The 57,671-nt window shown below is 45.9% G+C and carries 55 protein-coding genes, 1 tRNA gene and 1 pseudogene (2 of these 57 cut by a window edge); 37 read left to right on the top strand and 20 right to left on the bottom strand.

From position 1 onward, the window contains the following. On the bottom strand, positions 1-1,054 hold the 5' portion of the coding sequence (locus AYW76_RS05850) for an efflux RND transporter periplasmic adaptor subunit (RefSeq protein WP_067217062.1). Its footprint begins 53 nt before the window's first position; the window shows 1,054 of its 1,107 coding nt (coding positions 1-1,054); its start codon is at positions 1,052-1,054; its stop codon lies off the left edge, out of view. Between the two features lie 188 nt (positions 1,055-1,242). Then, positions 1,243-2,307 carry a GGDEF domain-containing protein gene (locus AYW76_RS05855; protein WP_067217064.1) on the bottom strand — a complete coding sequence of 355 codons (1,065 nt, stop codon included), beginning with the start codon at positions 2,305-2,307 and terminating at the stop codon, positions 1,243-1,245. A gap of 191 nt (positions 2,308-2,498) precedes the next feature. Between AYW76_RS05855 and AYW76_RS05860 the strand changes: the two genes are divergently transcribed. Together AYW76_RS05860 and AYW76_RS05865 are read left to right on the top strand one after the other, a co-directional pair. Next, entirely contained in the window at positions 2,499-3,104 is a 606-nt protein-coding gene (locus AYW76_RS05860) for a COG3904 family protein (protein WP_067217066.1), read from the top strand. A 27-nt stretch (positions 3,105-3,131) separates the two neighbouring features. Continuing rightward, a complete protein-coding gene (locus AYW76_RS05865) occupies positions 3,132-3,425 on the top strand; it encodes a DUF1289 domain-containing protein (protein WP_067217068.1) in 294 nt (97 codons plus the stop codon). Here the strand turns inward: AYW76_RS05865 and radA are convergent. The 4 genes from radA to glnK form a co-directional block, all read right to left on the bottom strand. Next, positions 3,422-4,807, bottom strand: coding sequence for a DNA repair protein RadA (radA, locus tag AYW76_RS05870; RefSeq protein ID WP_067031270.1), 1,386 nt, complete (start codon positions 4,805-4,807; stop codon positions 3,422-3,424). The genes AYW76_RS05865 and radA overlap by 4 nt on opposite strands. A 79-nt stretch (positions 4,808-4,886) precedes the next feature. After that, a complete protein-coding gene (locus AYW76_RS05875) occupies positions 4,887-6,431 on the bottom strand; it encodes a carbon-nitrogen hydrolase family protein (RefSeq protein ID WP_067031267.1) in 1,545 nt (514 codons plus the stop codon). Between the two features lie 139 nt (positions 6,432-6,570). Continuing rightward, positions 6,571-7,833: an ammonium transporter gene (locus AYW76_RS05880; protein WP_067217070.1), complete on the bottom strand. Its 1,263-nt coding sequence runs from the start codon at positions 7,831-7,833 to the stop codon at positions 6,571-6,573. 39 nt (positions 7,834-7,872) lie between these two features. After that, the gene (gene glnK, locus AYW76_RS05885; RefSeq protein ID WP_067031261.1) at positions 7,873-8,211 is read right to left on the bottom strand and encodes a P-II family nitrogen regulator; all 339 of its coding nucleotides are present in this window, start codon (positions 8,209-8,211) and stop codon (positions 7,873-7,875) included. A gap of 459 nt (positions 8,212-8,670) precedes the next feature. On the opposite strand from glnK, the gene AYW76_RS05890 reads away from it, so the two are divergent. Next, positions 8,671-8,916 (top strand): accessory factor UbiK family protein, encoded by a 246-nt coding sequence (locus tag AYW76_RS05890; RefSeq protein WP_082866139.1) that lies wholly within the window; start codon positions 8,671-8,673, stop codon positions 8,914-8,916. 12 nt (positions 8,917-8,928) lie between these two features. Here the strand turns inward: AYW76_RS05890 and AYW76_RS05895 are convergent, their stop codons facing one another. Continuing rightward, positions 8,929-9,144, bottom strand: a complete 216-nt coding sequence (locus AYW76_RS05895; RefSeq protein WP_067031255.1) for a TIGR02450 family Trp-rich protein — start codon at positions 9,142-9,144, stop codon at positions 8,929-8,931. A 68-nt stretch (positions 9,145-9,212) separates the two neighbouring features. Here AYW76_RS05895 and AYW76_RS05900 point away from each other — a divergent pair, with 68 nt between their 5' ends. Both AYW76_RS05900 and AYW76_RS05905 read left to right on the top strand, forming a co-directional pair. After that, positions 9,213-10,730: a YifB family Mg chelatase-like AAA ATPase gene (locus AYW76_RS05900; protein ID WP_067217076.1), complete on the top strand. Its 1,518-nt coding sequence runs from the start codon at positions 9,213-9,215 to the stop codon at positions 10,728-10,730. 313 nt (positions 10,731-11,043) lie between these two features. After that, positions 11,044-11,619, top strand: a complete 576-nt coding sequence (locus AYW76_RS05905; protein ID WP_156489034.1) for a hypothetical protein — start codon at positions 11,044-11,046, stop codon at positions 11,617-11,619. A gap of 147 nt (positions 11,620-11,766) precedes the next feature. On the opposite strand, the gene AYW76_RS05910 is transcribed toward AYW76_RS05905, so the two are convergent. From AYW76_RS05910 to AYW76_RS05930, 5 genes are read right to left on the bottom strand one after another with little or no spacing between them, the layout of a single operon-like run. After that, positions 11,767-13,869: a TonB-dependent siderophore receptor gene (locus AYW76_RS05910; protein ID WP_067217081.1), complete on the bottom strand. Its 2,103-nt coding sequence runs from the start codon at positions 13,867-13,869 to the stop codon at positions 11,767-11,769. 42 nt (positions 13,870-13,911) lie between these two features. Then, complete coding sequence (gene fecE, locus AYW76_RS05915; RefSeq protein WP_067217084.1) at positions 13,912-14,682, bottom strand: Fe(3+) dicitrate ABC transporter ATP-binding protein FecE; 771 nt, start codon at positions 14,680-14,682, stop codon at positions 13,912-13,914. Positions 14,683-14,684: 2 nt separating this feature from the next. Continuing rightward, the gene (gene fecD / locus AYW76_RS05920; protein ID WP_067217087.1) at positions 14,685-15,644 is read right to left on the bottom strand and encodes a Fe(3+) dicitrate ABC transporter permease subunit FecD; all 960 of its coding nucleotides are present in this window, start codon (positions 15,642-15,644) and stop codon (positions 14,685-14,687) included. Beyond that, complete coding sequence (locus tag AYW76_RS05925) at positions 15,641-16,642, bottom strand: iron chelate uptake ABC transporter family permease subunit (RefSeq protein ID WP_067217088.1); 1,002 nt, start codon at positions 16,640-16,642, stop codon at positions 15,641-15,643. The genes fecD and AYW76_RS05925 overlap by 4 nt, the downstream gene beginning before the upstream one ends. Before the next feature lie 8 nt (positions 16,643-16,650). Then, positions 16,651-17,547 carry a Fe(3+) dicitrate ABC transporter substrate-binding protein gene (locus AYW76_RS05930; protein WP_067217091.1) on the bottom strand — a complete coding sequence of 299 codons (897 nt, stop codon included), beginning with the start codon at positions 17,545-17,547 and terminating at the stop codon, positions 16,651-16,653. Between the two features lie 303 nt (positions 17,548-17,850). On the opposite strand from AYW76_RS05930, the gene AYW76_RS05935 reads away from it, so the two are divergent. Then, positions 17,851-18,765: a bile acid:sodium symporter family protein gene (locus AYW76_RS05935; RefSeq protein ID WP_067217093.1), complete on the top strand. Its 915-nt coding sequence runs from the start codon at positions 17,851-17,853 to the stop codon at positions 18,763-18,765. Between the two features lie 40 nt (positions 18,766-18,805). On the opposite strand, the gene AYW76_RS05940 is transcribed toward AYW76_RS05935, so the two are convergent. Then, a complete protein-coding gene (locus AYW76_RS05940; RefSeq protein WP_067217096.1) occupies positions 18,806-20,077 on the bottom strand; it encodes a sensor histidine kinase in 1,272 nt (423 codons plus the stop codon). Continuing rightward, on the bottom strand, positions 20,058-20,753 hold the full coding sequence (locus AYW76_RS05945) for a response regulator transcription factor (RefSeq protein ID WP_082866129.1): 696 nt from the start codon (positions 20,751-20,753) through the stop codon (positions 20,058-20,060). The genes AYW76_RS05940 and AYW76_RS05945 overlap by 20 nt, the downstream gene beginning before the upstream one ends. A gap of 135 nt (positions 20,754-20,888) precedes the next feature. Between AYW76_RS05945 and AYW76_RS05950 the strand changes: the two genes are divergently transcribed. The 3 genes from AYW76_RS05950 (at position 20,889) to rep (ending at position 25,525) form a co-directional block, all read left to right on the top strand. After that, complete coding sequence (locus AYW76_RS05950) at positions 20,889-21,950, top strand: glycosyltransferase family 2 protein (protein ID WP_082866130.1); 1,062 nt, start codon at positions 20,889-20,891, stop codon at positions 21,948-21,950. Next, on the top strand, positions 21,947-23,392 hold the full coding sequence (locus AYW76_RS05955; RefSeq protein ID WP_231872557.1) for an ArnT family glycosyltransferase: 1,446 nt from the start codon (positions 21,947-21,949) through the stop codon (positions 23,390-23,392). The genes AYW76_RS05950 and AYW76_RS05955 overlap by 4 nt, the downstream gene beginning before the upstream one ends. Positions 23,393-23,476: 84 nt before the next feature. Next, positions 23,477-25,525, top strand: coding sequence for a DNA helicase Rep (gene rep / locus AYW76_RS05960; protein ID WP_067031221.1), 2,049 nt, complete (start codon positions 23,477-23,479; stop codon positions 25,523-25,525). Positions 25,526-25,591: 66 nt separating this feature from the next. On the opposite strand, the gene AYW76_RS05965 is transcribed toward rep, so the two are convergent. Then, positions 25,592-26,041 (bottom strand): c-type cytochrome, encoded by a 450-nt coding sequence (locus AYW76_RS05965; protein WP_231872558.1) that lies wholly within the window; start codon positions 26,039-26,041, stop codon positions 25,592-25,594. Positions 26,042-26,441: 400 nt separating this feature from the next. Between AYW76_RS05965 and AYW76_RS05970 the strand changes: the two genes are divergently transcribed. The 16 genes from AYW76_RS05970 to AYW76_RS06045 all read left to right on the top strand — a co-directional run bounded on the left by AYW76_RS05970 (position 26,442) and on the right by AYW76_RS06045 (position 44,197). Beyond that, entirely contained in the window at positions 26,442-27,533 is a 1,092-nt protein-coding gene (locus AYW76_RS05970; protein ID WP_067217099.1) for a TRAP transporter substrate-binding protein, read from the top strand. Positions 27,534-27,639: 106 nt separating this feature from the next. Beyond that, positions 27,640-28,179, top strand: coding sequence for a TRAP transporter small permease subunit (locus AYW76_RS05975; protein ID WP_067217101.1), 540 nt, complete (start codon positions 27,640-27,642; stop codon positions 28,177-28,179). 19 nt (positions 28,180-28,198) lie between these two features. Further along, positions 28,199-29,488: a TRAP transporter large permease gene (locus AYW76_RS05980; RefSeq protein ID WP_067217104.1), complete on the top strand. Its 1,290-nt coding sequence runs from the start codon at positions 28,199-28,201 to the stop codon at positions 29,486-29,488. A gap of 84 nt (positions 29,489-29,572) precedes the next feature. Continuing rightward, positions 29,573-30,943: a cache domain-containing protein gene (locus tag AYW76_RS05985; protein ID WP_067217107.1), complete on the top strand. Its 1,371-nt coding sequence runs from the start codon at positions 29,573-29,575 to the stop codon at positions 30,941-30,943. Further along, positions 30,940-31,593 (top strand): response regulator, encoded by a 654-nt coding sequence (locus AYW76_RS05990; RefSeq protein ID WP_067217110.1) that lies wholly within the window; start codon positions 30,940-30,942, stop codon positions 31,591-31,593. Before AYW76_RS05985 ends, AYW76_RS05990 begins: the two co-directional genes overlap by 4 nt. Before the next feature lie 391 nt (positions 31,594-31,984). After that, on the top strand, positions 31,985-33,583 hold the full coding sequence (locus AYW76_RS05995; protein ID WP_067217112.1) for an ABC transporter substrate-binding protein: 1,599 nt from the start codon (positions 31,985-31,987) through the stop codon (positions 33,581-33,583). Positions 33,584-33,707: 124 nt separating this feature from the next. Then, entirely contained in the window at positions 33,708-34,718 is a 1,011-nt protein-coding gene (locus AYW76_RS06000; protein WP_067217115.1) for an ABC transporter permease subunit, read from the top strand. Positions 34,719-34,731: 13 nt separating this feature from the next. Next, entirely contained in the window at positions 34,732-35,622 is an 891-nt protein-coding gene (dppC, locus tag AYW76_RS06005; RefSeq protein ID WP_067217117.1) for a dipeptide ABC transporter permease DppC, read from the top strand. An 8-nt stretch (positions 35,623-35,630) separates the two neighbouring features. After that, positions 35,631-36,599, top strand: a complete 969-nt coding sequence (gene dppD, locus AYW76_RS06010; RefSeq protein WP_067217120.1) for a dipeptide ABC transporter ATP-binding protein — start codon at positions 35,631-35,633, stop codon at positions 36,597-36,599. Then, on the top strand, positions 36,596-37,597 hold the full coding sequence (locus AYW76_RS06015) for a peptide ABC transporter ATP-binding protein (RefSeq protein WP_067217122.1): 1,002 nt from the start codon (positions 36,596-36,598) through the stop codon (positions 37,595-37,597). The genes dppD and AYW76_RS06015 overlap by 4 nt, the downstream gene beginning before the upstream one ends. 221 nt (positions 37,598-37,818) lie before the next feature. Continuing rightward, entirely contained in the window at positions 37,819-39,303 is a 1,485-nt protein-coding gene (locus AYW76_RS06020) for an ABC transporter substrate-binding protein (RefSeq protein ID WP_231872559.1), read from the top strand. 45 nt (positions 39,304-39,348) lie between these two features. Then, positions 39,349-40,326, top strand: coding sequence for an ABC transporter permease (locus tag AYW76_RS06025; protein WP_067217128.1), 978 nt, complete (start codon positions 39,349-39,351; stop codon positions 40,324-40,326). 53 nt (positions 40,327-40,379) lie between these two features. Further along, the gene (locus AYW76_RS06030; protein ID WP_231872560.1) at positions 40,380-41,270 is read left to right on the top strand and encodes an ABC transporter permease; all 891 of its coding nucleotides are present in this window, start codon (positions 40,380-40,382) and stop codon (positions 41,268-41,270) included. Between the two features lie 2 nt (positions 41,271-41,272). Next, positions 41,273-42,277 (top strand): ABC transporter ATP-binding protein, encoded by a 1,005-nt coding sequence (locus AYW76_RS06035; protein ID WP_067217133.1) that lies wholly within the window; start codon positions 41,273-41,275, stop codon positions 42,275-42,277. Continuing rightward, positions 42,270-43,286, top strand: a complete 1,017-nt coding sequence (locus tag AYW76_RS06040) for an ABC transporter ATP-binding protein (protein ID WP_067217136.1) — start codon at positions 42,270-42,272, stop codon at positions 43,284-43,286. Before AYW76_RS06035 ends, AYW76_RS06040 begins: the two co-directional genes overlap by 8 nt. After that, a complete protein-coding gene (locus AYW76_RS06045; RefSeq protein WP_067217139.1) occupies positions 43,277-44,197 on the top strand; it encodes a LysR family transcriptional regulator in 921 nt (306 codons plus the stop codon). Before AYW76_RS06040 ends, AYW76_RS06045 begins: the two co-directional genes overlap by 10 nt. Before the next feature lie 13 nt (positions 44,198-44,210). Here the strand turns inward: AYW76_RS06045 and AYW76_RS06050 are convergent, their stop codons facing one another. Further along, a complete protein-coding gene (locus AYW76_RS06050) occupies positions 44,211-45,428 on the bottom strand; it encodes a TIGR03862 family flavoprotein (protein WP_156489035.1) in 1,218 nt (405 codons plus the stop codon). 313 nt (positions 45,429-45,741) lie between these two features. Between AYW76_RS06050 and AYW76_RS19640 the strand changes: the two are divergent. Further along, positions 45,742-46,476, top strand: a pseudogene (locus AYW76_RS19640) (PAS domain-containing protein); the annotation flags it as partial. Between the two features lie 33 nt (positions 46,477-46,509). Beyond that, positions 46,510-47,007 (top strand): methyl-accepting chemotaxis protein, encoded by a 498-nt coding sequence (locus AYW76_RS19645; RefSeq protein WP_231872565.1) that lies wholly within the window; start codon positions 46,510-46,512, stop codon positions 47,005-47,007. A 14-nt stretch (positions 47,008-47,021) separates the two neighbouring features. On the opposite strand, the gene AYW76_RS06060 is transcribed toward AYW76_RS19645, so the two are convergent. From AYW76_RS06060 to flgA, 4 genes are all read right to left on the bottom strand, one after another. Beyond that, positions 47,022-47,097: transfer RNA gene (locus AYW76_RS06060), tRNA-Arg, on the bottom strand. 104 nt (positions 47,098-47,201) lie between these two features. Then, on the bottom strand, positions 47,202-47,678 hold the full coding sequence (locus AYW76_RS06065; protein WP_067217145.1) for a flagella synthesis protein FlgN: 477 nt from the start codon (positions 47,676-47,678) through the stop codon (positions 47,202-47,204). A 17-nt stretch (positions 47,679-47,695) separates the two neighbouring features. Further along, positions 47,696-48,010, bottom strand: a complete 315-nt coding sequence (gene flgM, locus AYW76_RS06070; protein WP_067031170.1) for a flagellar biosynthesis anti-sigma factor FlgM — start codon at positions 48,008-48,010, stop codon at positions 47,696-47,698. Between the two features lie 110 nt (positions 48,011-48,120). Beyond that, a complete protein-coding gene (gene flgA / locus AYW76_RS06075) occupies positions 48,121-48,810 on the bottom strand; it encodes a flagellar basal body P-ring formation chaperone FlgA (protein ID WP_067217147.1) in 690 nt (229 codons plus the stop codon). 126 nt (positions 48,811-48,936) lie between these two features. Here flgA and AYW76_RS06080 point away from each other — a divergent pair, with 126 nt between their 5' ends. From AYW76_RS06080 to AYW76_RS06125, 10 genes are all read left to right on the top strand, one after another. Continuing rightward, positions 48,937-49,869: a chemotaxis protein CheV gene (locus AYW76_RS06080; protein WP_067031164.1), complete on the top strand. Its 933-nt coding sequence runs from the start codon at positions 48,937-48,939 to the stop codon at positions 49,867-49,869. Positions 49,870-49,915: 46 nt separating this feature from the next. Then, complete coding sequence (locus AYW76_RS06085; RefSeq protein WP_067217150.1) at positions 49,916-50,749, top strand: CheR family methyltransferase; 834 nt, start codon at positions 49,916-49,918, stop codon at positions 50,747-50,749. 189 nt (positions 50,750-50,938) lie between these two features. Beyond that, positions 50,939-51,334, top strand: a complete 396-nt coding sequence (gene flgB / locus AYW76_RS06090; protein ID WP_067031158.1) for a flagellar basal body rod protein FlgB — start codon at positions 50,939-50,941, stop codon at positions 51,332-51,334. Between the two features lie 2 nt (positions 51,335-51,336). Then, positions 51,337-51,789: a flagellar basal body rod protein FlgC gene (flgC, locus tag AYW76_RS06095; protein WP_067031155.1), complete on the top strand. Its 453-nt coding sequence runs from the start codon at positions 51,337-51,339 to the stop codon at positions 51,787-51,789. A gap of 11 nt (positions 51,790-51,800) precedes the next feature. After that, positions 51,801-52,502 carry a flagellar hook assembly protein FlgD gene (locus tag AYW76_RS06100; RefSeq protein ID WP_067217154.1) on the top strand — a complete coding sequence of 234 codons (702 nt, stop codon included), beginning with the start codon at positions 51,801-51,803 and terminating at the stop codon, positions 52,500-52,502. A 14-nt stretch (positions 52,503-52,516) separates the two neighbouring features. Next, positions 52,517-54,226, top strand: coding sequence for a flagellar hook protein FlgE (locus AYW76_RS06105; protein ID WP_067217157.1), 1,710 nt, complete (start codon positions 52,517-52,519; stop codon positions 54,224-54,226). 137 nt (positions 54,227-54,363) lie between these two features. After that, positions 54,364-55,104 carry a flagellar basal-body rod protein FlgF gene (flgF, locus tag AYW76_RS06110; protein WP_067217160.1) on the top strand — a complete coding sequence of 247 codons (741 nt, stop codon included), beginning with the start codon at positions 54,364-54,366 and terminating at the stop codon, positions 55,102-55,104. A gap of 35 nt (positions 55,105-55,139) precedes the next feature. Next, entirely contained in the window at positions 55,140-55,925 is a 786-nt protein-coding gene (gene flgG / locus AYW76_RS06115) for a flagellar basal-body rod protein FlgG (RefSeq protein ID WP_067031143.1), read from the top strand. A 12-nt stretch (positions 55,926-55,937) separates the two neighbouring features. Then, positions 55,938-56,597, top strand: a complete 660-nt coding sequence (gene flgH, locus AYW76_RS06120; protein ID WP_067031140.1) for a flagellar basal body L-ring protein FlgH — start codon at positions 55,938-55,940, stop codon at positions 56,595-56,597. A gap of 19 nt (positions 56,598-56,616) precedes the next feature. Then, positions 56,617-57,671, top strand: partial view of a flagellar basal body P-ring protein FlgI gene (locus tag AYW76_RS06125; protein WP_067217163.1) — the 5' portion only. The gene runs 34 nt beyond the window's last position; only the first 1,055 of its 1,089 coding nucleotides appear in the window; the start codon lies at positions 56,617-56,619; its stop codon lies beyond the right edge, outside the window.

Consider the following 57,671-nt stretch of genomic DNA (forward strand, 5'->3'; position numbering starts at 1 on the left):
CGTGCACACCGGCCGCAACGACTTGCTCTCCAGGTTTTAAACCATCGGTAATTTCAATACTGTTATTGGTCATGTTGCCCAACTGAACAGCGCGCGGAGTGACAGTGCCTTGCTTGGTGTCATAAATCCAAACAATACTTTCACTGTCACCATTGTCTTTGAGTCGGCGCATTACCGCTTCAATGGGTACAGTTATGTGTGTTGGCTTTCCACTGATTTGACTGATGTCTAAATCAACCGTGGCGGTCATACCTGGCAATAAGTTAATGCCTGTGTGTTCGGTATCGAGCAATGAGATCGTTGCATCGTAGGATTTAGTCGTTACATCAGGCGTGGTGCGGTGTTCTTTGTAAACACCTTCAAAAACTTCGCTAGGCACCGCATCGATAGTGACCTTAGGATGATACTGTAAGGCGACTTTTTGGATATTGGCCACCAGTCGTTCAGGAATCTGGAATTCGACATCCATTTGCTCGATATTCTGAATGTGTAGAATGGTCTGAGTAGCGCCGACATATTCATAGTTATCAATGCTTAACGAGGCGATGACTCCGTCATAAGGCGCTTTTAGAACGCTGTAGCTTAGCTGGTTTTTGGCGCTTTCAAGCGCATTTTCGGTTTGATCTAGCGTGGCTTTTGCTTCGTCAAATTGGGCCTGAGTTGTCGCGTTACTCGAAAGCATGGTTTTGATACGGTCAAATTGCGCTTTGGCGAGCTTGTAATTGGCTTCTGATAGCTCAACTTGAAGCTCATAATCGGTTGGGTCTAATGACGCTAACAGCTGACCACGCTTGACACGCTGGCCTTCTTTAACATCTAACTTGGTGACTTGCCCCCCGACACGAAACGCTAGATTGGCTTCATCACTGGCTTTCAACTCCGCTGGGAAGTGACGAATACTGATCATATTAGTTGCATCGACGGTGAAGAGTTTCACTGGACGAATGATGGTTTCTTTCGTATCAGTTGCTTCTTCTGAAGAACAGCCTGAGAGTACGGCTGTTGCGGCAATGGCGATGATAAGTGGCTTTAAACCCTTAAATGGATGAACCATGAATCCTCCATGAGAATGGATATTAGAAAAAAGAATAACTCAATTCTATATCTAACCAGCGCAGTTATAAATTTACAGTTTGCTATGGTAGATATGCTTTAATGTGATATCTTGGTGTTTCTGATAGTGAATGTGATTATACTTGTAGGAGGAAGGTGGAAGTATTGAAAGCACTTCTTGACTGTGTTCTAAACGATTGGTTGTTTTTCATGAACGACTCTAAAACGTCCAGCGTCCTTGGCTTGGTACAGCCTCTTATCGGCTTCAGATAAGGCTTGCTCGAGTGTTTCATGCTTGTCTAGACTTACGAGACCAAAGCTACAGGTAATAGGCGAGTCTAACCCCTCCATTTTAACCTTTAATGGCATTTTCTCGCACAGCGTTTGCATTTTGTATCGTACATGAGAATAGGGCTGGTCGATAAAAATAAACAAGAACTCCTCACCGCCCCAACGACAGCAAGTCCCCATGTCATCGAGTTGTTTACTGCAGTAGTCGGCTATTTTCTGTAAGGCTTCGTCTCCTTTTAGGTGACCCAAAGAGTCATTAATGCGCTTGAAGTGATCAATATCTCCCAGTGCAATACTAATGTATTGATGTTTTTTGACGGCGGCATGCAGTATTTCATAGCCTCTGCGTCGGTTCACCAAGCCAGTTAACTCATCGTTATAAGCTCGCTGTTCCATATGCTGAAAGTTATGCATAAAGATCATGCGAACCATTATGGCTGTTAAAATAAATGGCAAACTGGCACTGACTAAATTAAATAAATAGACCCCGTTGTAGATTGACCGATAGGCTTCTTTCTCTAAAGGGGCAAATAGATTGAGTAATAGTAGTGGGGCAATAATTAAGCTCAAACACCAAAATGAGCTTTTTTGATGGGCAGCAGGTAAGACACACATAAGCAATATTGCAGGCCACAGATATAACTGGAAACCAGCTGCTAACCCCATGGTCAAGGTGGTGACTGTTGCGTGAGTCGAGATCTCGATGGCAATTAAAAAGACGCTTATTCGATGTCGGCCTTTTATTGTACAAACAATAGACACGCACCATACTATAACGCTAATGATATTCAGTATTGCTAACCAATTAATATCGATCAGAATAAACAGTAAAATGAAGCATAAATGAGCGATTAAACCGTTAACATTAATAAGCTGTAACGTCGAAGACTCATTATCTACAAGCCGTTGACTGTTGTTGTACAAGTCTTTTAATGCCTTTGTAATAATAAATAAATCAGCCATAGATCCATTCTTTAAAGGAAGGTTAAGCTTTACTTAACTGAGTATAGACCTTAGCAGTTTGCTGACAGAATCACTGTGGCAGAATTGAATAGAATGGCATGACTTATGTGCGATTGTGTAAAGATAGATACAGCTACAGATACACAACAGACAGTAACCTTAAAATTATAGCGTTTAAAATAGAGGCGATCATGACAAGAGTGGATAGACGGTCTTTCTATGGGGCTTGGTTAGTGCTGCTAACGTTAGCAGGGTGCAGCTCCGCACCGACGTCGAACAGCAGAATCAACGCATCGTCTACAGAAGCGATGTCTATCTTTGTTGAAGAAGATGTTGCTTATTTGTCAGGAGTATTGACTGGTACATTACCCAGCCAGCTAAAGTCTGCGTTAAGTGAACACCCTAATGTAACGGATTTAGTCTTGGTTGATGTGCCTGGCTCAACGGATCAAGCTGCGACGATGGAAGCCGCTAGGTTCATTCGTCATCTAGGGTTAAATACACATATCGCCCAGACTGGCTATGTGTTGTCCGGCGGGGTCGATCTATTTCTGGGCGGTGTACAACGAACCATCGGTGCGGGCGCCGGTGTCGGTGTACATTCGTGGCGTGATACTCAGAATTGGGGCGATGAAATTGATTTATCCGACCCTGTGCATGCGAGTTATGTTAACTTTTACCTTGAAATGGGTGTGCCGGAACGTTTTTATTGGTTTACGCTGGACGCCGCGCCAGCCGAGCGGATTTACTACTTATCACCGGAAGAAATCTACGATTATCGTTTATTAACCGATTAAATTGAGTAACTTAGCAGAGGAGTGAGGATGGAGCAGATAGAGCTATTTTATATCGAAAGCCCGTGTCGCGGAATCTGCCAAAGTAGCTCTAAAGGGTACTGTAAAGGGTGCCTGCGCAGTCGTGAAGAACGCTTTCATTGGCATGAATTCAATGATGTGCAAAAGCGGCAGGTTATTCAATTATGTCGTAGTCGTTGGCAGCGGATTATTAAGGCTAAGCAAGAGCGCTTAAACAGTATGAATGATAAAGACTTGCCTTATGGCATGGAGGGCGAAGACATACAAGACCTCTTCGCCACCCCTGTTAGCCCACAGAACTAACCAAAAATCGCTTCTAAAGCTTCCGACAAACGTTCCACACCGATAACTGTCATACCCTCGATTGGTTTTTTGGGACAGTTTGATTTTGGCACAATGGCCCGTTTAAAACCGTGCTTAGCCGCCTCGCTAATACGCTCTTGCCCGGATGGAACAGGGCGAATCTCTCCCGACAATCCGACCTCGCCAAGCACGACCAAATCATGTGGTAGTACCTGATCTCGAAAGCTGGACACGACAGCGGCGATTGCCGCTAGGTCGGCAGAGGTCTCCAGTACTTTGACACCGCCAACAACGTTTAAATACACATCTTGATCGGCCGTCATTAAACCACCGTGTTTATGCAGTACCGCCAACAGCATCGATAAGCGATTGTGGTCGAAACCTACTGTCACACGTCGAGGATTACCTAATGCAGAGTCATCGACTAAGGCTTGCAATTCGACCAGAAGGGGGCGTGTGCCTTCCCATACCACCATCACTAAGCTGCCAGCAGCCGGATGGTTGGAGCGGTTTAAGAAAATCGAACTTGGGTTTTTTACTTCCCGTAAGCCGTTTTCTAACATGGCGAAAACCCCCAGCTCATTGACGGCACCAAAACGGTTCTTCATGCCGCGTAATGTACGAAAGCGGGAGTCTTCGGTACCCTCTAATAACACTGAGCAGTCCACCATATGCTCCAGTACTTTTGGTCCCGCTAAAGTGCCGTCCTTGGTAACGTGGCCCACCAGCAAGACACAGGTTTGCGTTTGTTTGGCGAAACGGGTTAAAACCGCCGCACTTTCACGAACTTGAGAAACACTACCAGGGGCCGATTCGATACCGTCTAGATGCATGACTTGAATGGAGTCAATCACCATGACTCTTGGTTTCACTTGATCAGCGACGGACAGAATGCCTTCGACGTTGGTTTCAGACAGCATTTTTAGGTTTTTAGTGGGCAGTCCTAAACGCTGGGCGCGCATGGCTACCTGTTGTAAGGATTCTTCACCGGTGACGTACATGGCGCTTTGTTGTTGCGCTAACCAACACATAGTTTGCAGTAGCAGGGTACTTTTACCTGCACCAGGGTGACCACCAATTAACACGACCCCACCGGGGACTAAACCGCCGCCCAGTACACGATCAAATTCACTAGCACCAGAGCTAAAGCGCGGCACATCGCCAAGGTCAACTTCGGATAGGTCTTGGATACCTGTTGTGGCACCGGCGTAGCCTTTGCGTCCAGAATCTTGACCCGCGGCGATGCGGGCAGGAGTTTTGCTGGCACTGACTTTGAATTCTTGCAGGCTGTTCCAGGCACCGCAGGCTTGGCATTGTCCTTGCCATTTAGAATAGTCCGCACCACATTCATTGCAGACAAACGCGGTTTTCGCTTTGGCCATGTTTGTTTTCCTATCCATAAAAACGGCCGTGAATTGCTTCAACGGCCGTTTGAAAGTTCACTTAATAGCTAGCATATTATCATACTGTGCTAGGTGTATTGGTTTTCCATTCGATGTTGTATAGGTCTAGACGACGGTCTTTTAAGTTATTCACTGAGCCTTCGCTGCGAACCAGTTTTAGCTTGTCTAAGTCCAAATCTGAGAACATCAGCATTTCAGTGTTTGGCGTCGTCTCTGCCATCACGGCATCGTGCGGGAATGAGAAATCTGATGGCGAGAACACCGCAGCTTGAGAGTACTGTACGTCTAAGTTTTCTACTTGAGGCAAGTTGCCACAGCTACCACAGATGACAACATAACACTCGTTTTCAATGGCGCGCGCTTGAGCACAGCTGCGTACGCGTAAGTAGCCATTTTTGGTATCTGTCCAGAATGGTACAAACAGAATGTCCATATCTTGCGAAGCAAGGTGACGTGCCAACTCTGGGAACTCGACATCATAGCAAATCAAGATGCCGATACGGCCTGCATCCGTGTCAAAGGTACGGACTTCGTAACCCCCTTCAATGACCCAGTCACGGCGCTCATGCGGCGTAATATGAATCTTGCGTTGCTCTTCAATGGTACCGTCACGACGGCATAAGTAACTGATGTTGTACATAATATCGTCTTCCACCAATGGCATAGAGCCAGTGATGACGTTGATATTATAACTGATGGCTAACTGAGACATTTCGCTGACAAAGCGCTCTGTGAAAGACGCTAAGAAACGAATGGCTTCCATTTGGTTGGTTTGGTCTGGCGCCAAGCCCATTAATGGCGCGTTGAAGAACTCAGGGAATAGGGCAAAGTCGCTTTTGTAGCTCGACAAGGCATCAATGAAATACTCAACTTGCTTAAGTAGCTCTTCAACACTTTCGACTTCACGCATTTGCCACTGGACTGCACCGATGCGTACCTGAGTTTTGCGATACTCCAGCACGGTGTTTTTTTCTGGCTCGTAGAAGATGTTTTTCCACTCTAGTAAGGTGGCGTAGCCGCGAGACTTTTCGTCTTCAGGAAGATATTTGGTCAATAGGCGTGTGACTTGGAAGTCGTTGGAAAGTTGGAACGTCAAAATAGGGTCGTAGATTTTGCGTTTGTCCACGGCTTCTAAATATTCCGCTGGCGTCATTTCATCCGAATGTTGGTAATAATTCGGAATACGTCCACCGGCAAGAATGGCAATTAAGTTTTCTTGGCGGCACAGCTCTTTACGCGCTTCGTATAAGCGGCGACCTAATCGGTATCCACGGTAGTCTGGGTCGATCAAAACGTCTAAGCCATACAATGCATCGCCTTCATTATCATGATGAATACGCTCGCGCTGATCGACTAAGTCATCATAAGTATGTGGGTTACTAAAGCGCTGATAATTTACTTTTACGGATAGAGCCATGCCCACAATTTTATCGTGGTCAACGAGACAAATCTGACCATCCGGTAAGTCCTTGATAAGCTTACTAATAGTATGCATTGGCCATGAGCCACCAATATCATGGTAGACACGATCCATGAGTGCTTTGACTTGAGGGTAATCGTCCAAGGTTAAGTTGCGGATCTTCAAATGTAGATCTTCTAGCATACAGTCTCCAAAATAGGTTCTATCGATACTACGACTATAACGACTTTGATAACAAAATTGCAGGAATAGTTAAATGCCAGAGATGAAAAACCCCCGCCTAAGCGAGGGTTTTCCAAGGAGAAGTCATAATCGTGAGGGATTATTTTTTAAACTCTGGATACGCTTCCATACCGCATTCTGAGATATCAACGCCTTCGTACTCTTCTTCTTCGGTAACACGAATACCCATGATGGCTTTGATGACTAACCAAACCACTAGGCTTGTAGAGAATACCCATACGAAGATCGTCAGTGCACCTGCAATTTGACCGCCGAATGAAGCGCCGTCATTGGTAAGTGGCACAGCCAGTAGACCCCAAAGTCCCACCACACCGTGAACAGAGATAGCACCGACTGGATCATCAATTTTTAGCTTATCTAGCATTAGGATTGATACCACAACAATCAGACCACCCACAACGCCGATCAGTGTTGCACCTAAAGCGGAAGGTGTAGAAGGTTCCGCTGTAATCGCAACCAGACCTGCAAGCGCACCGTTTAGAAGCATTGTAAGATCGGCTTTGCCGAACAGAATACGCGCTAGGATAAGGGCACCAACGGCGCCACCGGCAGCGGCCGCATTGGTGTTTAGGAACACCATGGCAACAGAGTTAGCGTTAGCGATGTCGCCAAGTTTCAGTACCGAACCGCCATTAAAACCGAACCAGCCCAACCAAAGGATAAAAGTACCCAATGTTGCTAGTGGGAGGTTAGCGCCTGGAATCGCACGCACTTCACCGTTTGGACCGTATTTGCCTTTACGAGCACCCAATACCAGAACACCTGCTAGTGCAGCGGATGCGCCGGCCATGTGTACAATGCCTGAACCGGCAAAATCAGAGAAGCCCATGTCACCTAGGTTGAACATGCCGAAGACATCAGCGCCGCCCCAAGTCCAAGAACCTTCCAGTGGGTAGATAACACCTGTCATGACCACTGCGAACGTTAGGAAAGCCCATAGCTTCATGCGCTCAGCGACAGCACCGGAAACAATAGACATTGCCGTTGCAACGAAGACGACTTGGAAGAAGAAATCCGATGCACCAGAGTAGATAGCACCACCTTCAAAGCCACCTTCACGGCCAGCGAAGTCAGTCAATGTAGACGCTACGTCTACGTCTTGAATACCCGATAAGAACCATGTGCCGCCGTACATGATCGCGTAACCGCAAACCAAGTACATGATACAAGAGATCGCGAACAGCGCGACGTTCTTAGTAAGGATTTCCGTGGTGTTTTTCGAACGGACTAGGCCTGCTTCTAGCATCGCGAAACCCGCTGCCATCCACATAACCAGTGCGCCACACACCAAGAAGTAAAAGGTGTCCATGGCATATTGTAAGTGAAAAATTTGATCTTGCATGTTTCGCCCCCCTAAAGGCTTGTAAGATTCTGGCAGTGATTACACTGCGTCTTCCCCAGTCTCGCCGGTACGAATACGAACCGCTTGCTCAAGGTTAACGATGAAGATTTTACCGTCACCGATTTTGCCTGTGTTGGCAGCATTGGAGATGGCTTCTACTACTTGGTCGGCCATGTCTTTAGCAATGGCTAGCTCAATTTTTACTTTTGGAAGAAAGTCCACAACGTATTCCGCACCGCGGTAAAGTTCTGTGTGACCTTTTTGACGTCCGAAACCTTTAACTTCTGTCACGGTGATACCTTGTACACCGATTTCAGAAAGTGCTTCGCGAACATCATCCAGTTTGAATGGCTTGATGATGGCAGTGATAAGCTTCATACCCACAGTCTCCTTAGTTAAGTCTGATGTCGTATCGCAGGTAACTGGGTATATTCAATATGTGTGCCAGCTTTAAAATTACGCGAAGAAAACCTCGTAAAGCCTTGTCTGGTAAGGGGTAGAGGGGAAACGTGCAAGAACGTACTCATTTGCACCGCTTAGTGAGCAAGACAGTAAATACATAGCTGTGCGTTATGGTGGTGCGTAATTCCTTATGGGACGGTTTTTTTTAGCGCTCTTATAGAACTATTTGATTGTTTTGCTTGGAAAGTCAGCCAATTTAACTGCCCTAATGCTGGGCACGGTTAATAAAATGGCGAACAGAAACTGTTCGATCGCCGTATCAAGTGCACCCTAACAACGCAAATGATAGATCTGGTAATTGACGGAATTGTGTAAAGACAGAAGGGGGGGCGGCATTTTATAATAATGGAAATACTCTAAATGAGAGAGCGCGTCATGATTGATCAATTTATTAAACAGTTGGGTTCTGGCCTAGAACAAGCGGCAGGTACACTGGGTAAGCTTCCTGCTGAAGAAATTCAACTTCAACTTCAGCAAGTAGCAAAAGACACTTTGACTAAAATGGATTTAGTCACCCGTGAAGAGTTCGAAGTACAAGCAGCAATGTTACAAAAGTATCGTGAGAAACTGGCGCAACTGGAAGCGCGCCTCGCCGAGTTAGAGCAAACTGAGGACAAGTAGTCTGTCAGAAATTTAGTGCCAGCCTTGTTGCCAGAGATCATCAAGCAATGCTTGCCAAGGTAGTTGGTAAGTATTCTTGGTGTACACTGCTTCAAGGACGATATCGATTACCACCTCGTCTTCATCCCGATCGAGGCGGGTAACGATAAAATGCTTTTCTTTATTTTTTGGAACAGTGGATGTCCATTTTGAGAGCAACAATTTATTAGGGTTCAACTTTTTGGTCATAAGTACCTCCTCATATAGATACGTGTGAGATTAGAAGTTGGATGTACTGGGCATATCAAGGAGTGATTATGAGCCTAGCAACAATCTATAGCCGTGCCCGTGTGGGTGTATCGGCTCCGCTTGTGACCGTAGAAACGCACATTTCTAATGGTCTGCCATCGTTAAATATCGTCGGATTGCCGGAAGCAGCCGTGCGAGAAGCCAAAGATCGAGTGCGTAGTGCGATCATTAACAGCAAATTCGAATTCCCTTTGCGCCGTATTACCATCAATTTGGCACCTGCCGATTTGCCAAAAGAGGGTGGTCGTTATGATTTGGCGATAGCTATCAGCATCTTATTGGCATCGGGACAACTCGGAGAAATAGAGCTACGTGATACCGAGTTTGTCGGAGAACTGGCTCTATCTGGTGATTTACGTGGTATCCCCGGTGTCTTGCCCTCGGCGATGGCAGCCAAAGAGGCGCAACGAAAAATGATTGTGCCTGCAGATAACCGTAATGAAGCAGGATTAGTAGATCATGAGATCTTTTTTGCTCATCATCTGACGCAAGTGACCGCGGCGCTGATGAAACTGTCCACTCTACAACGCTGTGAAGTCGAAGAGGTGTTTGTAGAAGACGTCATCGGCCATCGCGACATGGCGGATGTAAAGGGGCAGTATCAAGCTCGAAGAGCGTTAGAGGTAGCGGCGGCGGGCGGGCACAATTTGTTATTCGTTGGACCACCTGGTACGGGTAAAACCATGCTGGCTTCTCGTTTGCCTGGGATTATGCCGCGTATGACGGAACCTGAAGCGCTTGAAGTCGCTGCGGTACAGTCTGTCTCAGGCCGTAAAATGGGCACGGATTGGCATTGGTCAGAGCGTCCTTTTCGCAGTCCGCACCATTCGAGTTCAGCCGCGGCGTTGGTTGGCGGAGGGTCCATTCCGAAACCGGGAGAAGCCTCGTTAAGTCATCGGGGTGTATTGTTCTTAGACGAGCTACCGGAATTCGACCGTAAGGTGTTAGAGGTGCTGCGTGAGCCATTAGAAAACGGTGAAATTCACTTATCACGTGCTCGTGGCCAAGTCAGTTACCCCGCGCGCTTTCAACTGGTGGCCGCTATGAATGCGAGCAATGAAGCCTATAGTGGTGGACAAGACTATTACCAATCCAGTGCCAGTCAGAAATACCTGCGTAAACTCTCCGCCCCTTTTTTAGATCGCATTGATTTACACGTCGAAGTGCCGCCGTTACCAACAGATGTCTTGGTGAACCAAAGTGAAATGGGTGAGGCTAGCTCAGCGGTACGCCAACGGGTTGAAGCCGCCGTTGCACGTCAACGAGCGCGGCAAGGCGTGCAAAATGCTCAATTAAGCGGTCGTGAACTGGAGCGTATTTGTGCCTTGAGTGAATCGGATAAGCTGTTTATGCAACAAGCGTTAGAGCGCTTAAAGCTATCAGCAAGGGCTTATCATCGAGTATTGCGAGTCGCCTTGACGTTAGCGGATTTGGAGAGTGTTGATGTTGCACGAAAGCATCTTATGGAGTCTTTAAGTTACCGCAAAATGGAAAAAATGCTGGCGACGGTCGTCGGTGGGGCATGATTTCATTAGGAGTAGCGTGCGGTATAAGTCGTACATTACTCCTAGAGATAACGGTTGATATAGTGTCTTACGAAACACTAAAAATAGCGAAGCTACAATTTTCTATTCGATGTGCTGCTTGATTTTTTATTCGTGTATTCGAAAGAACTTGGCTGACTTATTCACATGCTTCCGAGCATTAAATATTGAGATTTTTTATATAGAGTAGATGGAGGGGGGATTGAAATTGGTGTTAATTAATAGTGGTTATTGCGATTATTAATATAAATTTAAGTTTGGTTTATTTTTATCAATCTTCTAATAGGATAATTTTGTGTTATACCGTATTTTAAAATTTAGTTGCATTTTTCTTCTTCTATCATCAAGTCTTTTGGTGCGTGCACAATCGACTATGCTTTGTGAAATATCAACAGTTAGCGATAAAACAGTCAGTGTTAATGAAACCAAGTATGGTAATGACATCAAATATGATTTTCAGATTATAGATGATGAAAATATAATATCGATCACTATAGGCGTTATTAGGTTAGAACATCACTCTATTTTGTTCCAAAACTCTGCTCAAGAAACCTCTAAGAAAGAGGTAGTTGAAAGTTCTCACAACGAATATGAAAAAATGTGGGTGGAAGAGCTTTTTCATAAAGTTACCTTGTTGCATTCTAAAAATAGAATATGGGAGGGAAACCCTTCAAAAATATCGCTTTGGAGAGCAGAGTTAAAAGAGAATCGCAGTATGATTAGTTTTTGGTCAGTCGCAAGCGATGAAGAGTTGTTTGTAATTTTCTTTAACGGTTTTAGAGTTGACAATGACAAAAGTTTAGTGTCTGAAGATTTAATGATTGCTGTTGTTGATGAAATAATAAGTAGATGTAATGTCGCACCAATTTAAAAAATCAGATGTAGATGAAACACTGAGCTGATATTGTGTATATCTATTTAAATATAGAGAGTTAGTCCTTATTAAAGCTAAAAAGCGGATGAGTTGAATAAACCGCAGCACGGGACTTACATCCCGCGCTGCGAATGAAGATAAAGATTAAAAATCGTACTGTGCACTTAGGTAAACACGACGACGCTCACCTAAGTTCGAACCGATATTACGGTTAAAACCGGAGGTTGCGTAGACTTCATCAGTTAGATTTTTAAGGGTGGCTTGTAATGTCCAGGCGTCAATTTGAGTTTGCCATGTAGCATCGTAAACGGTGTAAGGCTTCACTTTTTGATGATCACGGTTGTACTGTTCGCTAACGTACTCAGCGCCTACCGACACAGATGAGGATAGGCTAGGAAGATCGTAACGGGTCCAAAGGCCTAGCTGATGCAGCGGGGAGTTTGAGAACCGACGCGAGTCGCCTGCGGAAAATTGAATGCCGTCTTCGTTATCTTGCTTGATGACGGTATCGTTGTAAGCGTAGCTCAAGTTCGCCACCCAACGATCGGTAATGTCCGCCAATACATCGATTTCTGCACCTTGGCTGCGTACTTTGCCTAATGCGATTTTCATGTCGCTGTCATTTGGGTCTTCCTGAAGGACGTTTTCATGCTCGATATGGTAAACCGCCAGATTTACGTTTAAACGGTTGTTGAGCCAGTAGGTGCGCACACCGGCTTCCATTTGTTGGCTTTGTTCAGGATCAAACGGGCCGCCTACAGAGGCTTGCTGGTCACTAGCGCTTTGCGGCTGATAGCCAGTCGAGAACGATGTATAAGGCTTAATATTGTCTGACCATTGGTAAGTAGCACCTAAGCGCGTATCCATACCTTGGTCTGAGTAATTGGCATCGTTGGACGCATTACGATGATCGGTAAAGTCTTCTTCAAAATGATTTAAGCGTACCCCAGCCACCAAGTCCAAGCGATCAGTAGCCGCCCATTGGTCTTGAAGGAGTAGCCCTAACTGTTGTGAAACCGTCTGGCTATCAGTGCGCAATGCCAGATCATATTGACTCACATCAGCGTTATAAACAGGGGTTGCAAGGCTCAGAGTGTCCGGATCATTAGTGCGGTAGTACAGGTAATCATAGGTATTACGAGTGTAATCGGTTCCGACTAAGATCGTATGATCGTTCAAATCAAACACTAGGTTACTCGATAGTGTGACACCTTCATTGGTACGCAGCTGGTCACGATATTGGCGACGGATAGCATCGTCTACACCGTCGTTATCAGTATCGGTTAAACCACGTGACTCATGGTACTTCTGAGTCTCTTCACCTTTAAAGTAGCGCAGCCCCAAGTCCCAAGAAACATCCTGCGTTAAATATTGTTCAAGCTTAGCTTGGAACGTCTCGGCATCTAATGCTTGGTGATCACCAGGTTCATTGGCATTCCATGAGTCGTCCGCTAAGAAGTTGCCGTCATCGTCTGTAGGGATGCCACGCAGGCGAGCACCATGGAGTGTTTGATCAATATTCGTGTATTGCACAGTGAGCGATGAATCGTCGGAAATATCCCAAGCATAACCAAGATCGATGTTTTGATTGTCTTGGTCGACATTGTTGCGATAAGAGCCACTTTTATCTTGATATAAAGAGAGACGGTAACGCTGGCTGGCATCAGCGTTGATTGGGCCTGAACTAGACAGTTGCTCTGAGTGATAGTCTTTGTTGCCCGCGCCAAGCTTTACAAAGTTTTCTTGTTCGTAAGTGGGTTTCTTGGAGACATAATTGATCACGCCACCGGGTTCACCGGCACCGTACAAGGCACCAGCAGGGCCTTTAATGGCTTGCACTTCTTCGACATTGACTAGTTGAGGAACAGTGAAGAACCCTTTGTAAGGGTTACCGCGCATGCCATCGTAGAGTTGCTCATCTTGGTGAAAACCACGGAACGTCACTGTGGAGACGTTATCTTGTGATACCCCTGAAATAGAGCGATACAGGTCAGTTACTTGATGAGCCGCTTGATCCTCAATCAATGTATTTGTCAGTACTTGTACCGACTGTGGTGTTCTATCAATGTCCGTATCCGTACGTGTGCCAATGCTGACAGCGTCTTCTTTATAATGTGACAGGGCGCGACCTGTCACAATCAGCGTATCCAATGGCTGATTTTGGCTTGTATTGTTACTGTTATTGGGCGCGGCGATGAGCGGTAAAGAGAGTAACAATAGGCTAGAGGAAATGATCGGATAGTTCATAAGACCTTTTTGTTTAATAAAATGGGATTAAAGGGCGAAATATTAGTCTTCCACGACACACATGGGGGTGCCGGAAACGGGATCTTGGTGGATTTGCGCACTGAGGCTAAACACGTCTTTGAGCATGGCGGAAGTGAGTACTTCCTCAGGGGAGCCTTGGTATTTCAGCTCACCGGCTTTCATCACCACGAGATGATCGCAATAACGTGCTGCTTGGTTGATATCGTGCAGCACCGTAATGATGGTTTTGCCTTGTTTGTTGAGCGCTTGCAGCTGATGCATCAATTCCACTTGGTGGTTAATGTCCATATACGTCGTGGGTTCATCTAACAGTAGGTAGGGCGTGTCTTGCGCCAATACCATTGCAAGCCATACACGTTGACGCTGGCCGCCGGATAATTCGCTGACCAGTTGGTCGCGCAGCTCGTAGGTTCCAGTTTGCTGCATCATTTGCTCAACAATCTGATGATCCTGAGTGCTGAGTTTGCCCCAAAAACCAGTATAGGGACTGCGGCCATACGCCACGAGATCTTTTACTTTAATGCCTTCGGGGATCGGTTGTGTTTGTGGCAACAACGCGAGCGCTTTGGCGAGTTGTTTAGATGGATAATGGTGCAGGTTTTGTCCTTGCCAATTCACTTCTCCAGACATCGCCGGTAAGATGCGTGCAAAGCACTTCAATAAGGTCGACTTGCCGCAGCCATTGGGACCTAATAAAGCAATAAAACGGCCATCGGGTAGGGTTAGGTCCATCTTTTTCACAATGGTGTGACCATGATAGCCAACACTCAGTTGGTGAGCGCTTAGGGACATCGTTATTTCATCCTCAACAATAGCCATAGGAAATACGGAGCGCCAATAATGGCGGTTAAGATGCCGGCCGGTAATTCAATCGGTGGGGCTAGCGTACGCGCAGCTAGGTCTGCGGCTAAAAGTAAGCAGGCGCCTGTTAGCATAGTGGCAGGTAACAATGATTGGTGACGACCGCCCACGAGTTTGCGGGTTAAATGGGGAGCTACTAAACCTAAAAAGCCAATTGGTCCGCATACTGAGACACAAGCGGCGGTTAATGCGACGGCGATCGCCAACGACAACAAACGCACAGATTGTGGCGACACGCCTAGACTGTTGGCGCTGTCATCACCCAGATCGAGCACATTTAAATACTTACTTAGGCCTAGGGCGAACGGCACGAGTACAAACCAAGGGAGTAAGGCTTGTAGTTGAGGCCAGCTGCGACCCCATAAACTGCCCGTTAACCAAAGCAAGGCATTGTTAATTTCCAGCGGCTTTGTCAGCATCAAAAAGTCGATACAGCTGGCCCAAAAAGCGGCGAGTGCCACACCGGTGATCGCAAGTTTGATGGCACTGCTGTGGGCACCGCATAAGTACCACAAGATCAATGCCGCGCAGAGACCGCCACTTAAGGCCACTTCTGGTAACCATTCAGTCGATGCACCGTTGAAATAGGTCATGTAAAAGACCGCCGCTAGACCTGCGCCGTGGCTGACGCCAAGCACATCGGGGGAAGCCAGTGGATTGCGAATCACGCCTTGTACTAATGCGCCGGACAGCGCCAGTCCTGCTCCGACCAAAATTGCTAAAAAGAGACGCGGTAAACGGTATTCGTACACAGTGAAATGCTGTTCAGAGCCGACAAACAAGCCTTGCCAAATATCGTGAAGAGAGAGCGAAACGGCACCAAACAGAAGGTTGGCGAGGCTTAAAGCAAACAACATAATCAGAGCGAATGGGAAAAAACGTTGCGCAGTCATAGGGTGCGTTTTCGAACCAGATAAATAAAGAAAGGCGCCCCAATCAATGCCAAAATGGCACCCGCAGGAGTTTCCATAGGATAAGTAACAGCACGGCTTAAGGTGTCTGCCAGCGTCACTAAGAGCGCACCGATGATCATGGCAACAGGTAGGCACAAACGAAAATCTTGGCCAAACATTAATCGCGCAATATGAGGCACGATCAATCCGACAAAGCCGATACTGCCGACGGCACTGATGGCAGCGCCGACTAACATCAGCACCAGTAGGCTGCCGAACAATTTGCTGCGCAACAAATTGATGCCTAGATTACGTGCATTATCTTCGCCGAGTTGCAATACATTCAACGATGGTGCAAGGCCTAGAGCGCCGATAAGGCTGATGGATGCGACGGGCCAAAACGTTTGCCACTTTTGCCAGCGAGCGTCGGCAAGACTGCCTGCTAACCAAGTCATCACTCCTGCGGCTTGATCTTCTTCCATGATAACAACGGCTTTTGTTAACGCGGCGCACAAGGCTGAAATGGCCACGCCAGCTAACACCAAACGACCGTGTTCATTCGCACCGACACGCCAGGCACTGCCTAGAAGCATTACCAGCAGCCAAGCAACGCCGCCACCCAACATGGCGGCAATAGAGGTACTGAGTGCTCCATATAAAAAAGGCAGTGTCGACACCAGCGCCATGCCCAGCGCGGCACCTGCGTTAACGCCTAATACCGATGGCGCTGCCAGCGGATTACGTGTGAGCCCCTGCATAATCGTCCCAGCAGAGGCCAAGCAAGCGCCCACTAGCAACGCGGTAAGCAGACGCGGTAAACGTAAATCCAGCACAATACGATGGGCTATGCTCTGGTCATTAAAGCTTGTGAACGCATGCAAAACATCTGCGCCACTGACGGGAACAACCGACCAAGCAAATAGATTCCACCAGCTGATTAGCAGCAATCCTAGACACAGAAACAGGCCAAGGCTGACTGACCGAAAGAGGTGAGACATGTTTAGGGCTATTGCTCAGAGAAGATTTGAAGTAGATCGTTTGCTATGTGTTCGGCGGCTAAAATGCCACGGCAGCGAGACCAGATATTAGGATCGACGCGATAGACATGATCATTTTGAACGGCCGTTAGAACGGTCCAAAGTGGCTCGTTGCTCCAGTTATCGACAATACTGGGGTTGGCATAGTGTCCGACAATTAAATATTCAGGATTTAAAGCGACCAGCTGCTCTAAGCTGGTTTGACGATACGCAGAGTCGTCGCGATCAGAGACGGGGGTTTGCATCCCTAATGCCTGAATGACACCACCGGTATAGGAATCGTCCGTATGAAGGAACAGTGCATCCGCTCGTGCAACGCCAAATTGTAATATGGCATGATCGGGTAACTGCTGCGCTATGTGGGCCATAAATTGCTGATGTTGGACCAAACGATCCGTCATTTCCTGCTCTTTACCCACGACTTTGGCAATGATGCTGGCGGCTTTTAAATTGTCAGAATAGGTTTCGCGACGAGAGGGTAAAATCAGTGTCGGCGCGATTTTTTGTAAATCGTCATAAACAGATTCATGGCGGGAAATATCGGCGATGATGAGATCAGGTTTTAAAGAAGCGATGACTTCAAGACTGGGCTGAGAACGAGTACCAACCGACTGCCAGTCACCAATGACCTGTTGAACGGCAGGTAAAACGCGACTTTTATCTTTATCGTCGGCAATCCCGATGGGAGCCACGCCGACCGATGCCAGCGCATCAGCAAAAGAAAACTCTAAAACGACAATACGTTGAGGGGTATGGTCTAGAGTGAACGTGCCTTTACTGTCTTGGACAGTCACAGCATAAGCAGACGACATGAACATCAACGTACACAGAGTGGTGGTTAGGCGTTTAATAACAGATAAAAGCATGGTAAATGAGTCTTTAATAAAGTATTAGATAATGATAATGCTTATCAAAATTATTTGAAAGGCAATATTATTTCAATTTTTATCGGTCAGAGTAGAAAAATGTCAAAAGCCTGTTCTTACCGGTGCAAGCTGTCATACAAAAGGGCAATGTGTGGTTATTAAGGCATAGACATTGAAAGATTGGCTCTATACATTCTGGGCATTGTGGCTCTCTACTGAAATGATGCTTCTATCGCATCACGGAGTCATGTTGAGTGGCCTAAAAACGCTACGAACCTAATAAAAATACATAGGAGTGTATTCATGATTATTCAGCTTTTCCCATTGTGGGCGCTGTTGTTATCGGTGATGGCTTATTTGCAGCCAACATTGTTTGTCGATTTTAAAGGTTATATTTTGCCGTTGCTGATGGTCATCATGTTAGCCATGGGATTAACGCTGAGCCCAAAAGACTTCAAAGCCGTAGGTAAAAACGCTAAAGCAGTGGGCGTGGGCGTGCTGCTACAGTTTTTGGTGATGCCGATTACGGCTTTGCTGATCGCAACACTGTTTGGTTTTGATAGTGAGCTGACGGTAGGCATGCTACTGGTAGGCAGTGTAGCGGGTGGCACATCATCCAATGTGATGTGTTATTTAGCGAAAGGGGATACGGCTTTATCGATTTCCATGACGGCTATTTCAACCCTTCTAGGGGTTGTGTTCACACCCTTACTGGTGGCTTGGATGATCGGTACCTCTGTGGATGTCCCGGTCAGTTCAATGCTGCTTAGTTTGGTGAAAATTGTGCTGGTACCGGTTGCCATTGGAGTATTACTTAATACGTTAGCCCATGGCTTAGTACGTCGAATTGAACCTGCACTCAAGTATGTTTCTATGTTTGCCATCGTCTTTATTATTGCCATTGTGGTGGCGTTGAGTGCTGGCAAAATTGCCTCTGTGGGCGCATTGGTTGCTGTCGCGGTGATATTGCATAATGCAACGGGTCTAATTTTGGGATATTGGGTCACTGCATGGTTAGGGTTCGATAAAAAAGTTTGTCGAACCATCGCTTTTGAAGTCGGTTTACAAAATTCAGGCTTAGCATCAGCGCTGGCGGTTAAATTCTTTACACCTGCGGCGGCCTTGCCTGGCTCCATATTCAGTGTGTGGCATAATATATCAGGATCGCTATTGGCCAGTTATTGGAGCAAAAAACCGATCAAAGAGGCGACTGAGTAAATCGCTTTGAATGTCCTGTAAAGTAGGCGGAGAATTTCGCTTATTTTGCAGGCTCATTAAATATGACGGTTGCTTCACAGCCAACCTTGTTCTGATTTTTAATCGAGAATTGCCAATCATAGCGGCGACATAGATCTTGTACGATCAACAGCCCTAAACCGTGTCCGGTACTTTCTTTTAAAGGGTTAAAGCCTTCTCCTTCGTCGCATACCTTGATGCAGTGTTCGGTCATATAAATATAAATGCTGCCGGTATTGGATGCAGCGATACTGTTGCGGATAAGGTTGCCGACGACAATATCTAATACCGCATGAGAGGCTTTAATCACTGGGGACCCAGTCACGTCAGTTTCTAAACGCAGCTGTTTGGCCTCGGCCTGTGCTTTGTTTTTATCAATAATGGTTTGTAGGTCGGTTTCTGAAACAGAATTCAAGGGCGTGTTTTGAGCGCTTTTCTCATAGCGTACTAAGCTGAGCAACGCATCAACCATAGTGAGCATGTCTTCGGTAGCACTTTGAATACGAGTCAATTGACGTTTTGAAAAAGGGCTATTGGCTTCTCGCGCAAGTAAGCTGCTCGAACCTTTCATAATAGTTAACGGCGTGCGCAATTCATGGCTCGCGTAGCGTGCAAAGGCCTGCTCTCGCTTTACTAGGGAATCGATATCTGAACGATATTGATTCAATGTCTCTGCCAGTGTTTGGAACTCTTGCGCCGATTCTTTGGTTACCTTGAAAACCCGTTTTGTATCTCCCTGATGTTGTTCAAGTTGAGAACAGAGCTGATTGATCGGTGTGATTAGGCTTTTAGACAGTCGCGTTAACAAAGCAGTAAAGCAACCAATGAGTACCGCCACTAAGCCGAGAACGATCGCCATGACATTGATATATTCCTGATGAGTAATCTCAATCTCGTCAATGCGAGACACTAATACCAAGCGTTTATCCTCGCCATTTTGGATGTAATTTGACATGTACAGCATTCTTGAGTCTTCACCGTATCCGACTTCTCCGAGAAAAGAGGTGTGTTCTGAAAGGTAAGCTTGGATAGCCTTAGGCGCTGTCTGCAAACCGTTGTAAGCAATGGTGAGCGGGTCTAATTGAATGGATGTTGCATTGGGATGAGAAATAAAAAACTGAATGGCTTCTCGTTTATCAACCATGATGCGTCGCTCTCCCACACGATCTTCAGACCAAGCCAATACCGCGCTGATTAATATCAAACAAAAAATCCCGATGATGATGGCCACCATGGTAAAAAAAAGTGCCAGACGGGAAGTCATACTTTTTGCGTTACGAAACAGGGCTGTCATCAGAGTTGACCTCTAGGTAGAAGCCAATTTTTGGCTGTGTTTTCAAGATATTGCTTTCAAAAGGCTTATCTAGCTGGCTACGAAGTTGATAAATGTGACTGCGTAAAACATCATTATTGGGCTTTTCGTCTTGCCATAATTGATAGGCAATGTCTTCTTTCGTCACCAAATTTGGCGCTTGAGACACGAGCATTTTTAAAATGGTAAAGGTTGATGGGGTGAGTGCAAGCAGCTTCTCTTGCCGGTAAGCCTTACCGCTTTTCAAATGGATACTGATATCGCCATAGCGAAGAACACTGGTCGAGACATGTCCTGAATGGCGTCTGATTAATGCTTGCACGCGCGCGTACAAAATATCTAAATCGAATGGTTTGGTTAGATAATCATCCGCGCCGACATCGAGCCCGCGCAGTTCATCTTCGCGGCTATCGAGCGCTGTTAGCATCAAAATAGGGGTACTAATACCTGCATCACGCAGTCTTTGGCAAACTGTCACGCCATCAAGCCTTGGTAGCATTAGGTCGAGTAAAATGATGTCAAAGGTATTTTCTAAAGCAAGCTTCAGGCCCAGCTCGCCATTGTCGGCGTAATCGAGTTCCATATTATTGCATTCAAAGAAATCAAACAGCATACCTGCTATGTCTCGATTGTCTTCGATCAGTAGTGCTCGTTGCACAGTAGTAACCTCATTTATGCGCATGCCATTGCATCATTATCGCTGAAAAAGCGTGAAAAAAACGTCAATGACAAGTTCTTCACAGCGCCCCACATACACTGCAGGCATTATCCAATAGTAAAGCAGGCTAAGCCCATGTCAGTGATTAAAAAGACGGTGAATTACGTTAGTGAAGGCGAGCGTTCATCACACCCAATACGTCATTTTGCTCCAATTTTATCGGTCATTGTACCGTTTTATAATGAGCAGCAGGTATTGCCCGAGTTTCATCGCCGTTTAACGCAGGTATTGGATGCTTTGCCTGAGCACTGCGAAATTTTATATGTGGACGATGGCAGCAGTGATACTAGCTTGATGGTGGCACAGAGTTTCCCATCAACCACTAGCTCTATACGTTGCATTGCTTTAAGCCGTAACTTTGGTAAAGAGTTTGCTATGTGCGCAGGGTTAGAGCACGCCAAAGGCCAAGCCGTTATTTTAATCGACGCTGATCTACAAGACCCGCCAGAGTTGATACCCGATATGCTACAGGCGTGGCGTGATGGCGCTGATGTGGTGAATATGAAGCGCAGTTCGCGACAGGGTGAAAGCTGGCTTAAGCGTTTTTCTGCGGCGACGTTTTATAAACTTCTGAATCGTTTAGCAGCGCTCGACATTCCGGAAAACGTGGGAGATTTTCGACTGTTAAGCGCTCGGGTTGTGGGCCATATCAATGCCTTGCCTGAACGTAATCGTTACATGAAAGGGTTATTCAGTTGGCCAGGGTTTACGCAAACAACGCTGATGTTTGAGCGTGATGCGCGCTTTTGCGGTGAAACAAAATGGAACTATTTTAAACTGCTGGGATTAGCAATGGACGGACTGACTTCTTTTTCAGTCAGACCCCTTCGTCTTGCCACGTTTGTCGGCGCCGGCTGCGCACTGCTGTCGTTCGGCTTTGGTCTGTGGATTATCGTTAAAACACTGATGTTTGGCGAACCGGTCAGCGGTTATCCCTCAATGATGGTGGTGATGCTTGGTCTAGCTGGCGTGCAGCTTTTATCGATCGGCTTACTGGGCGAGTACGTAGGTCGCATCTTTGTGGAGGTAAAGCAAAGACCTTTGTATCTGATTCAGTCCATACATGAAAAACAGCCTGTTTCGGCGACTAAGGTTGTAGAAGACGCGTCTGTCTCCTTAATGGAGAAAGTATCATGATGAGCCTACGTCGAAACCATTTATGGTTGTTACTGATCTTTGCATTATTGCTGCGTTTGATTTCTCTTGCGACGTATCCATTAATGGACACAACAGAAGCGCGCTATGGCGAAATGGCGCGGCTCATGGTTGAAACGGGCAACTGGTTAACCCCGCAATTTGATTACGGTGTGCCATTCTGGGGAAAACCGCCGTTATTCACTTGGATGAGCGCCTACGGTATTAAACTGTTTGGTTTGAATGAGTTTGCCGTACGTGCCCCGCATTGGTTAGCGGGTGTGGCAACGATTTTGCTGATCGCTTGGGTCGCTCGTCGCTTAGGCATTAATGCACTTATTGCGGCCGTCGTGTTGGCTACCTGTGGCATTTTTTCCATTGCAGCAGGCGCTGTGATGACGGACATGGCGCTGACTTTATCGCTCACGATTGCCATGATTGGTTTTTATTTAGCGTGGTTGCAAGACAGTCCGAACAGTCGCTGGTGGGGCTATGTTAGTTTTATCGGGCTCGCGTGTGGTTTGCTGGCGAAGGGGCCTTTGGTGTTGGTCTTAATGGGTATGACGGTGATGCCTTGGTTGATGTGGCAACATGGTGTGATCGGTGCTTGGAAAGAACTTTGGCAGCGCTTTCCTATTGTAACAGGCTGTATATTGATGCTGGCGATCGCTTTGCCATGGTACTTGATGGCGGAAGCCGCGACACCAGGATTCTTAGATTATTTCCTAATTGGTGAGCATTTTAAACGCTTTGTCGTCAGTGGTTGGCAAGGGGACCTATACGGTTCTGCGCACGACCGTCCACGTGGGATGATTTGGTTATATTGGCTGCAAGCCGCATTCCCTTGGTCAATTGTGCTTCCTGTGTTGGCGTGGCGCCGTCGTGCGCAAATAAGCACCTTTGAGTATCAGCATAAAGGGTTGTTAAGCTTTTTATTGTTATGGTTGCTCTCGCCACTGTTGCTGTTCACCATGGCGGGGAATATTTTACCTGCTTATGTTTTACCCGGCGTGCCCGCTTTGGCACTCCTGATCGCATTGTTCATTAAGAAGCGTGATACAAAGTGGTTTTCTGGCGTGGCCATGATTTTACCTGTGTTACTGATGATTATGATGTTGGTTTTAAATATGGGTAAAGCCGATACGCGTAGCGATCGGATTGTGTTTGATCAGATCAACGATGAAGACCCTGTTTACTATTTGAAAGAAAGACCTTTCTCGGGACAATTTTACAGTCATGGGCAGGCTAAGATTCTTACCGATAATGAGGTGTTAGCAGATCTATCACACTTTTATTTGATCGGTAAAAAAGAGGAACTGAACGACTTCGTTCACCAACAAAAGTTGAGCTGCAATCAAGATTTTGATTCACCTTCGGGACGAATATTATTCGAATGCTCTCGCTTGAGTCATCGTAGCCTAGCAGGTCACTTTGATACGAATTAACCGGATCGATTAACAGATAGTATGATGCGAAAGAACTGACTGGTGTAGAATAGCCACCTATTTACGAATTACTGGTGTCCACTCATGAGTCAGTCTCTTCCTTCAATCAGCCAACGCATGCGAACCTTAAATGAGCGCCAGCTCGAGGCGGTTAAGCAAATTGATGGGCCACTGTTGGTGTTAGCCGGGGCTGGCTCAGGTAAAACCAGCGTAATCACCACCAAAATCGCCTATTTGATTCAGACCTGTGGCTTCAAAGCCAACAGCATTGTGGCCGTGACCTTTACCAATAAAGCAGCACGCGAAATGAAAGAGCGTGTTGTGAGTATGTTGAGTAAAGAGGAAAGTCGTGGCCTCAGCATTTCAACGTTCCATAACTTAGGTCTGAATATTCTGCGCAAGGAGTATCGAAAGGCAGGACTTAAAGAAGGTTTTACACTGTTTGATGCACAAGATGCCTTGGCACTGGTCAAAGAAATTCTGGATAAAGAGTTCAACGGTCAAATGGATGCGGCAAACTATTGTCAGCATACGATTTCCAATTGGAAGAATGATCTGATCCCACCGCAAGAAGCCCTTACCCAAGCCGACACTGAAGAGCTTCAATTGGCGGCCCAAGTGTATGGTCAGTACCAACGCTACATTCGCGCTTACAATGCGGTGGACTTTGATGATCTGATTTTGTTGCCGGTCAGTCTGCTGATTTCAGACGAGCCTTTGCGTGATAAATGGCAGAAGAAAGTGCGCTATTTGCTGGTCGACGAGTGCCAAGATACCAACGCCAGCCAATATGAAATGATTCGTCAGTTGGCGGGTTTTCGGCGCTGTTTTACCCTTGTAGGGGATGATGACCAGTCGATCTATGCATGGCGTGGTGCTCGTCCAGAAAATCTAGAGCAATTATCAGTCGATTATCCGAACTTGAAACTGGTTAAGCTGGAGCAGAACTACCGTTCTACCCGAACCATCTTGAAAGCGGCCAACACCCTGATCGCTAATAATCCCCACGTGTATGACAAAGCGCTTTGGTCGGACTTGGGCATTGGTGATCCCATTCGGGTGATGGTAACGCGTAATGAAGACTCGGAATCTGAGCGTGTGGCCGCGGAAATACAGTCGCGTCATTTACGCCACAATATTCCCTACAAAGATTTTGCCATTCTCTATCGCGGTAACCATCAAGCTCGCCTTCTGGAAATCAAACTGCAGGCGTATCGTATTCCTTACAAAATGAACGGTGGCACGTCGTTTTTCTCCCGTGCGGAGATTAAAGATTTAATGGGTTATTTGCGTTTGTTGGTGAACCCTGCCGATGACAATGCGTTTTTACGTGTGATCAATTTGCCACGCCGAGAAATCGGACCTGCCACGCTCGAGAAAGTGGGGAATCTCGCCAATCAATTGCATGTGAGTTTGTTTGAGGCGGCGGGCGATAAAGCACTAGATGAAACAGTGACTGGGAATCCACTGCGCAGCTTAAGGGAGTTTGAGTCTTGGATTCAACGCTTACGTCAGAGTTTGCATAAAGGCTCGCCAGTCCCTGTCATAGAGCAAATGATTCATGACATGGATTACTTTGGTTGGTTACAAGAACAAGCGGGGTCGCCGAAAGCCGCAGAGCGCCGTATTGAAAACGTACGTTTCTTAATTGAATCGATTCAGCGCATGATGGAATCTGCATGGGAAGAAGACGAAGATGCCGGGCTGGATCATGCCATTTCCAAGCTACTGCTGATTGATATGCTGGAACGTCAAGAGGAAGAAGAAGACGAAGACAAAGTTCAGCTGCTGACGCTGCATGCTTCTAAAGGCTTGGAGTACCCACACGTATTTTTGATTGGTTGCGAAGAGGAACTGCTGCCACACCGCAACAGCATAGAGAGCGATGATATTGAAGAAGAGCGTCGTTTAGCGTATGTGGGAATCACGCGTGCCAAAAGTACCTTGTGTATCACTATGGCATCTAAACGTCGTCAATATGGTGAAGAAATAGATTGTTTACCTAGCCGTTTTTTGGATGAGCTACCAGAGGAAGACTTAGTCTGGGAAGGTCGAGGCGATGAGAGTGCCGCCCAGAAGAAAGAGCAGGGTAAGGCCTCGTTGTCAGCACTAAAAGCCATGCTTAATTCATAGAAACGAATAATACGATGACATAAAAAATGGAGGCCGCGGCCTCCATTTTTCGTACTAACCGCAGGCTTATTGGCTGTTGTCGACCATGTACTCAATTGCCCCTTTGATCTCATCATCCGAACATGTCGTACATGTACCTCGAGGTGGCATTGCATTGATACCATTGATGGCATTACTCATCATTGAATCAAAGCCTTTTGCGACACGAGGTGCCCAATCACCAGCGTTGCCAAACTTCGGTGCACCCGCCACGCCCACGGAGTGACACGCGGTACAGAATTGATTGTAAATCGCTTCTCCAGAACGTGGACCATCATTCGCGGCAACCGCGGCGGCAGATGACACTTCACACTCTTCGCCAGAGATACACACATTTCCAATAGGGGCAACGCGAGCCGCAATGTCTTCAGGGCTTTGTCCGATCGCGCTCACTGTTGAACTCATCAACGCGGCAACACCAGCGATACTCATTAGAGTGAACAGTTTGCGACTAAAAGTTTTGATCAGCGAACTCACTATGATTTTCCTCGATCCAAAATAGGCCAGTTGAGATGTTTCAGTGGCGCAGTATAACCAGCCCTGTTTTTTGTCGAAACCAAATTAGCACGAAAGTTGGACAAACACCGCTCTAGGTCAAAAAAACAGCTTTAATTTCATGGGGCAGAGCCATAGTAGCTCGCTGAACAATCACACGTATAAAAACTTATAGACAGTTCTTTTAAACTCAATGGCGCTTAAAGTTATCGAACTGTGTGTTTTTCGGGGGCTAGTAGAATGCTTCAAGTGGCGGTTTTTAAGTAGTACTACTTAGACGGTAGGTATTTATACGAATAGAGCTATTGGCTGTTTTTCAGACACTATAAAAAAAGTGCTCAAGCACAGTGCCATAAAAATAACCACAGGCAGGATAATAATAATGAAATTGCAAAACCTATCAAAAGTTGTGGCGGTTGCCGCAATCACTATGACAAGTCTTTCTGCATCGTACACGATGGCAGCTGACGGCAAAGTGTACCGCTTAAAAATGGCGGAAACGTGGAATGCCAACTTCCCAATTTTTGGTGATGCACCACGCGAAATGGCACGTCTGGCTGAAGAAATGTCAGATGGCCGTCTTAAAATCACCATTGATTCTGCGAACAAGCATAAAGCGCCATTTGGCGTATTTGATATGGTGCGTTCGGGGCAATACGATTTAGGGCATTCGGCATCATACTATTGGAAAGGAAAAGTGCCTAATACCTTGTACTTTACGACCATGCCATTTGGTATGACCACACCAGAACAGTATGGTTGGTTCTATTACGGCGGTGGACAGGCATTATCAGATAAAGTTTACAGTAAATTTGGTTTACGCTCCTTCCCAGGTGGTAACACGGGCAATCAGATGGGAGGATGGTTTCAGAAAGAAATCAACTCCGTTGAAGATTTGAAAGGCCTTAAAATGCGCATTCCCGGCTTTGCCGGTGAAGTGATGGCGAAGCTAGGGGCGAAACCAACCAACATTCCTTCCGGTGAATTGTTTACCGCCTTGGAGCGACGCACTATTGATGCTTTAGAGTGGGTCGGCCCTTCTCTTGATCTACGCATGGGTTTCCACAAAATTGCACCTTACTACTACACAGGGTGGCATGAACCGGCTACCGAGCTGCAATTTCTAGTCAATGAGCGAACTTGGAAGAAGTTGCCTGATGATCTACGTACGATCTTACGCACATCGATGAAACTGTCGTCTTACGACATGTATATTCAGTCGTACCATGAGAGTGCAGAAAACTGGGCGAAGATGAAGCAAGAATTTCCAAATATCGAAGTTAAATCATTTCCTAGCAGTGTTATGAAAGCCATGTACGATGCCAATGAGTCCTTGTTGGCTGAAAAAGCAGCGGAAGATCCATTAGCGAAAGAGATTCTTGACTCCCAAGCACAGTACATGCAAAAAGTCCGCGTTTGGACCAATATTTCTGACCGCGCTTACTTAGACAGTCTGGACAATCTTGCCGATTAATCTGTCTGAATTGTTCACGAATCATATCTAACCGCGCTGTCCTAACTTGATTAGGGCAGCGCGCATTCTTCCTTCGCTATTTTCTGTCTATTCCGAGGCTCTTTCTATGTTTTTGGTTCAACTTGAAAAGACATTAGGGCGTTACTCTCTATTGCTGGGCAAAATTTCAGCACTTCTCCTGATTTTGCTACTGATTAACGTTTTTTACGATGTCCTTATGCGCTATGCGTTTAACGATGTCTCCATTGGGATGCAAGAGCTTGAGTGGCATTTGTACTCCGCTATTTTTCTTTTAGGTATTCCATTTGGTCTGCAAACTGGTGGCCATGTGCGGGTAGATTTATTCTATGAGCGTTTGTCCATTCGCAATAAAGCGTGGATCGATCTGATTGGAACGCTCATTTTTCTTATGCCATTTACGCTACTGGTTGGTTGGTATGGCATTGATTTCGCTAAAGAAGCTTATGAGTTGGGTGAAACCAGTGGCGACCCTGGTGGCCTGCCGGCTCGTTGGATTATTAAGTCTGTCATTCCCGTTGCGTTCTTTTCGATGGCTGTAAGTGGCGTTGGCATGATTCTAAGGTGCGTAAACGCGATTCGTGGTACGTCAGAAAAAGGTTTTGACGAGCAGTCACCTCAGCATTAGAACTTAAGCAGGCTATATTATGATCGGTATTATTATGTTTTTTGTGGCGTTGGGGATGCTGTTGTTTGGCTTTCCTGTCGCCTTTACATTTGGTGGGGTTGCCCTGATTTTCGGCGTATTTTCTGAAGGTTGGGATATGTTTGCCTTTATGCCGTTCCGTATACAAAGCTATATGGAAAATACGGTGATGATGGCTGTGCCCTTGTTTATTTTTATGGGTATCGTTCTTCAAAAGACGCATTTGGCAGAGCAGCTCCTGGAGGCCATGGGTAAGCTGTTTGGCAGTGTGCGAGGTGGCTTGGCCATTTCGACGATTCTAGTAGGGGCTTTGTTGGCTGCCTCAACCGGTGTGGTGGGGGCCAGCGTGGTGGCCATGGGGCTGATCTCGCTGCCTGTTATGATGAAATACAAATACAGTAAATCACTGGCTTGCGGCACCATTTGTGCTTCTGGGACGCTGGGACAAATCATTCCGCCATCCATTATTTTAATTATTTTGGGGGATGTCTTAGGAATACCCGTGGGTGATCTGTTTCATGCAGCACTGGGTCCCGGTTTTATTTTGATTGCGTGTTACATTATTTTCATCGTTATTGTGACTTGGCTTAAACCTGAGATGGCACCCGCTATACCCTATGATGAGTCTCTAGGAACACGCTCACAGCAGATTCGTGATGCACTGAAAGCCATTGTACCTCCATTGGCTTTGGTGTTGATTGTTTTGGGGTCGATCTTTTCAGGGATTGCGACACCAACTGAATCGTCAGCCCTGGGCGGTGTTGGCGCTGTCTTTTTGGCACTTATTTATCGTCAGTTCAGCTGGAAGATGGTCTATGACAGTGCGTTAGAAACAGTAAAAGTCACGGCTATGGTATTTGCCATTTTGATGGGGGCGACCGCGTTCTCAATGGCCTTTAGCTATACAGGGGGTGATTACATTGTAGAGGAGGTTTTGTTAAGTCTGCCTGGTGAAAAATGGGGCTTTATAATTCTGTCGATGCTAGCAATCATGATACTTGGCTTCTTTATCGATTTTGTCGAAATTGCCTTTATCATTGTGCCAATCTTAGCGCCTGTTGCGGAAGCGTTGGGAATTAACATGGTGTGGTTTGCTATTCTGATTGCCATGAACTTACAGACATCTTTCCTAACACCGCCGTTCGGGTTCAGTTTGTTCTATCTCAAGGGGGTTGCACCTTCTTCAGTGCGCACCATGGACATTTATCGAGGTGTTATTCCTTTTATTCTGATCCAAGTTTTAGTATTAGTGAGCATACTAATTATGCCAGAGTTTTACGGTATGGATTAACCTCTTACAAGAAAAGGGAGAACGTTGTTCTCCCTTTTCTTGTATAGTTTCAAATCACAAAAATAATAAAAAATAGGTTTCTTCATGAATCTTAAAAGCAAGATTATGATGTTAACTGTATTGCCCTTACTCGGGGTAACCGCGGTCATTACTTACTTAGGGCTAACCTATGCTCGTTCACTTACGCACCAAGAATTAGCTGTTTACGAGCAGCGCATGGTGGAAACTCGAAAACAAGCGCTCAAAGACCATGTGGAAATCGCTATGTCGGCTTTGCGTCCGATCTTAGATGATACAAGCTTAAGCGATGTTGAAGCACAATATCGAGTGCGTGAAATATTGACCCAATTGAATTACAGCGAAGATGGTTATTTTTTTGCTTACACGCAGGAGGGGGTTAATTTAGTTCATCCAACCCAGCCAGACTTCGTTGATCAAAACTTACTTGATTTTCAAGACCGAGAAGGCAACTACTTGATACAAGGGCTACTAGAAGCTGCTAACTCTGGTGGAGGTTTTCACCGTTACATCTGGGAAAAGCCACCATTGATGCAGCAAGAAGACAAAATGAGCTATGTGGTTCTAATTGAACGCTGGAACTGGATGATGGGAACTGGGCTGTATTTTGATGATATATACCAGGATCTAAAAACCACGCAAAGCAAGATTAATCAGAATATAACCGATAGCTTATTCACAGTGTTATTTATTTTAGGGTTCACTGTGTTGTTGGTTGTGTTATTAGGGTTGTTTATTAATTTACACGAACACCGCTTAGCAGATGCACGTCTTAAGTCTTTGATTAAGCGTTTTATTCGCATGCAAATAAGTGAACGCCGTCAGTTTTCTCGAGAGCTGCATGACGGCATTAATCAGTTGCTTGTGTCCAGTAAGTTTCGAGTGGAGCTAGTGACCAATAAACTGAAAAAAGGCGTGCAAGTGGAAACCATCGAGCAAGACTTGGTCGAAGCAGAGCGTGTTATCGATCAAACCATACAAGAAGTTCGTTTGATTTCGCATAACTTACGTCCAACTCTGCTGGATGATTTAGGTTTGCAGGCTGCCTTAAAAGGTTTGTTGGAGCAATTCTCAGAGCGAACTAATATCTTCACTGAATACGAAGCAACCTCCAATTTAGACAAGCTGCCTGAAGAAGTAGAAATCACGTTGTATCGCGTTACTCAAGAGTGTTTAAGCAACATTGAGAAGCATGCGCAGGCAACTCATGTGTCCTTGAAAATCTCGATCAAAAAAGGGCATTTACAATTTGAGTGCTACGATGATGGCTATGGCTTTAATCTAGGAGAAAGTCAAAAGGGGATTGGCTTAATCAATATGCGTGAGCGCTTGGAATTGGTAGAAGGTGTATTTGAACTTCATTCTATAATGGGAGAAGGTACAAAAGTAACGGCAAGTATTCCTGTAAACCTAGCAGCGGTAGATAAAAAACCATGACGATAGATTCAATTAATAAACCTGTCATCAAAGTGCTTTTAGTGGATGACCATTTGCTAGTGCTGGATGGTTTGATGGCACGCTTGGAGCTAGAGACAAATATTCAAGTAGTTGGTATGGCTAATAACGGTGAGGAAGCATTGGCTAAGGCACATGATCTATTGCCCGATGTTGTATTAATGGACGTATCAATGCCTGTTCTAGGAGGTCTTGAAGCAGCCAAACGTTTTCATGCTGAGCAGCCAAATGTAAAAGTTTTAATGCTCAGTATGCATAACGATCGTGAGTATATTTTGCCTTTAGTGCATTCCGGAGCAAGTGGTTATGTTCTAAAAGATGTTTCTGTCACTGAGCTGATTACGGCGATTGATACTGTATATCAGGGGGGGACTTATTTTAGCGCGGGCGCCTCTAAATCACTGTTTACCAGGCCATATTCTGATGCATTTGAATCTAGTGAAGAATTGACCAAACGTGAGACCGATGTACTAGTGGAGTTAGCGTCAGGTTATGCGAATAAAGAAGTTGCGAGGCGACTCAATATCAGTGTTCGAACAGTAGAAACACACCGTTACAATTTGAAAACAAAACTAAGAATCCATACGACAGCAGGTCTTACAAAATACGCTATTGAGAAAGGCCTGATTTAACATTTATACCCTAGATTAAAAAAACACCTCCTTTTTATTTTGTTAACATTCTGATTTTTATATTCTTTTTTTAATTTCTCTAAGCTCTATACATATAGTGTATAGAGCATGTCGTTATTTCGATTGGTCAACTAAGCACCGTTGAGTACTCTTCAGTTACGCTGTTTTTGCGCACTTCTTACAGAGTTTGCTTAAACGTGTAGGGGGCCTCAAGGAAGAGGAATCGCCGCCTCGTTCGAAAGAGTCTTTGAACGGGGCCGCTTTTAAACCGCATAGTCAGTCTCCCCAACCTACATTTTCACAAAAGACACGCTTCTCGTTGAGTGCCCAGATCACACTGGCGATGCACTCAAAATAAGTGAAAAATAATTACGCTAAATGGAGAGTTACGATGAAAAAACGGTTAGCCGCTTTACCTCTTGCTTTGATGGCTGCGGGTGCGATATCAACGTCTGCCCAAGCTGCTTCAACACTGGTTTACTGTTCCGAAGGTAGCCCAGAAGGCTTCAACCCATCATTTTACACAGCCGGCACGACCTTCGATGCCAGTTCGAAAAATATGTTTAACCGTCTTGTTGAATTCAAGTTGGGAACCACAGAAACCGAGCCGGGCTTAGCAGAAAGCTATGATGTGTCCGAGGATGGGCTTGAATACACTTTCCATTTGCGTAAAGGCGTGAAATTCCATAGCGCTAAAGACTTTAAACCAAGCCGCGACTTTAACGCGGACGATGTGATTTTTACCTTTGCTCGTCAGTGGGACAAAAACCATCCTTACCATAGCGTGTCAGGCGGGTCATACGAATACTTTAATGGTATGGGAATGCCTGACTTAATCAAAGACATTGTTAAAGTCGACGATTACACGGTGAAGTTTGTGCTCAACAAACCGGAAGCGCCGTTTGTGGCCAACCTAGCCATGGACTTTGCTTCCATCTTCTCGGCAGAGCAGGCCGATTACTTGATGGACAAAGGGACACCTGAGCAGTTGGATATTAACCCAGTGGGTACGGGGCCATTCCAGAAGGTTCAATACCAAAAAGACTCTTTGATTCGTTACACCGCGTTTGATGATTACTGGAAAGGCCGTGCCGAGATTGATCGTCTTGTGTTCTCGATTACCCCGGATGCCTCGGTGCGTTATGCCAAACTGAAAGCCGGTGAATGTCATGTGATGCCGTACCCGAATCCTGCTGACCTTGAACAAATGGAAGCAGACAGTGACATCAACCTGATGCATCAAGAAGGTCTAAACGTAGGTTACCTAGCGTTTAATACGCAAAAAGCACCGTTTACGGACACCAAAGTTCGTCAAGCCTTGAGCCTTGCTACCAATAAAAACGCCATTATTGATGCGGTGTTCCAAGGCGCAGGCAAAGTGGCTAAAAACCCAATCCCACCAACAATGTGGTCTTACAATGATAATGTTAAAGACTACTCATACGATCCGGTAAAAGCCAAAGCGCTGTTAAAAGAAGCGGGCTATGAAGACGGCTTTAAAACCAATATTTGGGCCATGCCCGTGCAGCGTCCTTACAACCCGAATGCCCGTCGCATGGCCGAGATCATTCAAGAGGACTGGAAGAAAGTTGGTGTTGATGCCGAGATCGTATCTTACGAATGGGGTGAGTATCTAAACCGTTCTAAGAAAGGTGAGCACGATACTGTATTGCTAGGCTGGACCGGTGATAACGGTGACCCAGACAACTTCCTATACGTATTGCTTGGCTGTGATGCGGTCGGCGGGTCAAACCGAGCGCAATGGTGTGACGAAGAGTTTAACAACTTATTGTTAGCGGCTAAGAAAACCGCTGATAAAGCCGAACGAACTAAGTTGTATGAAGACGCCCAGCAAGTCTTCAAGCGCGAAGCGCCTTGGGTAACGGTGGCTCATTCTGTGGTGTACGAGCCTATTCGTAACGAAGTCAAAGGCTACAAAATTGACCCATTGGGTGGTCATTACTTCTATAACGTAAGTCTTGAGAAGTAATTATCTATAGGCGCGATGCGCTCAAAGCAGGGCTTGTTTTGCGTGGAAGCGAATGCAAGTCCTGTTGATCGGGCAGGCCCAAAAGGCCTGCACCGTTCATATCTAATTAGAGAGCTAGTCACTTATGTTCCAGTTTATTTTTCGACGATTAAGTTTAGTCATCCCAACGTTTATCGGGATTACCTTGCTGACGTTTACACTGATCCGTTTGATTCCCGGTGATCCAATTGAGGTCATGGCTGGTGAGCGCGGTGTCAGTGCCGAGCGTCATGCTGAACTCAGCGCACAACTTGGCTTTGATCAGCCACTTTACGTGCAGTATTTTAATTATGTAAGCGGCGTCTTACAGGGTGACCTCGGTAATTCACTCGTCACGAAAGAGCCCGTTCTTAGTGAGTTTTTGACACTCTTCCCCGCCACCATTGAGTTGGCGTTTTGTGCCGCTATGTTTGCCATTTTTATCGGCCTACCGGCAGGCATCATCGCCGCGGTAAAGCGCGGTACTTTGTTTGATCACTCGGTCATGACCTTTTCCTTAACCGGTTATTCAATGCCCATTTTCTGGTGGGCGTTGTTGTTGATGCTGATTTTCTCGGTGAACTTAGGGTGGACGCCAGTATCTGGACGCATTGATGTGGTGTATTGGATCGATGATGTGACTGGCTTTATGTTAATCGATTCTATTTTATCGGGCGAAGAAGGAGCCTTGTCTTCCGCTATTTCACATCTGATTTTGCCAAGTATTGTATTGGGTACCATTCCCATGGCGGTGATTGCTCGAATGACACGCTCTTCAATGCTGGAAGTATTGAGTGAGGACTACATCCGCACCGCGCGCGCCAAAGGCATTGCACCTTGGCGAGTGATCATCATTCATGCGTTACGTAATGCGCTCATCCCAGTGATTACCGTAATCGGTTTACAGGTCGGTATTTTGTTATCAGGCGCGATCTTAACGGAAACCGTGTTTGCTTGGCCGGGCATTGGTAAGTGGCTAATCGAGTCGATCGGACGCCGTGATTACCCAGTGGTACAAGGCGGTATTTTGATCGTCGCGAGCATCATTATCGTGGTCAACCTCTTGGTCGATGTTGCCTACGGTATCGTCAATCCACGTATACGACACAGCCGATAAGGAGGGTGCAATTATGACGACTGAAACGTTACAGGCGCCTGCGCCAAGAACACCACTGCAAGAGTTTTGGCATTATTTTAAAGGCAATAAAGGCGCTGTTACAGGCCTCGTATTTATTCTAATCGTATGTTTTATGGCGCTGTTTGCGGACATTGTGGCGCCGCATTCTCCGTCAGACCAAGCCCGTGATGCATTGTTGTTACCACCGGCTTGGATGGACGGTGGCAATTGGGCGTACTTCCTCGGTACGGACGATGTTGGGCGCGATATTCTGTCTCGGATTATTCATGGCGCACGCTTGTCGCTGTCGGTTGGTTTAGTCGCCGTGACGGCATCGTTGATGATGGGGATTTTGATGGGATTGGTTGCGGGCTACTGTAAGGGCGTAGTCGATACCATCATCATGCGCATCGTAGACATCATGCTGGCGATGCCGAGCCTGTTATTGGCGATTGCGATTGTGGCGATTTTAGGCCCCAGTATCGTCAATGCGGCGTTAGCCATTTCGATTGTCTCACTACCGCATTATGTACGCCTCACACGTGCGGCAACCATGGCAGAAATGTCGCGCGATTATGTGACCTCATCAAGAGTCATTGGCGCGAGCCCATTGCGTCTAATGTTTGTTTGTATTTTACCTAACTGTGTTGCGCCGTTGATCGTGCAAGCGACACTGGGCTTCTCGACGGCTATTTTGGATATGGCTGCTTTAGGCTTCCTTGGTTTAGGTGCGCAACCCCCGACGCCTGAGTGGGGCAGTATGCTGGCGGATGCTTTGCAATTCGTACAGCGTGCTTGGTGGGTCGTGACCTTTCCTGGTCTGATGATCTTGTTGACGGTGCTGGCGTTTAATCTCATGGGCGATGGCCTGCGTGATGCCCTTGATCCGAAATTGAAGCAGTAGGAGCCCAAATGTCATTACTTAAGTTAGAAAATTTATCAGTCACGTTTGGTCAGTTTCGTGCAGTAGATCAGATCAGTTATAACGTGAACGAAGGTGAGGTCCTGGGCATTGTTGGTGAATCCGGCTCTGGTAAAAGTGTTAGTTCATTGTCTTTGATGGGGTTGATTGATTATCCCGGTAAAGTGTCGGCCGATGAGCTGAGCTTTATGAACCAAGATTTACTGTCTATGCCAGAAGCCCAGCGTCGTAAGATTACCGGCTCGGATATCGCGATGATTTTCCAAGACCCAATGACCAGTTTAAATCCTTGCTACACCGTGGGTTACCAGATTATTGAAGCGTTAAAAACTCATCAAGGCGGTACTAAAAAAGAGCTTAAAACGCGTGCTATTGAGCTGCTCAATTTGGTGGGGATTCCTGCGCCTGAGTCCCGACTCAGTGCGTATCCGCATCAGCTGTCGGGCGGTATGAGTCAGCGAGTGATGATCGCGATTGCGATTGGTTGTAACCCTAAATTGCTGATTGCCGATGAGCCGACCACAGCATTAGACGTGACCATTCAAGCACAAATTATTGACTTGCTGATTGATTTACAAAAGCAAAAACAGATGGGATTAGTGCTGATTACACATGACTTAGCACTGGTCGCTGAGGTGGCTCATCGGGTCATTGTGATGTATGCCGGTCAGATTGTAGAAAGTGGTCCCGCCAATGAGGTGTTTTCGACACCTAAGCACCCTTATACGCAGGCCTTGCTGGCGTCTTTACCTGAGTCGGCTGCTGGCAAAGCGCGTCTGGAAGCTCTACCCGGTGTGGTGCCTGGGCAATATGACCGACCAAAAGGCTGTTTGTTGAGTCCTCGTTGTCCTTACGCGACAGACCATTGTCGAAATGTGGTGCCGGACAACCAAGGCCCGCTGGAGCGTCAAGTGAAATGCCATACACCGTTAGACACACTGGGGAGACCTGCCGCATGAGCCATGAATTAGTGTTGAATGCCCATAATTTGAAGCAGCATTATCACGTCAAACAAGGCTTATTTAAGCCCGAGGCGACGGTCAAAGCAGTAGATGGCGTAAGCTTTACCTTGGACAGAGGTAAAACCCTAGCTGTTGTGGGGGAGTCAGGCTGCGGGAAGTCTACTCTAGGACGAATGTTGACAATGATTGAAACACCGACTGAAGGTCAGTTGAATTTTCTTGGGGAAGATCTTCTGTCACTCTCCAAAGAACAGCAAAAAGAGCTGCGTCAGAAAATTCAAATCATCTTTCAAAACCCGTATGGCTCGTTGAATCCACGCAAGAAAATTGGGGCGATCTTAGAAGAGCCATTGGTGATCAATACCCAATTAAATAAAGCCGAGCGCAAAGCCAAAGCCTTGGCCATGATGGCAAAAGTGGGCTTGAAAACCGAGCATTATGATCGCTACCCTCATATGTTTTCCGGCGGGCAGCGTCAGCGTATTGCGATTGCCCGTGGTTTAATGCTGGACCCAGAAATCATTGTTGCAGACGAACCGGTTTCGGCTTTGGATGTATCGGTGCAAGCGCAGGTGCTGAATTTGATGATGGATCTACAGCAAGAGTTTGGTTTGAGTTATGTGTTTATTTCCCATGATCTGTCAGTCGTCGAGCACATCGCCGATGAAGTGATGGTGATGTATCTTGGTAAAGTCGTCGAACACGGTAAAAGTGAAGACGTCTTTACGCAGCCTAAACACCCTTATACTCAAGCGCTGTTGTCCAGTACGCCACAGCTTTCTAGTGATAAACGCCGTCAACGTATCAAGCTGCAAGGAGAGTTACCCTCACCCTTGAACCCACCGAGTGGTTGTGCCTTTCATGGTCGTTGCCAATACGCAAATGAGCGTTGTCGTAAAGAAACTCCTGTGCTACGCAGTCATGCCGACGTGCATTTGATTGCCTGTCATGCTGTTGAGGAAGAGCGCCTAGAAAGTTTCTCCGGTGCAGCGTAAAGCGGTAGGAATCAAGCGATATTGATCAAGTCTTCGCTTGATTCCTTACTAGGCGCAGAGCGGTCTCTTACCTATACTGTTTCAATGACCAAGTGGTCAAGGTTTTACGATTAATAAGAGGTGAGCGCTATTCTGATACGCACGATTAGCAAGCCGCCCATACGATAGGAACACGAATGTTACGACGCCTACTCATAATATTATGTCTGGGGCTAAGCTCAATGATGTGCTTGGCTGTGGATCTACGTGTTGCATTGGATGCTGACCCCATCTCTTTAGACCCTCATGAACAGCTCTCAGAAGGGGGGATTCAATACTCCCATGCGGTATTTGATCCACTTGTCAGATGGCGTCAAGATGGTACCTTTGAACCTAGACTGGCTACGTCTTGGGAAGTACAAGATGAGCGGACGTTACGTCTTCATTTACGTCAAGACGTGCGTTTCCATTCCGGTAATCCCCTTACAGCAGAGGATGTTTTATTCACAATTGAGCGCTTAAAAAGTTCGATAGACTTCAAAGCTTTATTTAATGTTGTGCAAGATGTGGACAAAATCGACGATTATACCGTTGATATTCACACAAACCATGCTTATCCCCTGTTATTGAATATTTTGGCCTACGTGTTTGTCGTCGATAAAACGTTTTACGAAGGGCGCTCGGAGATCGTGAAGTTTGGGCAAACATTTGCTTCAACCAATGTGTCTGGCAGTGGTCCCTTTACTGTCCGCGATCGTGTTGTGGGGCAACGGTTAACATTGGTTCGAAACCCTGATTATTGGGACACACAGTCAGTGGGAAATGTTGAACAGCTTGAGCTGCTACCGATTCGTTCGGACTCGACTAGGCTGGCTGCGTTATTGACGGGTGGCGTCGATGTTATTTCGCCGGTGGCACCGATTGATATCGTACGTGTTCAGCGTACACCAAACGTTAAGTTACTGGCACTCACTGGCACGCGTATTGTGATGCTGCAGATGAATCAAGCGAGACGGGTAGAATTTCAAGATATTCGCGTGCGTCGAGCGATGAATCTGGCGGTTAATCAAGCGTTGATCGTGGAGAAAATCCTTCGAGGCTATGGCGAGCCAGCAGGTCAGTTGAGTTCGGCTGCATTCTTGGGGCATGTCAGTGATTTAGTGCCTCAAAGTGATTTAGAGCGGGCACGTGAATTAATGAAAGAAGCCGGCTATCAAGACGGCTTTCGTGTCACCATGATGGCGCCTAACAATCGTTATATGAGCGATGAACGAGTGGCATTGGCGGCCTCAGCAATGTTAGCCAAGATCAACATTCAAGTGGATTTGAAAACCTTCCCTAAAGCGCAATATTTTCAGTTTTTTGATCAACAAGCCGCTGACATCATGATGCTGGGCTGGCAGTCGGATACCTTTGATTCCAACAATATTTATGAATTCGTTCTCGCCTGTCGTGATACAGACACCGGAATGGGGGCTTATAACGCGGGAAGAGTGTGTGATCGTAAGCTTGATGACGCCATCGTGTTGGCGAATCAAGAAATGGATGTCGCACAGCGCGTTGCATTACTTCGTGGTATTGAAATGCGAGCCGTTGATCAGGCTTGGGTGATTCCACTGTATTGGCAGCCGATTATTTGGGCGTCAAAACAGCATGTAGATCTTGAGAGCGTGGTAAACTTTTTAAACTTCCCTTATTGGGGCGATTTGCATGTGAGCGTGCCCTAGGGGCGGTAGTGTGACAGCGGGTTATAAAAAGAGAGCAATTACGGAATGTTGAGTTTTATCGGGCGGCGACTATTGCAGGCCATGTTTGTCTTGCTGATCATTAGTTTTGTTAGCTTTATGATCCAAGACAAAATGGGCGACCCTGTGCGTCAGATGGTTGGTCAGTCCGTCACATTGGAGCAGCGCGAAGCCTTGCAACAAGAGCTGGGACTGAACGATCCGATGTTGATCCAGTATGGGCGTTTTCTAGGGCGGGCGATTCAAGGGGATTTGGGGACTTCCTATTATTATAAAGAACCCACAATTGATGTTATTGCTAGCCGCTTACCCGCGACATTAGAACTGTCTTTTGCTGCCTTGGTGCTGGTCATTTTGTTAGCGATTCCTTTAGGCGTATTTGCTGCCATTCATCCCAAAAACCTGTTATCGCGAGCGGTTTTACTGTTTAGCACGTTAGGTCTTTCTGTGCCGATTTTCATCGTTGCGGTTTTTTTGATGTACTTTTTTGCCATAGAGTGGGGGATACTGCCAAGTTTTGGACGTGGTGAAACCACGTCGGTGTTTGGTCTGTGGCAATCAGGTCTGTTCAATCGTGATGGTTTGCGGCATCTGCTATTACCCAGTTTGTCTTTAGCGTTTGTACTGACGCCTATTTTTATTCGTTTGATTCGCGCTGAAATGACGGATGTTCTGCAAAGTGATTACATCCGCTATGCGTGGGCTAAGGGTATTTCCGCGCCGCGGATCTATTTTATTCATGCGCTGAAAAATACCATGTTGCCCGTGATCACAGTCGGTGGCATTCAATTAGGGACCTTAGTGGCGTACACCATTTTGACAGAAAGTATTTTCCAATGGCCGGGGATGGGACTTTTGTTTATGGATGCAGTAACACGAGTCGATGTGCCGCTTATTTCAACGTACCTGATTTTTGTAGGTGTAATCTTTGTGGTAACCAATACCTTGGTTGATGTTGTATACAGTCTTGTGAATCCTCGTGTTCGTATTCCGGGTTACAGCTAATGAATGTCTTACATCGGCCTCCTGTTCAAGGCAACAGTGAACGAGTTACTCGGATGCGTCACGTCTTAGTTGCCATGCGTGGAGACAAGTTGGCTCTGTTTGCCTTACTGATTTTTGCATTCTATTGCTTAGTGGCGTTATTGGCACCGTTGCTTGCCCCCTATGATGTGAACAGCACTGAGTTTATGAATTTGGAGAATGCGGAGTTAGCACCTGCTTGGCAAACGGGGGATACGCGCTTTTTATTGGGGACTGACACGCAAGGTAGAGACTTGTTGTCGGTCATTTTACATGGCACGCGTTTATCGCTCACCATTGGTGTATGTGCGGTGTTGATTCAAGTCTTCCTGGGTGTGGGAATAGGTTTGTTATCAGGCTATATGGGCGGGCGCTTAGACGCTTTTCTCATGCGTGTAGCGGATATTCAGTTGTCCTTCTCTACTATGATGGTGGCGATTGTTGTATTGGCCGTTTTTCAAACGTTGTTTGGTCATGCCGCGTACCAGCAATTGGCGATGCTAATGCTAATTATCGTGTTAGGGGTGGCGGAATGGCCGATCTTTGCTCGGACTGTGCGTGCCTGTGTGTTTGCGGAAAAAGAAAAAGAGTACATCGATGCTGCGCGTATTTTAGGCGTAAGTAAAGCACGCATTATGCTGCGTCATCTTCTACCGAATACCGTGTCTCCGATTTTAGTTATTTTAACCATTCAGATTGCCAATGCCATTGTGGCAGAAGCCGCGTTGTCTTTTCTTGGTTTGGGTATGCCACCTAACCAGCCGTCTTTGGGCGCGCTGATTTCATCTGGTTTCAATTACTTATTCTCGGGTGCTTGGTGGATTTCAGTGTTTCCGAGTGTGACGCTTATACTAATGATTTTTGTGATGAATTTATTAGGCGACTGGTTGCGAGATCATCTTAACCCACAAGTCACGAGGGGCTAGAGATGAGCTTGTTATCTGTCAATGGATTGTCTGTGAAATTCAAACAGCGTCGTGAAGACTTAGTTGCGTTGCATGATGTCAGCTTGAGTTTAGAGCGCGGTGAACGATTGGCCATTGTCGGAGAGTCAGGGGCGGGAAAATCCCTTTTAGGCTACGCAATCGTCAACTTACTCATGAAGCCTGGTTTCATTGCTGAGGGCAGTATTAAGTTAGATGATCGAGAACTGACAAGACTGAGCTCTAAGCAATGGCAAGAGATTCGTGGCAAGAAAATTGCGATGATTTTTCAGGACCCTATGGTGACCCTGAACCCTGTGTTAAGCGTGGGTGATCAAATGGTGGAAGCGATTCGTAGCCACACGCGGATAAACTACAGCGATGCGAAAAAACTGGCCATTGAAAAACTCGCTCATGTTCGTATAGCGGCTCCTGCGCAGCGTTTTGATCAGTATCCCCATGAATTATCAGGAGGAATGCGGCAACGTGTGATCATTGCGATTGCGTTGTTACTTGCCCCTGAAATCATTATTGCGGACGAACCGACTACGGCTTTAGACGTGACCATTCAAGCGGAAATCCTGCAGTTGTTAAAACAGATTTGTGCGGACAATGGTGTTGCGTTGATCTTAATTACCCATGATTTTGGTGTGGTGTCACGCATTGCTGAGCGCACGTTAGTGATGTATGCAGGCCGTATTGTGGAGCAAGGGCCTACGTTGGAAATTATTAATGATCCGCAGCATCCTTATACGCAGGGGTTGCTCAATGCCTTACCGCAAATGGCTTTGCCTGGTCAGCGTTTAAACCAGATACAAGGCAATATGCCGCCGCTGAATGATCAGCCTAGTGGCTGTGCTTTTCATCCTCGCTGCCCGTACGCTGAGGATAAATGTCGACAACAGCCGCCTAACTTTATTTTTAGCGGTGTGTCTACGGTTGCATGCTATGCGATTGAAGACATGCTGCAAGCGTTTGAACCCCTCAGTGAGGAGGACGCTGATGACTAAGCCTTTGATGTCGATACGAGGCGTAGAAAAGGCGTTTCGGAGTCGCAATGGGTGGCGCTGGGCGAGTTGGTTAAGTGGTCGAACGCAAACGGTTAAATCGGATCAAGTTTTTGCCATCAATGGGGTTGATTTGACCATTGAACGGGGAGAAACCTTGTGTGTTGTCGGTGAAACAGGTTGCGGAAAGTCGACCTTAGCGCGTTTGCTAATGGGCTTAGAGCGTCCTGATCATGGACAGATTGCGTATTTAGGTGAACGTATTGATGATCTCAGTGATCGGCAGCGCATGCCGTATCGGCAAAAAATTCAAATGGTGTTTCAAAACCCGTATGCCTCGTTAAATCCTAGGATGACGGTGTATCAAATTCTTCGCGAAGCGATTGTGTTGCACCACACCGGTTGGAATCGCCAGCAAGTAGATGCTTTCATTGAAGAGCTTTTGATATCGGTAGGGCTAAGCAGTGACGCAGAAGATCGCTATCCTCATGAATTTTCTGGAGGACAGCGGCAGCGTATTTCGATCGCGCGTGCATTGTCTGTAGAGCCGGATCTGATCGTTGCAGATGAGCCTTTAGCTGCGCTGGATGTGTCCGTTCAAGCGCAAGTGTTAAATCTTATGATGGATAAACAGCAAGCGCTGGGCTTGACGTATGTGTTTATTACTCATGATTTAGCCGTAGTCGAGCATTTCGCGACGCGTGTCGCGGTCATGTATTTAGGGCGCGTGTGTGAAGTTGCCTCGCGCCAACAGCTGTTTAATTCTCCCAAGCATCCTTACACTCAAGCGCTGTTGTCTTCGATTCCGCGCTTAGATAATTTAGCTTTAGAGCCGATTCACCTTTCTGGTGAAGTGCCGACACCGTTGGAAAAGCCGACTGGTTGTAGTTTCTGTGGCCGCTGCCCTTTGGTAAACCAACGCTGCTATGAACAAATTCCTCTAATGCAAGTACAAACGGATGGCAGCCAAGTGGCGTGTCATGCGGTAGAGGAGGGGCGTGCATGGAAATAAGATGGCTTGAAGACTTTATCGCCTTGGCAAGAACGCGCCACTTTTCCCGTGCCGCAGATGAACAGAATGTTACCCAGCCTACCTTTAGCCGTCGCATTAAGTTGCTTGAAGAGGAAATGAAGGTCACATTGGTGGATCGTAACACCTTGCCTTTATCGTTAACGCCAGCAGGCGAAATATTCTTACAAAGTGCTGAACTGATTACTCGACAGCTTAGGGATACGAAAACCCGCTGTCTTGAAATCAAAGAGCAAGAAAAATCACAAATACGGTTTGTTACTACACAGTCGTTATTTCTGGGTTATTACCGAGAATTTGTAGAGCCGTTAGGTGAATCCTTAGGGATCAGTATTGATGTGAATATGAAGTCGAGTGCATGGGCTGGTGCTGACTTTATTAACTCGATGACGGCGAATGAGAGCGATGTGATGCTGTGTTTTTGGCATCCCGCGATTGGTTTTTTAAAGGAATTGGATGAAGAACGCTTTGAATGCATCACCATTGACCGAGAGATTTTAGTCCCATGTGTGGCGACAGATAAGCAAAAGCGACCCATTTTTGAATTGCCAGGAGCGCGAAAACAGCCAATTCCTTACATTGCTTATGATGATATGACGTTTTTAGCGCCCGCCGTTCAGCATCATCTTCAGCGACAGCATGACGTGCCGCAGTTGCAGATATTGGCGAGTAACATTCATGCTGCCAGTATTAAGGCGATGGTGAAAGAGGGCTTTGGCATTGGTTGGCTACCAAAACGTTTGGTAGCGGACTCTCTTAACTACGGTTCGTTGGCGTTGGCAGGGGCGGTGAATTGGAATGTGCCATTAGAGATTCGGTTGTATCGCGCGCGTGCAAACCACAACCCTAATTTGACGCAATTTTGGCAATCGTTAATCAACCAATCGCTGTAGTACAAGTTAGAGCTTACTCAGCGAATAATCGACAAACCCCTTCGCCGGCACGGCGTCCTGTTGCAAAGCATGCTGTCAGTAAATAGCCGCCTGTTGGCGCTTCCCAATCGAGCATTTCTCCGGCGCAAAATACGCCGGGTAAGCGTTTGATCATGAAATATTGATTGACGCTAGTTTGGCTGACGCCACCGGCAGTCGAAATGACTTCATCGATGGGTTTAGTTTTATAAAATGAGACCGGAATAGCTTGTAAGCAACGTGCTAATTTTACTGGGGTATCGAAGTCTTCTTTTTTGTAGGTTTCATATAGCAGAGCCGATTTAATGCTGTCGAGCTTAATCGTCCGCTTCAAATATTTTGCTAGCGACTCTTTGGGCTTGGTATTGCTGAGTTTTTGTTCAAGTTGTTCATGGGTCAAATCTGGCAATAAGTTGATATTCAGATGACCTTCGCCGCGTAGATTGATGGCGTCACGTAGATACTTTGAAAACGCATAGATTAAGCTACCTTCCATACCATCGCGTGTGACGATGCACTCACCCTTTTGAGTCATAGTTTGGCCGTTTGGCAATGCCATCGTAAAACTAACACCTTTGAGCGGAGCACCTGCTAAGTTTGTTTGTAAGTGCTCACTCCAGCGGCTATAGAAACCACAATTAGTACTTTCTAATGGCGTAATATCTACACCTTGACGAGACAAAACGCTCGCCCATTTGCCGTCAGATCCTAACTTTGGCCAGCTGGCGCCCCCCATGGCCAATAGTATCGCATCTGCACTTTTGGTCTTATCAAGGCCTTCATAGTTGAACGTAGCATTGAGACCATCCAATTCGATCAATTTATGGCGCATATGAAATTCTACTCCTGCATCTTTTAGGCGTTTTAGCCAATTGCGAAGGAGTGGGGCCGCTTTCATTTTTTCAGGAAAGACGCGCCCAGATGTACCGACAAATGTCTCAATACCAAGGTCATGAATCCATTGTCGTAGTGTGTCGGTATTAAAGGCTTTGATAGAGGGTTCTAGCCACTGTGATTTCTCATAGTAGCGCGTAATAAAATCTTCAAAAGGCTCAGAATGGGTAATGTTCATGCCACCAATGCCAGCAAGTAAAAACTTACGGCAGGCACTGGGCATGGCATCGTAAATATGAACTTGGTGGCCTGCGGCTTGGATAACTTCCGCTGCCATTAAACCTGCTGGGCCTGCGCCAATGATGATGACTTGCTTCACTGAGTGATCTCTATCTTAAAAATCAAAGGCGGCATAATAGCGAATTTCGCCGAAACTGCCACCCTCTGGGTCGCTTAAGATAAGTTAAGTGACGGCTATAGATTGGTGTTTTGGGTAACGGCTTCAGCAATTTATCCAAATAGTGCTTTTAAATACATTGTAATGTGCAGATAGTTTGCATATTTTTATGAAAAAGACTGAGCTATAGGTGACATTCGCTCTATGGAAATCAGCAGACTGAAACAGGGATAACAGCGTTAAACAAGGGGGGAATATGTTCTTTACTAAAGAGCGAAAAAAGACAGCGGAGAAAATGGCCATAGAGCAACGCACGGAATTAGAGCGTTGTCGTAATGAGTTGAAAGCGATTCGAGAGAATACTGCTTTTATAAATTTTGACTCAGCTGGCAATATAATCAACGCGAATGACATTTTTCTTGAGACTGTGGGTTATTCTCTAGAGGAAATTGTCGGAAAGCATCATAAAATATTTTGTTCATCTAAGTATGTGAATTCTGAGGAGTATCGACATTTCTGGTCCGATTTAGCATCAGGTAAAACCATTTCAGGTAAGTTCCCTCGCCTTCATAAAAACGGTAAAACCTTATACCTTGAAGCAAACTATTTCCCTGTTAAAAATGAAACTGGTCAGGTCATAGAAGTTATTAAAATCTGTAATAATGTGACCGAAACTCAAAATGAATTAGATGACAAGGAAGCTATTCTTGAAGCGTTAGATCGTTCTCAAGCGGTCATAAAATTTGAACCGGATGGCACCATTATTGAAGCGAATCAAAACTTTTTAGAAGTAATGGGCTATTCAATGTTTGAGATTCAGGGGCAGCATCATCGTATATTCTGCGATGATGAGTTTTATCGACATAATCCAAACTTTTGGAAGTCACTGTCGAGCGGTGAGTCCAAAATTGGCCGCTTTAAAAGATTTAATAAAAATGGTGACGTAGTATGGGTGGAAGCTACGTATAACCCGATTCTTGATGAAGACGGTAACGTTGTCCAAGTCATTAAATTTGCTTCAGACATCACTCAGCGGGTGTCCATTGCATTAAACGCGGTAGATATGGCTGCTGCGACCTCAGAGCAAACCAGTCAAATTACAACCAATGCGGTTCAAGTATTAAGTGAGGCTGTGCAAACCTCTCAAAACATTGCTGCACAAGTGACTGATGCGACTAATGTAGGCAACCAGTTAATGACTCAGTTTAAAAACATCGCTGATATTGTTGTGACGATTCGATCTATTGCAGATCAGACTAACTTATTAGCATTAAATGCTGCGATTGAAGCTGCTCGAGCGGGGGAGGCTGGACGAGGGTTTTCCGTGGTAGCAGATGAAGTGCGCCAGCTTGCCAGTAATACTTCTGATGCCACTTCTGAGATTTCTAAAGTTGTTGAGCTCAATCATCAATTGATTCAACGTATTGATAGCGCATTAACCTCTGTATCAGGGATCGCTATGCATGGTGAAGAAAGCATCGCTCATGTCTCAAAAGGGCTTGAAGAAGTCAAAGATGGTGTAGAGCAATTTGTACAGATGGTCGAAGCAATGCGTCCTTAACGAAAAACTGAGAATGGTGTCCTCACCAGGACTCGAACCTGGAATAGCCGCTTAGGAGGCGGCAGGTATATCCCGTTTACCTATGAGGACATGCTGCGCAGTATATCAATTTGATGTGAATATACCAATACTGAATATTGCTATCTAGCTTATTGTTTTATATAGATTTTAATAATAAGAGGAACGGGCGCTTACTAAGCTCGGCCAATTGTATGCTTGCTGCTGATAGGGCGCGTGTTGCCGTTTGAGGTATAGACTTTGTTTTTGCGGTTATGGCCTTGCAGCATCTCAAACAAGGTTTTATTGCGTTTCTGTAATGTCGCTAAGATCCGAGCATTGGTATTATTTTCGCGTTTGCATTGGTCGAGTAGCGTATTACATTCTTCTACCAAGGCTTTTATATCGCTCATGTTAGGTTGTTCATCTAGCCATACTAGGAACTGTGCATCGGAAGGGTTTTTGTGATCAAGAATGCCAAACTTGATTAACATGCTGTGACGTTTTGCATTCGCAGTATCGATGTTGTCGAGCAAAGTTTTCTTTTCGGAAGCAAGTTGAAGAATATCATCTGGCGTAGCGGTCGCTAGCGCGGAACGTTCACGCAACAAAACCTCGGACAATTGTTCGAGGTTCTCTTTGATCTGGGTAAGCAGTGGGGCAAGCGGGATCATAATAAAAATTTAGCGCGTTATGAGCTAAATAATGCATCCATAGACAGCATGTTGCTGGCTAGTTTTTCTGTATCGATCTTGTATTCGCCGGCCGCAATGGCTTGCTTGATTTGCTCAACCTTATCCATGTCTACATTTGCCTCTGAATCAGAGCCTTTGACTTGTAGAGATTGCGCTACATTACTTAGCTGAACCGTATCATCAGATAAACCTTCTTTACTGTTTACGTTAGAAGTCTGAGATGAGTTGGTTGCTTCTTCTTTTTGAAGACGCTCATTTTTGTTGGTCGATAGGGCAGGTTGTGTACCTACGCCAGAAATATTAATTGCCATGTTGCTTGCCTCCAGATTTAGTCCGCTAACTCAGTTATCGGTCATGCGCGTTCAAACTTTAGATATTTGTTTGAACTATTTTCCAACCGAAGATAGCAAGTCGCTATTACTCAGTAGTTTACTAAAACCTCAGCATCACTGACAACTTTTCCGTATATAATTCGACCAGAACTGGTGTTTTTTACACGTATTTGCTGACCTTTTACGCCATCTTCTAACGCCACGCCATTCATTTTTACAACAATACTGTTGCTTTGTGCCGTTATTAACACGTTACTGCCTTTTTTTACCAAATTTGGGCGCTCTGTCACATGATCTGTTATGAAGCTATTAATACGGATGTTACGCGAGGCAATCAATCCGTAAGGTGGATTAGAGCTGGTATATAAGTGGCCCCGAAGTGATGATAAGTCAACTTCACCGATGCCTGTGTTTTGTTCATTAATGCGGTCCCCGCGGCCAATAGGAGACGTGGCTTTGATGCCTTCTATAAGAATATTTTGCTCGACAGGCACATAGGACTTCCACGTTGGAGCGTCACAACTGATGGAATAGGTCGTACGGTTTACTGCATCAGGTCGTTGGTTCTCTATATGTATATCGTGACTGCACTCAGGTAGGTAATTTAATGCGACTTTATTCTGAACCTGAATATGAATTCGAGCATCGGGATAGGTGTTTTGTAACCTTTTGTGTTCAACCTGTGCGATGAATTGTTCTATTTGAGTTTCTATTTGTGACGCACTACTCCCAGTAGATAGAAAAAAGAGTAATATGGTCAAAAGCTTGACGCGACCCATCGTTAATCTCCAAGGATGTCGACAAGGGTTAGTAAAAATTACAAAATCACTCTATCATTTGATGAAGGGTTTTCATAACAATAGGGTTTCTCCCTTCATATTTGAGCGTATATTTTAGGAGGCTTTATGGCCGGAGTTCTCGAGAGCGTAAATCAGCGTACCCAACTCGTCGGAGAAAACCGTCTAGAACTTTTGCTTTTCCGACTGAACGGTAAGCAGATTTACGGTATTAACGTTTTTAAAGTGAAGGAAGTGCTACAGTGTCCAAAGCTAACAACGATGCCGCACAGCAGTCCTGTTGTTAGAGGCGTTGCGCATATTCGTGGCGGCACCATTCCGATCCTTGATTTAGGTTTAGCAACAGGTGCCAGCCCAATTGAGAATATCGAAAACTGTTTTGTGATCATTACTGAGTACAATCGTCGAATTCAAGGTTTCTTGGTGCGTGGTGTTGAGCGTATCGTGAACATGAACTGGAGTGATATTCAGCCGCCGCCGAAAGGGCTGTCTAACGACAACTATCTGACGGCTGTTTGTCAAGTCGATAAAGAGATGGTTGAGATCATTGATGTCGAACAGATTCTTTCTGAGGTCGCGCCAACGCGCCAAGATATTTCAACCGGCATCGTCACCGACGATGTTCAACTGAATGCCAAAGAACATCATATCTTAATCGTTGATGACTCTTCTGTAGCGCGTAAGCAAATTAAGCGCTGTATGGAGCAAGTCGGTTTTGCAACGACGGTTCTTTGTGATGGTAAAGAAGCGTTGGATTACCTGAAAAACTTAGTGGGCGATGGTGTTGATGTAACAGATCACTTCTCAATGGTTATTTCGGATATCGAAATGCCAGAAATGGACGGTTACACGCTGACGACTGCGATTCGAAATGATAGTCGTCTACAGGACTTGTTTATTCTATTGCATACCTCATTAAGTGGTGTGTTTAACGAAGCAATGGTTAAAAAGGTAGGAGCAGATGGCTTCTTGGCTAAATTCCAACCTGATGAACTTGCGCGTATCGCCATTGAAACCGTTGCAGCAAAAGAAGAAGCTTAAACAAAAGCAGCGGTAAAATTTGGTGACTTGCTGTTAAGGAGCATGAATGCTGAGTAGTTCGAATACTATCTCGCCTCAAGGGTACGATCGCTTTCGTACATACCTAGAGAAAGAGAGTGGCATATCGTTAAGCGATAACAAGCAATATTTAGTTGCCAGTCGCTTGGGTAAGCTATTGGAGCGCGAAAAATTCTCTAAAATTGAAGAGTTGGTCGATGCGTTATCGCGAGGTGGTCGTACGTCTAAACTTCGGGAAGAAGTGATCAATGCGATGACCACTAACGAGACGTTATGGTTTCGAGATGCGCATCCTTTCAAGATCTTAAAAGACGTTATTCTGCCTCAATTTGATAAGCGCCCAGTAAAAATTTGGTCTGCGGCTTCTTCTACGGGCCAAGAGCCGTATTCTATCAGCATGATATTAGAAGAGCTTAAACAATCCAAACCAGGTTTGCTTAAGGCTGGGGAACGTATTGTGGCGACGGATATTTGTACCAATATCCTCAAGCACGCTAAGCAGGCTGAGTACGATAGTTTAGCGATTGCTCGTGGTTTGAGCCCTGAAAACCAAAAGCGCTACTTTGATAAATTGAGTGATACGACGTGGAAGGTAAAGCCAAACATTGCTTCACGAGTAGATTTTCGTCACCTTAACTTGATTGACTCCTTTTCGTCGTTAGGTAAGTTTGATGTGATTTTTTGTCGTAACGTACTTATTTACTTCACTGCTGATACAAAGCTGGATATTTTAAAGCGTATGCATTCGGCACTGAATCCTGGAGGGTACCTTTTCCTAGGAGGTTCTGAAGCATTAAGTGGTTTGTCCTCTATGTTTGAAATTGTTCAGTGTCATCCTGGTATTGTTTACCGCGCGAAATAGTCTTCGTTTACATCTGTTTTCAGAAAACGGCAACTTATATTAAGTTGCCGTTTTTTTGTTTGCCGCCTATTGCCACCTTTGATCTTTTTGTTTCTTATCTTGTTGAAAATAAAGGTTATTTTTTATTGGCATCTTATTTGCTTTGTATTTAGGTACAAAGAATGTTGAGTTGTCTTTTACGGAGTTTATATGTCGATTTCTTTCAAAGATGCGTTTGCTGGGCACGATCAAATGTTGTTGTTTCGTACCGCACGTGCGTCTGTGCTAGCAAACAACATTGCAAACTCAGACACGCCAAATTACAAAGCGCGTGATATGTCGTTTGAATCGATGTTGTCTACTGAAAGAAACCGCATTTCATTGTCAGGCAGTGACGATCAGCACATTGCTGGTCAGAGTTCTCTAGCCGGCAGTGACGAACTCTTGTATCGCAATCCAAGTCAGCCCTCACTAGATGGCAACACAGTGGATATGCAGCGCGAGCAAGCAGAGTTCACTCAGAATTCGTTGCAATTTGACACAAGCTTTATGTTTTTAGATAGAAAAATCAGCGGCATGAAGAAAGCGCTGACTGGAGGACAATAATAATGTCATTGAATAATATTTTTGCCATTTCCGGTTCGGCGATGAGTGCCCAAACGATTCGTCTGAATACTGTTGCGTCGAATATTGCCAATGCTGATAGTGTGGCAAGCTCTGCTGATCAAACCTATCGTGCGCGCAAACCTGTGTTCGAGCAAATGATGACACAAGAAATGCGAAATCGTGGCTGGAATGCTTCGGATGATGTGATGGAAGGTGCTTCAGGTATGGGGGTGAACGTATCTGGAATCGTGGAATCGGATGCCCCTCTTCAGCCTCGTTATGAGCCTAATAGCCCAATGGCGAACGAAGAAGGTTATGTGTTCTACCCAAATGTTAATCCAGTAGAAGAAATGGCCGATATGATGTCTGCATCGCGCTCGTTTCAAACCAACGTTGAAATTATGAACTCTGCAAAAAGCATGATGCAGAGAATGTTGACCTTAGGTCAGTCCTAAGGGGGTGAATGATGTCTGATATCAATACAAATTCAGCTTTGTCGGGTCTTATTTCTAAATACGGCACCGATGAAGCAAAAGCAAAAAACGGTATTACCAGTACGACCAGCACCGAAAGCTCTGAAGGCATTGGTAATCAAGATGTCTTTTTGCAGCTGTACATTGAGCAGCTAAAAAACCAAGATCCGACCCAGCCTCAAGAAACTGGGGATATGGTCTCGCAGATGGCCGAGTTTAGCTCGTTAGAACGTTTAACCAGTATGGCCTCAGAAATGTCCAATATGACTGAAGCGTTGATGTCGAACCAAGCGTTAACGGCTTCTACACTGGTTGGGAAATCTGTGTTTGCACCTCAAAGTTCGGCTACTATTACAGAGGGTAGTGCGGTTCAGATTCGCACTTCTTTTCCGGATGATGCGTTGACAAATAAACTGGAAGTGACTGACTCAGCAGGGCAAACCGTAAAGACCATTGATTTGCTCAAGGAAGAGTTTGCTTGGGATGGTACGAACGACGCTGGAGAAGCAGTGCCAAGTGGTGAATACAACTTTAAAGTGACTTCGCGCAATGCAGATGGTGAAGTAACAGAGTTAGATACAGAATTACCTGCTCGCATTAACAGCGTTACGATTAATGGCGAACAAGGTACTACACTTAATGTTCAAGGTGTCGGCAGTCTTAAACTGAGCTCCGAACTTGAGATTATCGGTTAGCTGAGGAGTTAATTATGGGTTTTAATACAGCACTTTCAGGTATCAAAGCGTCCGCTGACTTTCTCAGCACTACGGGTAACAATATTGCCAACTCGGATACAACGGGCTTTAAAAAATCACGTGTAGAGTTTGGTGATTTATACAATACCAATGTGATTGGTGCTGGTAGCAGCAATACAATTGGTAGTGGTGTGGCCGTAAATAATATTGCGCAAGAGTTTTCATCGGGCAATATCTCATACACAGATAACAATTTGGATCTTGCTGTCGATGGAACGGGCTTCTTTGTTTTGGATGTGGGAGGTACACAGGCTTATACGCGTGCAGGTGACTTCAAGCTAAATGAAGAAGGCTACTTGGTGACGAATGATGGTGCCAATGTGCAGGGCTATAACGCTGTGAATGGCATTATTGGCGGTAGCCTTGAGGACTTAGTTGTACCGACTGAGCGTATTGCACCTGAGGCGAGTACGGAAGTGACGGTTGAGAGCAATTTAGACTCACGCCTAGATGATGTCCCTCCTTATATTCCTTCAACGTTTGATCCGGGTGATCCAGATACGTATACGTTTACTCAGACTGCAAACTCTGCTTCTGCTCCACCTGAGGCAGTTACGCTTTATTATGCCAAAGCTGAGGCCCCAAATACTTATCAGGTTTATGCAACAGTTAATGGTGAGCAATTGGACGCAGGTGGAGCTCCTTTTTTAACAGATACGTTTGTTACGTTTGATGATGCAGATGGGTCTTTCACGGCGTCAGCTGCTGGGGGCGGGACCGCAGTTCCCTTTGCTCCTATCTATGTTGGAACGGCAGCTCCAACAAATGCTGGCCAGTTAGGTGATCCTACTGCTCTTGCTGGCATAAGTGTTACTGACAGTGCTGGTGATACAGTAACTTTTGATTTTGATGGTGCGGCCCCAGATATAGTGACGCCTGATAATTTTGCTCGGCCAACCTTTGATCCAGCTGACCCAGAGTCTTATACCTATGGTAACACCAATACTATTTATGATTCGCTTGGCGAAGAGCACACAATAGGCTACTACTTCATTAAGCAAGGTGAAGATAATACTTGGGAAATGAAGGTAACAGTAGATGGAGAGGTGAACCATCCTACGGAGGTTGATGTGAATGGTGATCCAGTGCCATTTCTTCCTGAAGATACTGTTGTTCAGTTTGACCCTCAAGGTAATATTACCGGAACCTACACAGGTTATCCTCCTTATGCCGTGGCGAGCCCTTCACAATTGAGTATAACCGGTTGGGATCCTTCGGATTTATTTGCGCCGTTAGAGATTGATTTAGGTGACTCCACGCAATATGCACTTTCTAGTTCAGATACCTTTTCACAAGATGGTTATGCAGCAGGTGAACTACAAGGCGTTAGCTTTGATGAAGATGGGATGCTGATTGCAAGTTATACCAATCAGCAAACGGCTGTATTAGGTCAAATTGCGTTAGCGAATTTTGATAACGTAGATGGGCTGACGCCAGCGGGGGATACCTCATGGGTGGCAAGTTCTGACTCTGGAGCGGCAAATGTTGGCAAGCCTGGGACTGGTACCTTCGGCAGTATCCAAGGTGGCGCGTTAGAAGAGTCTAACGTAGATATCACTGAGGAGCTGGTTGCCTTGATTGAAGCGCAGCGTAACTATCAGGCGAACTCTAAGACGTTAGAGACCGAAAATACCGTGACACAGACGATTATCAACTTACGTTAATCAATTTTAGTGACGCGAAAGCCCAGCCTATGCTGGGCTTTTTTGTGTCTGTCACTTTTGTTTGTGAACTTGGCACGTAATTTGTTACACATTCCCTATAAGCGAATTTAAACGCAGTTTGAAGAGTGAATTAGGATATGGACAGAGCACTGTATTTAGCAATGAGTGGTGGCACCCAAGTAATGAATGCTCAAGCCATTCATGCCAACAACTTAGCAAACGTCTCTACAACTGGCTTTCGTTCTGATTTTGAACAAGCGCGCTCTATGCAGGTAAATGGTGATTTTCACCCTTCAAGGGTTTATGCCATGACTGAAAACCCTGGAACAAATTTCGACACTGGGCCTATGCAACAAACTGGCAGGGCGATGGATGTAGCTGTTCAAGGAAAAGGCTTTATTGCGGCTCTGGATGCAACAGGACAAGAAGTGTATACCCGCTCAGGAGATTTGCAGCTTACCGTTTCAGGTCAGTTGGTCACTGGGACAGGGTTGCCCGTAGTTGGAGCGGCTGGCCCTATTTTTTTACCACCACTCGACGAGATTGCTGTCAGTGAGGATGGCACCATTTCGATTATTCCTCAGGGCGGTGACGGTACTCAGATGACAGCATTAAACCGTTTGAAACTTGTTTCTGCGGACCCTGAAATGCTAACGAAGGGTGAGGATGGTTTGGTGCGTACTAAAAGCGGCGAGATGCTGCTTGCGGATAACAACGTTCAAGTGATTTCCGGTTTTTTAGAAGGCAGTAATGTTAACGCCGTTGAAGAGATGACCAGCATCATGGAGTTGTCACGCCGCTTCGAAATGAACATCAAAGTTATGAATACTGTGCGTGAGAATGAAAACGCATCGGCACGAATTCTTGAACGTAGCTAATAAGCTAGCGATTCTAAAAAGATAAGGAGCACACAATGCATTCAGCACTATGGGTTGCCAAAACCGGTTTGTCTGCGATGGACAAACAATTGTCCACGATTTCCAACAATCTAGCTAACGTATCGACAACGGCGTTTAAAAAGGACCGTGCGGTATTTGAAAACCTCATGTATCAAACACTGAGAGCGCCTGGTGGGTTGTCTTCGCAAAACACAGAGCTGCCATCAGGATTGCAGATGGGGGCGGGTGTGCGTGTGACCGGAACGCAAAAGAACTTTGAAGAAGGTGATTACAACATCACGGACCGTCAGCTTGATGTGGCGATACAAGGTGCAGGCTTTTTTCAAGTGGTTCAGCCGGACGGCACGATGGCTTATACCCGTGATGGCCAGTTTCAATTAAACAGTAACGGTGATTTGGTGGATTCAAGTGGTTTATTGATTGAGCCTGGTATATCGATCGATTCTGATGTGGTTGAAATCAATATTGCCGAAGATGGGATAGTATCTGTGCTCAGAGCTGGGCAAACAGACATGGAAGAAGTGGGCGCTCTTAATATCGCTAACTTTATTAACCCTACGGGTCTAAATTTTCTAGGCAGTAACCTTTATGGTGAAACCACAGCAAGCGGTGCGCCGATTGTTGGAGTGCCTGGGTTGGATGGTTTGGGCTCATTAAGTCAAGGGATGCTTGAATCGTCTAACGTGAACTCGATTGAAGAGCTGGTCAATATGATTACCACACAGCGTGCTTACGAAATGAACTCGAAAGTGATTTCCGCTGCAGATGGTATGCTTAGTTTCGTTAATCAACAGTTGTAGAGGTTTTATCCGATGCGTTACTTGTTTGCGTTATTTCCATTGGTGTTGGTGGGGTGTGCGGCGGTGGAACCTGCGCCGGTTTCGGATGATCCTTATTACGCGCCTGTCATTCAGCCATCCATTCAGTACACACAAACCAGCGACGGTGGGATTTACCAAGCGGGCATGGGTGACGTATTTTTTGGTGACAAAAAAGCGCGTCAAGTAGGAGATATTCTGACGGTGAGTTTGTCCGAAAGTACCAGCTCTACGAAAACGAATGCGGCATCGGTTTCAAAATCTTCTTCTGCAACGATTCAAAACCCTACGATTTTAGGGTTGCCAATTGGCTTAGATACAAGCTTGCCTGGTATGAACAGTGATTTCTCGGGTAACGCGAATGCCAATCAAAGTAACAGTCTGTCTGGTAGTATTACCGTAACAGTTTATGAAGTGTATCCAAATGGGTTGCTAGCGGTAAGAGGTGAGAAGTGGATTACCTTGAATCGTGGTCAGGAATACATTCGTTTATCTGGTCTTGTTCGAGAGGAAGATATAAGCTCTGACAACACGGTAGAGTCTACTCGGTTAGCCGACGCACGAATCGCTTACTCTGGTACGGGTGAGCTGGCATCTGGTAGTGAACAGGGTTGGTTAACACGAGCGATTAATACAAGCTGGTGGCCTTTCTAATTATAAAGAGAACGTGAACATGAAGACCTTTTGCTTAACACTAATATTGATGATCTTTACGAGTGAGGCGGTGGCCGAGCGTCTTAAAGACATTGCAAGTGTGGCAGGAGTGCGCGAAAACCAATTGTTTGGCTATGGGTTGGTGATTGGTTTGAATGGCACGGGCGACGATACCGATTTTACCAATCAAAGCTTCATTAGTATGCTAAATCAGTTTGGTATTAATCTACCGGATGGAGCGAATACCGACTCTGATAATGTTGCCGCGGTATCATTGACGGCGACTTTGCCGCCATTTTCTAAGCCAGGGCAGTCGATTGATGTCACGGTGTCTTCCTTAGGTAACGCCAGCTCATTACGAGGTGGAACACTACTGTTGTCCGCTTTGAAAGGTGCCGATGGCCAAGTTTATGCGATTGCTCAAGGCAATCTTGTCGTTGGCGGTCTTGGGACCGGCGGAGCTGATGGATCTCGTCAGTCAATTACGACGCCAACAGTGGCGCGTATTCCGAATGGTGCGAGTGTAGAGAAAGCGGTCGCCAACAGTTTTAATCGTGGCGATACGTTAACGTTTAATTTAAATCGCCCAGACTTTACAACGGCGAAACAAGTGGCTGATAAAATCAATGGATTGCTAGGCCCTGGTGTCGCTCAATCTTTAGACGCGACCTCCGTTCGTGTTACCGCGCCGCGTGACCCCTCCCAGCGAGTTACTTTTTTATCTATCCTAGAAAATCTCGAGGTTGAGCTTGGTCGTGAACGGGCGAAAATTGTCGTCAACTCACGTACTGGCACCATTATTATTGGGCAAGATGTAACGGTTTCACCTGCAGCGGTTACCCACGGCAGTCTCACTGTTACAATCAAGTCAAATCCTGAAATAGGGCAACCTGGTATCCTGCCTGGTGCCGGTCAAGAGCTGGCCCCTCGACAAGAGATAGAGACAGACGAAGAAAGTGGCCATATGTTTGTCTTCACACAAGGTGCTTCGTTAAATGATATTGTTCGAGCCGTTAATCAAGTGGGGGCTGCACCGGGTGATGTGATGGCCATTTTGGAAGGGCTAAAGCAGGC

It is taken from the genome of Marinomonas gallaica, assembly GCF_001639745.1.
Taxonomy (GTDB): Bacteria; Pseudomonadota; Gammaproteobacteria; order Pseudomonadales; family Marinomonadaceae; genus Marinomonas; species Marinomonas gallaica.

What these genes read in the sequence shown, in the direction of transcription:
- AYW76_RS05855 (WP_067217064.1), bottom strand. Translation starts at nt 2,307, where the DNA reads ATGGCTGATTTATTTATTATTACAAAGGCATTAAAAGACTTGTACAAC.
- AYW76_RS05860 (WP_067217066.1), top strand. Translation starts at nt 2,499, where the DNA reads ATGACAAGAGTGGATAGACGGTCTTTCTATGGGGCTTGGTTAGTGCTG.
- AYW76_RS05865 (WP_067217068.1), top strand. Translation starts at nt 3,132, where the DNA reads ATGGAGCAGATAGAGCTATTTTATATCGAAAGCCCGTGTCGCGGAATC.
- radA (WP_067031270.1), bottom strand. Translation starts at nt 4,807, where the DNA reads ATGGCCAAAGCGAAAACCGCGTTTGTCTGCAATGAATGTGGTGCGGAC.
- AYW76_RS05875 (WP_067031267.1), bottom strand. Translation starts at nt 6,431, where the DNA reads ATGCTAGAAGATCTACATTTGAAGATCCGCAACTTAACCTTGGACGAT.
- AYW76_RS05880 (WP_067217070.1), bottom strand. Translation starts at nt 7,833, where the DNA reads ATGCAAGATCAAATTTTTCACTTACAATATGCCATGGACACCTTTTAC.
- glnK (WP_067031261.1), bottom strand. Translation starts at nt 8,211, where the DNA reads ATGAAGCTTATCACTGCCATCATCAAGCCATTCAAACTGGATGATGTT.
- AYW76_RS05890 (WP_082866139.1), top strand. Translation starts at nt 8,671, where the DNA reads ATGATTGATCAATTTATTAAACAGTTGGGTTCTGGCCTAGAACAAGCG.
- AYW76_RS05895 (WP_067031255.1), bottom strand. Translation starts at nt 9,144, where the DNA reads ATGACCAAAAAGTTGAACCCTAATAAATTGTTGCTCTCAAAATGGACA.
- AYW76_RS05900 (WP_067217076.1), top strand. Translation starts at nt 9,213, where the DNA reads ATGAGCCTAGCAACAATCTATAGCCGTGCCCGTGTGGGTGTATCGGCT.
- AYW76_RS05910 (WP_067217081.1), bottom strand. Translation starts at nt 13,869, where the DNA reads ATGAACTATCCGATCATTTCCTCTAGCCTATTGTTACTCTCTTTACCG.
- fecE (WP_067217084.1), bottom strand. Translation starts at nt 14,682, where the DNA reads ATGTCCCTAAGCGCTCACCAACTGAGTGTTGGCTATCATGGTCACACC.
- fecD (WP_067217087.1), bottom strand. Translation starts at nt 15,644, where the DNA reads ATGACTGCGCAACGTTTTTTCCCATTCGCTCTGATTATGTTGTTTGCT.
- AYW76_RS05925 (WP_067217088.1), bottom strand. Translation starts at nt 16,642, where the DNA reads ATGTCTCACCTCTTTCGGTCAGTCAGCCTTGGCCTGTTTCTGTGTCTA.
- AYW76_RS05930 (WP_067217091.1), bottom strand. Translation starts at nt 17,547, where the DNA reads ATGCTTTTATCTGTTATTAAACGCCTAACCACCACTCTGTGTACGTTG.
- AYW76_RS05935 (WP_067217093.1), top strand. Translation starts at nt 17,851, where the DNA reads ATGATTATTCAGCTTTTCCCATTGTGGGCGCTGTTGTTATCGGTGATG.
- AYW76_RS05940 (WP_067217096.1), bottom strand. Translation starts at nt 20,077, where the DNA reads ATGACAGCCCTGTTTCGTAACGCAAAAAGTATGACTTCCCGTCTGGCA.
- AYW76_RS05950 (WP_082866130.1), top strand. Translation starts at nt 20,889, where the DNA reads ATGTCAGTGATTAAAAAGACGGTGAATTACGTTAGTGAAGGCGAGCGT.
- AYW76_RS05955 (WP_231872557.1), top strand. Translation starts at nt 21,947, where the DNA reads ATGATGAGCCTACGTCGAAACCATTTATGGTTGTTACTGATCTTTGCA.
- rep (WP_067031221.1), top strand. Translation starts at nt 23,477, where the DNA reads ATGAGTCAGTCTCTTCCTTCAATCAGCCAACGCATGCGAACCTTAAAT.
- AYW76_RS05970 (WP_067217099.1), top strand. Translation starts at nt 26,442, where the DNA reads ATGAAATTGCAAAACCTATCAAAAGTTGTGGCGGTTGCCGCAATCACT.
- AYW76_RS05975 (WP_067217101.1), top strand. Translation starts at nt 27,640, where the DNA reads ATGTTTTTGGTTCAACTTGAAAAGACATTAGGGCGTTACTCTCTATTG.
- AYW76_RS05980 (WP_067217104.1), top strand. Translation starts at nt 28,199, where the DNA reads ATGATCGGTATTATTATGTTTTTTGTGGCGTTGGGGATGCTGTTGTTT.
- AYW76_RS05985 (WP_067217107.1), top strand. Translation starts at nt 29,573, where the DNA reads ATGAATCTTAAAAGCAAGATTATGATGTTAACTGTATTGCCCTTACTC.
- AYW76_RS05990 (WP_067217110.1), top strand. Translation starts at nt 30,940, where the DNA reads ATGACGATAGATTCAATTAATAAACCTGTCATCAAAGTGCTTTTAGTG.
- AYW76_RS05995 (WP_067217112.1), top strand. Translation starts at nt 31,985, where the DNA reads ATGAAAAAACGGTTAGCCGCTTTACCTCTTGCTTTGATGGCTGCGGGT.
- AYW76_RS06000 (WP_067217115.1), top strand. Translation starts at nt 33,708, where the DNA reads ATGTTCCAGTTTATTTTTCGACGATTAAGTTTAGTCATCCCAACGTTT.
- dppC (WP_067217117.1), top strand. Translation starts at nt 34,732, where the DNA reads ATGACGACTGAAACGTTACAGGCGCCTGCGCCAAGAACACCACTGCAA.
- dppD (WP_067217120.1), top strand. Translation starts at nt 35,631, where the DNA reads ATGTCATTACTTAAGTTAGAAAATTTATCAGTCACGTTTGGTCAGTTT.
- AYW76_RS06015 (WP_067217122.1), top strand. Translation starts at nt 36,596, where the DNA reads ATGAGCCATGAATTAGTGTTGAATGCCCATAATTTGAAGCAGCATTAT.
- AYW76_RS06020 (WP_231872559.1), top strand. Translation starts at nt 37,819, where the DNA reads ATGATGTGCTTGGCTGTGGATCTACGTGTTGCATTGGATGCTGACCCC.
- AYW76_RS06025 (WP_067217128.1), top strand. Translation starts at nt 39,349, where the DNA reads ATGTTGAGTTTTATCGGGCGGCGACTATTGCAGGCCATGTTTGTCTTG.
- AYW76_RS06030 (WP_231872560.1), top strand. Translation starts at nt 40,380, where the DNA reads ATGCGTCACGTCTTAGTTGCCATGCGTGGAGACAAGTTGGCTCTGTTT.
- AYW76_RS06035 (WP_067217133.1), top strand. Translation starts at nt 41,273, where the DNA reads ATGAGCTTGTTATCTGTCAATGGATTGTCTGTGAAATTCAAACAGCGT.
- AYW76_RS06040 (WP_067217136.1), top strand. Translation starts at nt 42,270, where the DNA reads ATGACTAAGCCTTTGATGTCGATACGAGGCGTAGAAAAGGCGTTTCGG.
- AYW76_RS06045 (WP_067217139.1), top strand. Translation starts at nt 43,277, where the DNA reads ATGGAAATAAGATGGCTTGAAGACTTTATCGCCTTGGCAAGAACGCGC.
- AYW76_RS19645 (WP_231872565.1), top strand. Translation starts at nt 46,510, where the DNA reads ATGGCTGCTGCGACCTCAGAGCAAACCAGTCAAATTACAACCAATGCG.
- AYW76_RS06065 (WP_067217145.1), bottom strand. Translation starts at nt 47,678, where the DNA reads ATGATCCCGCTTGCCCCACTGCTTACCCAGATCAAAGAGAACCTCGAA.
- flgM (WP_067031170.1), bottom strand. Translation starts at nt 48,010, where the DNA reads ATGGCAATTAATATTTCTGGCGTAGGTACACAACCTGCCCTATCGACC.
- flgA (WP_067217147.1), bottom strand. Translation starts at nt 48,810, where the DNA reads ATGGGTCGCGTCAAGCTTTTGACCATATTACTCTTTTTTCTATCTACT.
- AYW76_RS06080 (WP_067031164.1), top strand. Translation starts at nt 48,937, where the DNA reads ATGGCCGGAGTTCTCGAGAGCGTAAATCAGCGTACCCAACTCGTCGGA.
- AYW76_RS06085 (WP_067217150.1), top strand. Translation starts at nt 49,916, where the DNA reads ATGCTGAGTAGTTCGAATACTATCTCGCCTCAAGGGTACGATCGCTTT.
- flgB (WP_067031158.1), top strand. Translation starts at nt 50,939, where the DNA reads ATGTCGATTTCTTTCAAAGATGCGTTTGCTGGGCACGATCAAATGTTG.
- flgC (WP_067031155.1), top strand. Translation starts at nt 51,337, where the DNA reads ATGTCATTGAATAATATTTTTGCCATTTCCGGTTCGGCGATGAGTGCC.
- AYW76_RS06100 (WP_067217154.1), top strand. Translation starts at nt 51,801, where the DNA reads ATGTCTGATATCAATACAAATTCAGCTTTGTCGGGTCTTATTTCTAAA.
- AYW76_RS06105 (WP_067217157.1), top strand. Translation starts at nt 52,517, where the DNA reads ATGGGTTTTAATACAGCACTTTCAGGTATCAAAGCGTCCGCTGACTTT.
- flgF (WP_067217160.1), top strand. Translation starts at nt 54,364, where the DNA reads ATGGACAGAGCACTGTATTTAGCAATGAGTGGTGGCACCCAAGTAATG.
- flgG (WP_067031143.1), top strand. Translation starts at nt 55,140, where the DNA reads ATGCATTCAGCACTATGGGTTGCCAAAACCGGTTTGTCTGCGATGGAC.
- flgH (WP_067031140.1), top strand. Translation starts at nt 55,938, where the DNA reads ATGCGTTACTTGTTTGCGTTATTTCCATTGGTGTTGGTGGGGTGTGCG.